Source organism: Micromonospora sp. WMMD1120 (assembly GCF_029626235.1).
GTDB lineage: Bacteria > Actinomycetota > Actinomycetes > Mycobacteriales > Micromonosporaceae > Micromonospora.
In genome coordinates, this window is record NZ_JARUBO010000005.1 from 2,597,796 (window position 1) to 2,655,466 (window position 57,671).

A 57,671-nucleotide genomic window follows, 5' to 3' on the forward strand; every position below is an offset into this window, starting at 1 on the left:
GGCTGACCGAGTTCGCGCTGATCCGTTTCGACGCCGCCGGTGCGCACTTCCCGAGCCAGCAGCAGCAGGCGGCGTTCCTCACCGCGTCCACCGCCATGCTCGGCCAACTGTCCTACGTGCAGCGCTACGCCTGGTTCGGTCTACCCGCCACCGACAAGGACCGGTCCGGGTTGTTCAGCGACGGCACCGAGGCGACGCTGGTCGGCCGCGCCTTCCAGGCCGCCCGTTGAGCGGGGGCGGACGAGTCGGCGAGCGTCGGTCCGCACGGATCGTCGGTGTGGTCGCGACCCTGGTCGTGACGGCGCTGGCCGTCGCCCTCGGGCAGAGCTGGGGCCGCGACGACCAGCGAGCGGCGACCGCTCCGGCGCCGCGCGCGGTGACACCGACCGCGTCGGTGGTGCTCAACGGCACCGACGACGCGTTCATCCAGCTTCTGATCCCGATGAACGAGGGCGCGCTGGCGCTCATCGACCATCTCGACACCCGGCCGGCGGGCACCGACCCGTCCCTGCGGGACCTGCTCGGTGAGATTCGCGAGGCCCACCAGGCGGAGCTGCGGGATCTGCGCGGGTTGCTGGCCGCCGGCAACGTCCCGGAGTCGAACATCCACGAGGGTCACCAGATGCCCGGCATGGTCACCGACGTCGGTCTCGCGCAGGTGCGGGACGCGCCGGACGCCGAGGTGCCGTCCCGGGCGACGGCCCTGATCCGGGCGCATCTCGCGCAGACGGTGGTGCTGTGCCGGGGCGAGCGGAACGCCGGTGGGAGCCCGGAGCTGAAGGCGCTCGCCGGCCGGATCGAACAGGCGCGGGCCGCCGAGCTGGCGAGCCTGGACAGCCGGCCGGCGACGGCCAAGGCCGCACCGGCCAGGTGAGCATGCCGTACGCCGACGTCCGCGCCCCGGTCCGGGCGGCGCGTGCCGCGCACCGTGCCGACTCGACCGGCACCACCCGGACGGCACGACGGGCGGTCGCCGACTCGCCTGCGGCGAGCTGGCGTGGTCGCCACCGCCGTGCCACGGAGCGCGTGGTGAGCACCTCGTCGGTCATCGCGGTCGGTGCCGGGTGGCTGGTGGCGATCCTCGCCGCCGGGCACGTCACCCTCTCGCCGGGTTGGCGGATGGTCGCCCTGTTCTGCCACCTGACCTGTCTCGTGGTGGGCTTCGGCGCGGTGCTGACGGTGGACTGGTTCAGTCTGCGCTGGTTGCTGCGCCGGGAACCCCTCGGCGCCGTGCTGACCGCCGCACGCGGCGCGCACCTGCTCATCTGGCTGGGCCTGGTGGGTCTGCTGGCCAGCGGTGCCGCCCTGGGGCCGGACACGTCGTCCGGGCTGGTCTGGGTCAAGCTGCTCGCGGTGCTGGTGGTCGGTGTGAACGGGCTGTTCCTCGACCGGGTCCGGGACCAACTCGTCGCCGTTCAGGGCCGTCCGCCCTGGTCCGCCCTGCTTCCCGGGGTCGCCGCCGCCACCGTCTCCCAGCTCGGCTGGTGGACCGCGACCCTGGTCGGCTTCTGGAACGCCAACAGTTGACGCCGGCGGCGACACCGCCGACGGCGGCGACCGCGGCGGTCAGGCCGGCGTCGGGTGCCGCGCGATGAACCGGGCCCGGGTCAGGAACGCGAGTTGGGCACGCTTGTCCGGCATGTCGATCTCGGTGTCGAAGGTGAAGCCCTCGATCTCCAGCCGCCGGAGGGCGAGGTGGTTGCGGACGTCCGGCTCCACCACGATCCGCTGCGCGGCCGGGTCGCGGAACAGGAAGCGGGCCAGGGCGGGGCCGACGGCGTTGGTGAGGCCACGGGCGACGCGCCGGTCCGGGCTGAGCAGCAGGTGCATGCCGATGTCGCCGGGCTGGACCGGATAGCGCTCGCCGACCGGGTCCGCCTCGGGCTGGTAGGTCTGGAAGAGCCCGACCGGCTCCTCGTCGAGCACGATCAGGTACGCGTGGTGCGTCGGCAGGCTGTCCACGAAGGCGTAGATCTCGCGGACCTGGTCCACGCTGTGCTCGCCCATTCCCCAGAACGAGTTGCGGGGGCGGGTGACCCAGCCGTGCAGGAGCGCGGCGTGCCGGTCGGGGTCCACGGGCACCAACGACAGGTCACCGAGACCGGCGATCTTCTCCAGGTACGTCATCGGGTGCTGTCCTCTGTTCCATCCGGGGCGCGACTTAGGTTACCCTCCCCTAATTAAGGATGACCTTACTCGGAGGGGTGCGTGAAACGGAACTGGGAGGCCCTGGTCCTCAAGGCCATGGGCGGCCGGGACTTTCGGTTGACCGTGTTGAGCACCGAGTCCATCGACGGGCACTACCAGCGGCTCCGGATGGACGGGGGCGGCCTGCTGGAGGCGTGCGGGGTGCACCCGACGATGTGGATTCGGCTCTGGTTCGACAACGACGGGCGGGCGCACCAGCGCGCGTACACGTTGGTGGACCCGGACCCGGCGACCGGTCGCTTCACCCTCGAGTTCGCCATCCACGACGGCTGCGCCGCCCGCTGGGCCACCACGGCCCAGGTCGGCGACACCATCGGCGCGACAGTTCAGGGCAGCGCCTTCGAGTTGCCCGACCCCGCGCCCGAACACCTCTATCTCATCGGTGACGCGGCGTCCCTGCCCGCTGTCAACAGCCTGCTCGACGCCGGCGCCGACATTCCGGCGACGGTCTGGCTGGAGTACGCCCACGAGGGCGAGAAGGCGCTCGCCCCGCGCGCCCGCGCGCACCACCAGGTCACCTGGGTGCCCCGACAGGACGCGGGGCAACACCTCGTCGACACGGTCTGCGCCGCCCTGCCGACCAGCGGCGCCGGCCACTACTGGGTGGCCTGCGAGGCGGCCACCACCCGGGGTCTCACCCGGCACATCCGCCGGACGCTCGGCGTCGACAAGGAACGGGTCACGTCCCTCGGCTACTGGAAAGCCGCATGAAGGGCCGGCTCGGCACGCTGACGGCGCTGTACGTCACCCAGTACCTCGGCGTCGGCTTCATCACCGTCGGGCTCACCGCCATCCTGCGCGACGGCGGCACCTCCCTGGACACCCTGGCGCTGTTGCAGATCGTCGGTCTGATCTGGCCCGTCAAGTTCCTCTGGGCGCCGCTCCTCGACCGGTACGGCTCGCGGCACCGCGGCCACTACCGGTCCTGGCTGCTCGTGCTCCAGAGCGCCCTGGTGCTCGCCCTGCTGGCGCTGCTGCCGTTCGCCAACCCGGCCGACGCGCTGGGCCCGATCGTCGCGATCTGCGCCGCGTACGTCTTCTTCTCCGCCACCCAGGACATCGCCGTGGACGCCGTGGCGGTCCGGATGCTCGCCGACTCGGCCCGGGGCACCGGCAACGGCATCCAGGTCGCCGCGAGCTACCTGGGCAACCTGCTCGGCGGCGGTGCCTGCGTGCTGGTCTACGACCGGTTCGGCTGGGCGGCGGCGATCGGCCTGCTGGCCGCCATGACGGCTGTCGGCCTGCTGGTGGTGTGGCGCTTCCGCGAGCCGCCGCGCACCGATCGGGTGGCCGGGATCGGCAGCGCCTACCGGGCGCTGCTGTCGGTGTTCGGCCAGCCCGGCTGCCGGTGGTGGACGTTCGGTGTGGTGCCGCTGGTCTACGTGGGCGCGGGCATGGCGTACGCCCTGGTGACGCCGGCCCTTGTCGACGCGGGCTGGTCACTGGGTCGGATCGGCGTCGTCACCGGCGTGGTGACCAGCGCCCCGGCCATCGTGGCGGGTCTGGTCGCCGGCCTCGGGGTCGGGCGGTTCGGGCGCGGCGGAGTGCTCGTGGTCGGCGGCGTCGCCCTCACGGTGTCCACGCTGCTGCTGCTGCCGTTGATGAACGGCAGTGCGCCGTTGGGCGCGACGGTCGCCGCGCTCTGCTGTTTCATGGTGGCCTACACGATCGCCAACGTCGTGCTCTACACCGTCAACATGGACTACTCGCGCCCCGACACCGGGGGCACCGACTTCACCGTCCTGTCGTCGTTCGGGCTGGTCTGCTCGTTCGTGGCGGCGTCCGTCGGTCTCGCCGCCGCCGACCGGGTCGGCTATTCGGCGGTAGCGGTCGCGGCCATCGTGCTGGTGGTGGCAGGGGTCGCTCTCGGCCTCGCCCACCAGCGGCGCTTCCCGCGCCGGCCGGCCCCGGCAGCCGAGCAGCCAGCGGTGCACGCCGTCGACGCCGTGGCGTGAGCGCGGTTGGTGACCGGAGGCGGCATGCGCCTGTACCTGACCGCGCTCAACCCCACCGACGCCGTCCTGGACGGGTTCCTCCCCGCTGCGGCGTCCCTGGGGCTGGCGGCCACCGTCCTGACCGACCGGCCCGGGGACTGGCCGGCGGACGCGCCGGTGACCGGGTGCGCGGTGCGCGACCCGGCCGCCGTGGTCGCGGCGTGCACCGGGGCGGTGGCGCTGCTGTCCAACAGCGACCACCTCCAGGAGGCCACCGCGATCGCCGCGCGACAGCTCGGTCTGCCCGGCAAGGACCCCGCCGCCGCGCGCCGCTGCAAGGACAAGGCGGCGGCGCGCCGGGTGATCGCCGACGCCGGGCTCGATCGGGTACGGGTGAGCACCGTCGACCCGGGCGCCGCGCCCGAGGCGCCCGCCGGGATCTTCCCGGCGGTGGTCAAGCCCCGGGCCGGGGTGGCCAGCGAGGACGCCTACCTGGTCTCCGACCACGCCGAACTGGTCGCCCGGGTCACCGAGATCCGCGGTCGGCGACCGGACGTGGCCCTGGTGGTCGAGGAGTATCTCGACGGCGAGCTGCGGACCTTCGAGACCCTCGGCGACGGCACGGCGCTCGCCTCGCTCGGCGGCTGGCGCACCGGCCTCGGTCCGCCGCCGACGTTCACCGAGGAGAACCTGTGCTGGTCACCCCCGACCGGGTCGACGGAGGCCGAGCTGCGGGCGCGGCTCGACGCGCTCGGGGTGGGCTTCGGCGCCTGCCACAGCGAGTACGTCGTCTCCGCCGGTCGGGTGCGGCTCATCGAGGTCAACTACCGCCTCATCGGTGACCGGATGGATCTGATCCTCGCCGAACTGCTCGGCGTGCCGTTGTTCGAGTACGTCATCCGGCTGCACCTCGGCGAACCGCTGTCCGCCCTCGACCTGCCGGCCACCGTCGACGGGTACGCCCACGTCGAGTACGTCTGCGCGGACCGCTCCGGCCGCCTCGCCGCCGCGCCGGGCCGGGTCGACGCGGTGCGTGGCGGTGTCCGGCTGGGCTGCCGCCCGCTGCGCGAGGTGGGTGTCACCGCCGAGCACACCGGTACGAACCGGGACTACCTCGCCGTGCTGCACGCGATCGGCCCGAACGAGGGCGCCGTCCGGCGGTCGTTGGCCGACTTCCGCGGCGACCTCCGGTGGACCATTGTCGAGTGAGTGACGACTGCGAGCGGGAGGTCTTCGCCCGGGTGCTCGACGCCCTGCTGCGCGAGGACCATCGCGGCCTGCTGAGCACCGGCCGGCCGGACGGGCCCGACTGGTGGCAGGCGCCGCACCCGGCCGGCCTGCTGCGCATCCCGGTCCGCGCGGACGGCTTCCAGCAGGCGGTTCGCAGCGCGGCGCCGCTGGTGCTGGTGGTCGGCGACGGCGGCACCCACCGGACGGACACCCTCGACGGCCTGTTGGCGCTGCTCGCTCCCCGCGACGACGCCGAGGCCGAGGCCGGCTGGCGGGCCTTCGGCGCGGAGTGTCGTGCCGACCTGCGCGCCCGGCGGCTCACCGTCCGGCACCGGTCACGCGCGTTCCGCGCGGTGGCCGCCGGCCGCGCACACACCCCGACGGGCCTGCCGGCGGCGGTCCTGGACGACGTTCTCGCCGCCCACCAGGGCCACCCGGTCTACCCCACCGACCGGTGCCGGCACGGCCTGCGCGACGACGACCTGCTCCGGTACGCCCCGGAGCACGCGCCCCGCTTCGCGCTGCGGTGGTACGCCGCGCCGGCCCGGGACGTCCGGCTCGCCGGTGCGTTCCCGTCGTGGTGGCCGACCGCTGCGCGCCCCGACCAGGTGCTGCTGCCGGCGCATCCGCTCACCGTGGCCCGTGACGGGCTGCCGGTGACGGACCTGCCGGCGACGCCGGTACGCCCCACCCTCTCCATGCGGACGGTGGCACTCGACGACGACCCGTACCTGCATCTCAAGCTGCCGCTGCCCACCGCGAGCCTCGGCGTCCGCAACCGGCGCACGCTGCGACCCGGCTCGTTGGCCGACGGCGCGGCGGTGGCCGCGCTGCTCGACCGGATCGCCGCCGCGGAACCCGCCTTCGCCGGCCGGGTCCGGCACGCCGACGAGAGCACCTGGGCGCACGTCGACGGCGACGAGCGACGCAGCGTGCTGCTCCGGCGGTACCCGGCCGACCTGGCCGGCTCCCACGTGGTGCCGGTCGCCGCACTCGCCGCCGCCGACCCGGCGGCCCGCACGGTCCTCGAACGGATCAGCCCGCACCGGCCGCTGGCGCTGCTCGGGTCCTATCTGGACCTGCTGCTCGACTGGCACGTCTTCCTCTGGCTCCGGCACGGGATCGCCCTGGAGGCGCACCCGCAGAACATCCACCTGCTGGTGCGCCCGGACGGCGAGGTCGGCCTGCTCTACAAGGACGACGACGGCGCCCGCCTCGACCCCCGGCACGGCGGCCCGGACGGGCTCGTCCTGGACGACGACCGGATGTGGACGAGCGACCCGGGGGAGCTGGCCGACGTGTTCGTCACCATCACCCTGCACCTGGCCGCAGCCGCGCCCCTGGTCGCGCTGGCCGCCCGAGGTCTGCCCGTGCCGTCCCCCGCCGAGGCGCTCACCCCCCGGCTCGTCGCCGCCCGCGACCGGTGGGGCGACGCGTCCGGGGTACGGCTGTTCACCGAGCGGGTGCTGGCGGCTGAACACCTGCCCGTCAAGGCGATGCTGACCGCCGGCACCCTGCTGCCCAAGCAGCGGTTGGGCTGCGCGGACATCAACAAGTACTACCGGCGTACCGGCCCGAACTACCTGCGGGAGACACGATGACGAGCCTGCGGTTGCGGCCACGGCCGGCCACCGACCAGCTCGCCGACCTGGCCGCCGCCCACGCCGTGTTCGGTTGCCTGCTGCGCGAGCTGGCACCGACCGAGGACGTCGCGACGGTGGTCGACGGCGCGGTACGCCTGCCGTTGCCGCACCTGGACGTCGTCCTGCGCTGCGCGGTCACCCGGGCCTCGCCGCTCGGCGCGCACCGTTACGCCGGCCCCGTGCAGCGGTCGACGCGCGGCGGACGCTGGGCGGACCTGGACGTGGACGCCCTCGCCGATCTGGTCGCCGCGGAGCTCGCCGCCAGCACCGGCGTGCCGAACGACGAGTTCGTCGAGCAGGTCCAGGCCAGCCGCGACACCGTCGCCCGGCTGCTGGCCGACCGGCCGGCGGAGGATGCCGCGGCCACCGGCGATCCCGCCATCGACGCGTACGTCGACTCCGAGCAGTCACTCGTCCTGGGCCATCCACACCACCCCACCCCGAAGTGGCGCAGCGGTGACCCGGCGAGCTGGCGGGCGTACGCGCCGGAGCTGCGGACGTCGTTCCGGCTGCGCTGGCTCGCCGTACCGGACGAGCTCGCCGTGGACGCCGGGCCGTTCGACGCGCTGGTGGCCGCCCTCGACGCGCCCCGGCCTCCGCGCGGGCACCGCGTCCTGCCCGTGCACCCCTGGCAGCTGTCGATGCTCCCGCCGGCCGACCGGCGGCTGCGTGACCTGGGGGAGGGCGGGGTGCCGGTGCGACCGACCGCGAGCGTGCGGACCCTCTACGCTCCCGCCGCCGACCTCTTCGTCAAGACCAGCCTGCACGTGCGGATCACCAACTGCCTGCGCAAGAACGCCCGTTACGAGCTGACCGGCGCGGTGGCGCTGACCGACCTGCTGGCCGGGGTGCCGCTGCCGGACGGGGTGGGACTGCTCACCGAGCCCGCCTACCGCACCGTCGACGCCCCGGGGCCGGACGAGGCGTACGGGACGATCCTGCGCACCGGGCTGCGCCCGCATCTGCGCCCCGGCGACACCCCGTTGCTGGCGGCGGCGCTGGCCGCGGCGCCCCTGGTGACACCCGACCCGGTCGGCTGGTGGCGGGCGTACGTCGGGCTGCTGGCGCCGGCGGTGCTGCGCTGCTGGCTGCGCCACGGCGTCGTGCACGAGGCGCACCTCCAGAACGTGATCGTCGTCCTCGACGGCGACCGGCATCCGGTCCGCATGCTGCTGCGCGACCTGGAGGGTGTGAAGCTGGCCGCCGACCGGTGGACGGTCTGGCCGGAGGGCGTTCCGGAGCAGGTCCGCTACGACCCCCGGGCCGCCCGCCACCGGGTGGTCTACTGCCTGTTCGTCAACCACCTCGCCGCGATCAGCGGCGCCCTCGCCGACGCGCACCCCGGCATCGAACGACGGCTGTGGCAGGAGGCGCGGGAGGTCGTCGAGGCCGTGGCCGCCGACCTCGACGACCCGCCCGAGTTGCGCGCGCTGGTGCGTGGCGGGCCGCTGGTGGCCAAGGCGAACCTGCTGGTCCGCTGGCGGCGCGACGCGGATCGGGCCGCGCCCTTCGTGCCGGTGCCCAACCCGATGGGTGGCCCGCGGTGACCCGACCCGTCTACGTCCACGACCTCGACGCGCTGGCCGCGCACGCCACGGCCGTCCGGGCGGCGCTGCCCCCACCGGTCGAGCTGCTGTACGCGGTGAAGGCCAACCCGGACCCCGGTGTGCTGCGGACCCTCGCCCCGGTGGTCGACGGGTTCGAGGCGGCGAGCCTGGGGGAGCTGCGCCGGCTGGCCGAGGTGCTGCCGGGACGGCCGCCGGCCGCGTACGCCGGGCCGGGCAAGACCGACGCGGACCTGGCCGCCGCCCTCGCCGCCGGGGTGGGTCGCGTCCACGTGGAGTCGCCCGCCGAGCTGGCCCGGCTCGGCGCGCTGGCAAGCGCCGCCGGCCGGTCGGCGCCGGTGCTGCTGCGGGTGAACCTGCCCGTCGACGTGCCGGGCGCGAGCCTGGTCATGGGCGGTGGACCCAGCCCTTTCGGGATGGACCCGGCCGACGCGATCGCCGCCGCCCGTCGCCCGCCGGCCGGGATCGACGTCCGCGGCGTCCACGCCCACCTGGCCAGCGGGTTGGACGCGCCGCACGCCGCCACCGTCGCCGCCGCCGTGGTCCGGTGGGCGGTCACCGAGGTCGGCGCCGCAGAGGTCGACGTCGGCGGTGGCATGGGCGTCGACTACACCGACCCGGCGGCCCGGTTCGACTGGGCGGGTTACGGCCGGGCGCTGGCGGATCTCCTCGACACGTACCCGGGAGTGCGGCTGCGCGTCGAGCCGGGCCGGTCGATCACCGTCTACTGTGGTGCGTACCTCACCGAGGTGATCGACGTGAAGCGCTCCCACGGCGAGTGGTTCGCCGTGGTCGCCGGCGGCACCCACCACCTGCGGACCCCGGCGGCGAAGGGGCACGCGCAACCGTTCACCGTGGACCGACGGGCGGGCGCCACCGGCCCCCGCACCGACGGTGGGCCGGTCACCGTCGTCGGTCAGCTCTGCACTCCGAAGGACGTGCTGTCCCGATCCGCCACCGCCGGGCCGGTCGGCGTGGGCGACGTGCTGCTCTTCGAGATGGCCGGGGCGTACGCCTGGAACATCAGCCACCGGGATTTCCTGCTGCACGAGCCGCCGCTCTTCCGGACCGGTGACCCGCGGCGGGTGGCCGCCGAATGGGCCGCCCGACCGCTCGGAACGTGACCTCCGTGGGCCCGGACGACTCGGCCTGTTATCGATAACATGCTATCTTTCAGCCGGGAGCGCAGGGCACGCTCCCGGTCACAGCGACCAGTCGGCGAAGACGTGCCGCCGCACGCCCGCTCCCGCCGTTCCCCAGGTCGGTGATCCGTCCGGGCACCCCGTCGATGCCCGGCGACCACAACCGGTCGCCGGCCGACACAGCCCTACGGCAAGGAGCCCACCCAATGCTGAGACGCAGCTATCTCCTCCCATCCCTCGCGGCCGCGGCGCTTCTCCTCGCGGCCACCACCGGCGGCGCGTTGAGCGGCGGCTTCGGCGCGACAGCGGCGGCCGCCCCCATCGGCACCCTCGCGGCGACCGCCGGCTGTGGCAAGGCCCCCACGCTCACCAGCGGGACGCGCACGATCCAGAGCAGCGGGCAGAGCCGCACCTACAACCTCCGGGTCCCGGACGGGTACGACCGCAACCGGCCGTACCGACTGATCTTCGGCTTCCACTGGTTGAACGGCTCGGCCAACAACGTCACCTCGGCCGGCTACTACGGATTGCAGCCGCTGTCGAACAACAGCGCCATCTTCGTCGCGCCGCAGGGCCTCAACGCCGGCTGGGCCAACACCAACGGCCGGGACCTGACCCTCTTCGACGACATCCGCCAGCAGATCGAGAACGACCTCTGCGTGGACACGTCCCAGCGGTTCGCCCTGGGCTGGAGCTACGGCGGGGCGATGAGCTACGCGGTCGCCTGTGCCCGGCCCACCATCATCCGCGCGGTCACCGTCATCTCCGGCGCCAACCTCAGCGGATGCAACGGCGGCACCCAGCCGGTGGCGTACTTCGGCATCCACGGCACCTTCGACAGCGTGCTGAACATCTCCCAGGGGCGACAACTGCGCGACACGTTCGTCCGCAACAACGGGTGCACCGCGCAGAGCCCGCGCGAACCGAGCCGGGGCAGCCTCACCCACATCACCACCGCCTACTCGGGGTGCCGCGCCGGTTACCCGGTCCAGTGGGCGGCGTTCGACGGTGACCACACCCCCAGCCCGGTCGACGGGTCGGGCAGCCCCAACGACTCGCGGACGTGGACCTCGGGTGAGATCTGGCGGTTCTTCAGCCAGTTCGCGTCGACGACCCCGACCGACCCGCCCACGGACCCGCCGACCGACCCGCCCACCGACCCGCCCACCGACCCGCCGACCGGCCAGCCGGGCACCTGCGTCGCCACCTACCGGACGGTCAACACCTGGCCCGGCGGCTTCCAGGCCGAGGTGACGGTGGCCAACAACACCAGCACGGCGCTCAACGGCTGGACCGTGGGCCTGACCCTGGCCGGCGGCCAGGCCATCAGCAGCCTCTGGAGCGGCGTCAACACCGGCACGAGCGGTAGCGTCACCGTCCGCAACGCCGCCTACAACGGCGCGGTCGCCCCGAACGCGTCGACAACCTTCGGGTTCACCGCGACCGGCAACGGCGCGACCGCACCCAGCAACGTCACCTGCACCAGTCCCTGACCGAGCCGGGCCCGGAGCCGATCGGCTCCGGGCCCGCCGCCCACTGAGAAAAACGCCGTCAGCGCACCAGGCTGACCGGCAGCGACGAGCTGCCGGTCAGCGCGTTCGAGTAGATGGGCCTCGCCGGCCCGCAGGACTCGATGGCCGAGACGTTGGCGCGCAACACGTCGAGCATGGCGCCGAGTTCGGCCCGGGCCAGGAAGGCCCCCAGGCAGAAGTGCGGCCCGTAGCCGAGCGAGAGGTGCCGGTTGGGCGTACGCCCGATCAGGAAGCGCTCGGGCTCCGGGAAGACGGCCTCGTCGCGGTTGGCGGCGTTGTTCCAGACCGTCACTATCGATCCCGCCGCGATCCGCTCGCCGCCGATCGTGACGTCGGCGAGCGCGCGCCGCCCGAACGCCATGGCCGGCGAGGTGAAGCGCAGGATCTCCTCGGTCGCCGAGGCCACGCTCGCGGCGCCCTCGCGCAGCGCGCGCCACTGGTCCGGGAAGTCGTGGAACGCCTCGACCGCGCCGATCATCGACAGCCGGCTGGTCTCGTCGCCGCCCAGGATGAGGCTGTAACTGTTGAGGGCCACCTCCTGCTCGGTGAGCAGCGTCCCGTCGACGGGCGTGTTGGCCAGCGCGCTGATCACATCGTCCCGGGGCTCCTCACGGCGGTCCTGGGCGAGCGCGGCGAAGTAGTACAGGATGCTGATCCGGGCGTCGTACGACGCGTTCGCGAAGTCGCCGTCGTCGGTCGAGCTGAGCGCCTTCTTGTTCAGGTCCAGCAGCAGCGCGTGGTCGGACGGCGGCACGCCGAGCAGGTCGCAGATCGTCGCGATCGGCACCCGGTCGGCGAAGCGCTCCGCGAAGTCGACGGTCCCCGCGTCGATCAGCTCGTCCAGCAACGAGGCCGTCCGCTCGGCGAGCCGGTCCAGCACCGGGCGCAGCGCCCGCGGTGAGAACGACTCCAGGATGAGCTTGCGGATCGCCGTGTGCCGGGGGCCGTCGGTGACCACGAGCATCTGACCCGCGCCGGTGTCCTGACCGGCGAGCAGCGTCTGGAGGACGTTGCCCCGCTCCGAGGTGAAGTTCGTGTCGTCCCGGTAGACCCGCTTGACGTCCGCGTAGCGGGTGAGCACCCAGAAGCCCGGGTCGCCGGGATGCCGGTGCACCGGCCGCTCGGCGCGGAACCGTCGCCACATCGCGTACTGGTCGTACTCGATGAAGGTGGCCGGGTCGGTGAGGTCGATGGCCGTCAGGTCCGGCGGCACCTCACGCATGTCGGGCCACACCGAGGTCGGCGAGCAGGTCGGCGGCGAGCTGGCCGACGGCTGTCGCGCTGGCCCGGCCGGTCAGCCGCACCTCGTCGGCGACCTCCACCCGCACCGTGCCGCCGGGCATCCGCACCGAGACGACCGGGTCCACCAGCCCGCGCACCCGGGCGGCGACGGCCGCCGCGGCGGCGCCGGCCCCGGACGCGGGCGTGTACCCGGCGCCGCGCTCCCAGACCTCCGCGTCGAGCGTGTCCCGGCCCGGGACGGCCACGAACTCCACGTTGTGGCGCTGCTCGAAGCCGGGGTACGCGACGAGCAGCGGACCGAGCCGTCGGGCCGCCGACGGCGACCCGAAGGCGACACAGTGCGGCGTGCCGATATCCACTGTGGTCACGTCGACCACCGTCGCGTCGACGTCCAACCGCTGTGGGTCCCGGGCCCGGAACGGGCCGAGGGAGACCTGGACCGACAGGTCGTCGCCTATCCAGACGTCGGCGGGACCGGTGGCGGTGCGCACGGTGAGGTGGCCGGACGGCACGACCCCGGCCTCCCGCAGGTGCCGGGCCAGGATGATCAGACCGTTGCCGCTGCGACCGCACTCGCTGCCGTCGGCGTTGAAGATCCGTACAGCCGGCACGCCGTCGACCCAGGTGGGCAGCAGCACCCCGTCCGCGCCGACGCCCCGGCGCCGGTCGCAGACCAGCCGGGCGGCGTCGGCGGTACGCGGGAAGTCCGCCCGGTCCACGACGAGGTAGTCGTTGCCGAGCACGTGGTAGCTGGCGAAGTCAGCCACGGCCGGCCTCCCGGTCGACCAGCGTGCTCAGCTCCACGAGCGTGCTGTGCTCGAAGAACTGGCGCATGCTCACCTCGGCGTCGAACTCGGCGCTCAGTCGCGCGATGACCTGGAACATGGTGAGCGACTGGCCGCCCAGGTCGAAGAAGTCCTGGTCGCGCCCTGCCACCGGCACGCCGAGCACCTCGGTCCAGATCGTGGCGACCCGCTGCTCGGTGCCGGAGAGCGGGCCGTCGTCGCCCGCCGTGACGTCGGGCGGCTCCGGCAGGGCGGCGCGGTCCACCTTGCCGTTCTCGCCGAGTGGGAACCCGTCCAGCTCCACGAACCGCGCCGGCACGGCGGCCGACGACAGCCGCTCCGCGAGATGGCCGCGCAGGTCGGCGTGCGCGGGGGTGACCCCGGGCGCCGGCACGACGTAGCCGACCAGCGCGCCGTCGCGCGCCACCACCACCGCGGCGGCCACGTCGGGGTGCGCCGAGAGCGCCGCCGCGACCTCCGCGGGCTGCACCCGTACCCCGTTGATTTTGACCTGGTCGTCGAGGCGGCCGACGATCGACAGCGTGCCGTCCGGCGCCAGCCGTCCCAGGTCGCCGGTGCGGTACACCAGGTCGCCGGGGTCGTCGCGGAACGGGTTCGGCATGAACGTCGGCTCGCCGTGCAGGTACCCGGCGGTCAGGTGCGGGCTGCGGATCACCACCTCGCCGGTCTCCCCGCTGCCACACTGCCTGCCGTCCGGGCCGACCACCAACAACTGGACGTCGTCGATGGCGTGGCCCACCGGCTGGATGCCGTCCCCGGGGTCGGCCGGCACCTCGTACCAGGACTGGAGCACCGTCGCCTCGGTCACCCCGTACAGGTTGACGATCCGGCCGGTGAAGGTGGGGAAGACAGTGCGGAACCGGCGCACCAGCGCCGCCTGGAGTGGTTCGCCGGCGAGGCAGACCAGGCGCAGCGCCGACAGGTCCGGCACCGAGTCGCCGGCGGCCACGGCGTCCAACCAGGCGCCGAGCACACTCGGCACGGTCTGCGCCACGGTGATCCGCTCGTCGGCGAGCCAGTTGACGACGACGTCCGGGTGCGCGAACGGCGTGTCGACCGGCGGCAGACACAGCGTCCCACCGCCGAGCAGCACGGGCAGCACGTCCTTGAGCACGGCGTCGAAGCAGAGCGCGGCGACCTGGGCGACCCGGTCCTGCGGCCCGAAGTCGAGCGTCCGCTGCTCCCAGGACACGAAGTGCGCCAGCGAGCCGTGCCGCCCGAGGATGCCCTTCGGGCGGCCGGTCGTGCCCGACGTGAAGAAGACGTACGCCGGATCGTCGGCGCCCGGCGCGAGCGGCGCGCCCCCGGCGGCCGGCGGTGGCGGCGGCGTGACGAGGGTCTTCGCGCCGGCCTCGTCGAGCAGCGACTGCCGCCGCAGTGCGCTCTGGCCCGGGTCGAGCGGCAGCGCCACCGCGCCGGCGGCCAGCACGGCCAGGATCGTCACCACGGTCTCCGGGTCACGCCGGCCGTCGATGCCGACCACGTCGCCGGGCTGCACGCCCCGGGCGAGCAGACCCCCGGCGTACGCGTCGACCCGCGAGCCGAGTTCGGCGTAGCTCCACCGGGTGGGCCCGCGCTCGACCGCCGTGGCCTGCGGGGTCACGGCGATCCGGTCGGCGAGCAGGTCGAGGACCGTCCGGGTGGCCGCCGGTGGCGGCGGCGCGGTGGGATCAACCATGGGCTGCTCCAGAAGTCAGGGTGCCGCGGGTCACCTCGACACCTCCTCGGTGGGCCGTGGGTCGGTGGGCGGCAGCGCCGGCGCGGGCGGCGTCGCCGGTCCGCGGATCGCCGCGGCGGTGAGGAAGACGACGACCATGGTGACGGCGAGGACCCACCAGTCGACGAAGAGCCCGAGCAGCGCGCCGACCGCGATGAAGGCGGTCTGCGCCAGGCTCAGCAGCGACTGCCCGGCGAGCGCGATCCGGCTCGCGGTGGCCGGGGTGCTGTAGTTCTGCAGCGCGCTGGTGTAGCCGATGCGTACCCAGGGCAGGCCCGCGCCGACGATGACGAACGCGCCGAGCACGGGATAGAGACCCGGCAGCAGGAGTACGGCGTAACCGACCCCGGCCAGCAGCAGGCCGATCCGGACCAGTCGGACCGGCTGCGTGATGCGCCGGAACGCGCCGATCCGCGTCGAGATGATCCCGGCCAGGGACTGGATGGTGACGAACACCGCGATGAAGCCGGCGGACCGGTGCAGCGAATGCTGGATCACCAGGAAGCCGAGCGTCTGCGCGAAACCCTGTGCGCCGTTGCCGAGGACGGCGAGCACGCTGACCCGGCGCAGGTTGCGGTCGGCCCAGATCAGGCCGTAGCTGCCCCAGCGCGGGCCGGGCAGCGCCGGCTCGGGCGGCACGTCGACGTCGGGACAGAGCAGGACCAGCACCGCGCCGACGACGAGCGTGCCGGTCACCACGAACACGACCAACCCGTTGCCGCCGGTCTCCAGCAGCCACACGCCCGCCACCGGCGCCACCAGGCGCAGGACCTGTTGCAGGGACTGGAACTCGGCGTTCACCGGAACCCGCAGCGGCTCCGCCACCTGCTCGCGCAGGTAGCCGACCAGGACCCCCGCGAAGATCGACCCGGCGAACGCGTACAGCGCCGCGAAGGGGTAGACCAGCCAGAACGGGACGTGCTCGGCCATCAGCAGCAGGAGCACGATGCCGCCGGCGGTCAGGTTGGACAGCGCCATCATCCAACGTGGCTGGTGCCGGGAGACGAACCGGCCCGCCGACGGCGCCAGGACCACGCCGACGAGGAACGCGAAGATGGTCATGGACGCGGCGGAGCTGTTGCCGGTGCGGTTCTCGGTCCACACGGCGAGCGAGAGCACCAGCGCCGTGTCGCCGAAGACGGTGAACGTCTGCGCCGCGAGCAGCCTCGACACCCCGGGTACGCGCAGCACGCCGCGCAGGCCGATGCCGCTCACGGCTCTCCCGTCGCGCTGGTCAGAACGTTCTCGTAGTAGCCGAGGAAGTCCCGGGCCCGCTGCCGGTCCCACGTCGACGGCGGGTAGATCAGGTGCACCCGGAGGCGGTCCCCGTGGTCGATCACCGACATCTCCAGGGCGTGGTGCAGCGGCAGGACCGGCAGGTCGAACGGGGTCACCTCGGCGTCACCGAGCCGCCGGAGCAGATTCGCGTGGAAGTCGGTCACCTGGAACAGCGCCGGAACCGGGCCGGTGGCCCGCAGCACCTCGGCGTACGGCACGTCCAGGTTGTCGTACGCGTCGAGCATCTGCTCGCGCACCCGCACCGTCAGCTCGGCGAAGGTCAGGTCGTCGTCGAGGCGTACGCGCACCGGGGCGGTGTTGATGAACAGGCCGAGCACCCGCTCCAGCTCCGGGCGCTGCCGCTGGGACACCGGGCACCCGACCACCACGTCACGCGCGCCACAGTAGACGCCGAGCAGACAGGCGAACCCGCCGAGCATCGTCGCGAACAGCGTGACCCGGTGCCGCAGGCCGTGCGCCACGAGCCTGTCGCGCAGGTCACCACCGATCTCCAGGATCTCGCGCTCGCCCCGGTGGTCGCTCGCCCGCGGCAGGTCCAGCGGGGGTGGCGGCGGGTGCAGCCGGTCGCGCCAGAACGCCAACTGCCTCTCCCGCCGCGCCGCGGTGAGCCGGCGCTGCCGCTCGGTGGCGAAGTCGGCGTACTGCGTCGGCAGCTCCGCGAGCGCGACGCCGTCGTACGCCGCCGCGATGTCGTCGCACAGCAGCGTCACCGACCAGCCGTCCGCGATCAGGTGGTGCATCGTGAGCAGCAGGATCTGCTCGTCCGGCGCGTACCGGATCAGCGCCGCGCGCCACAGCGGCCCGGCGGCCAGGTCGAACGTCTCCCCGGCCAGCTTCACCGCCAGCCGGGTGGCCGCGTCGTGGCCGTCGGCGCTGAACGTGCGCAGGTCGACTGGTGCCGCGTCCGCGACGGACTGCACCGGCGGAGGGCCGGGCTGGATGGTGGTGCGCAGCGTCTCGTGCCGGCGCGTCACCACCTCCAGCGCGCGGCGCAACCGCCCCTCGTCGAGGTCACCACCGACCACCATGGGCCGGGCGATCGTGTAGACCGGCTCGTCCGGGTTGAGCTGGGTGTGCAGCCACATCCCCTCCTGCCACGGCGCGAGCGGGGCGCTGCGGGCGACGGCCATCAGCCGCCCTCCCGGCTTGCCCGCACCGCGTCGGCCAGCGCCGCGACGGTCTGGTGGGTGAAGACGTCCCGGCCGGTCAGCTCGATGATGCCGGCGGCCCGCGCCAGCGCGACGAGCTTGAGCGCGCTGAGCGAGTCGCCGCCCAGCTCGAAGAAGTTGTCGTGCACTCCGACGCGGTCCTGCCGCAGCACCGTGCCGACCCGGTCGGCGAGCGCCTGCTCCAGGTCGGTGCGGGGCGCCACGTAGGCGGCGCGCCGGACCTCCCGGCCCCACTGTGGCTCGGGCAGCAGGAACCGGTCGACCTTTCCACTGCCGTTCAGCGGCAGCGCGTCGAGCACCGTGAACGCCGACGGCATCATGTACGACGGCAGGTGCCGGCGCACCGCCTCGCGCGCCTCGTCGACGGCCACCCGGCCGGCCAGCGGACTGTTCGTCGTGCCGCCGCGCGCGGTGGCGCGCACATGTCGCCACATGAGGGCCACGGCCCGCTCGGGGGAGGCTGCGAGGCAGACGTCGAAGGTCCCGCCGTCCGGCGCGACCCAGCTCACCTCGGTGTGCCGGCCCGCCGCGAGGACGTCGTCGAGCGCGGGAGCACGGCCGTCGCCATCCGGCCGGACCCGGGCGTTCGGCACCCCGGTGACGACCAGCTCGTCCGGCCGGTCCCGGCGCGCCAGGGCCAGACCGGACCAGTCCAGGGTGGCCGGTGGCTCGCCCTCGTCGTCCGTTGGGGCGCCGACGTCGAGCAGGACGTCGTACCGGAAGCGGGTCATCACGGTGTCGGTGGCGCCGGCCTTGGGTAGGACCCGGGCCCGGCGCAGCAGTGGATGGCGGACCGCGAGATCCACGAACCAGCCGGGGTCGACCCGGAGCTCGCCCGGCCGGTCGTCCGGCGCCACGGCCCGGTGCGGCACGTCGCCGACGAAGACCCGACCCCCGGCGGCGGCCGACTCCACCGCCCGGTTCAGCACCCGTTCCAGGTACGCGGCGTGCGGGAAGTGCTGCGCCACCGAGTTGAGGATGACCAGGTCGTACCCCTGACCGGCAGGTTCGGTGGCCTCCTGCTCGCGGACCTCGACGTGGGCCAGCGACGGGTCCTCGGCCAGGTGCCCCCGGAGACGCCCGACGACCTGACCGGCGATGTCGGTGCCGACGTACGCCGTGCTGTCCGGCGCGAGCCGCCACAGCAGCAGCCCGGTCCCGCAGCCGATGTCCAGCACCCGCCCGTACGGGCCGGGGCCGAGGCGGCGGAGTGTGTCCCGGACCCACTCGCGCATCGTCGCGGCCGGGTACGCCCAGCCGGAGATGTCGAACGCGACGTCGGCGGCGCTGTCGTCCGCCTCGTCGTACGAACGCCGTTGGGCGTCGACGTAGGCCCGCTCGCGCTCCGGGTCCGTGCTGTCCTCCGGCACCAGGTAGGCGGCGAGCCGCTGCTGACCCCGTGGGTCCGGGCGCGCCACGACGCACGCCTGGCGTACCGCTGCCGTCGCGGTCAGCACCGCCTCGATCTCGCCGGGCTCGACGCGTTGGCCGCGTACCTGCACCTGGTGGTCGACCCGGCCGGCGAACTCCAGCAGCCCGTCCGAGGTCCACCGGGCCAGGTCGCCGGTGCGGTACATCCGCTGCCCCGGCCGGAACGGGTCCGGCAGGAACCTCTCGGCGGTCAGCCCCGGCCGGCCCAGGTAGCCGGCCGCGACACCGGGGCCGGCCAGGTACAGCTCACCGGCCATGCCGGCCGGCACCGGCTGCAGGCGCGCGTCCAGCACGTAGCCGCGCATGTTCGGGATGGGCCGTCCGAGCGGGACGTCCGCCGGGACCTCGTCCCCGGCGCGCCGGGGATGGAGGAAGCTCCACCCGGTGCTCTCGGTGGCGCCGTAGGCGTTCCACAACACCCCGTCGTACGTGGTGAGCAGTGACCGCCAGTGGGCGGCGGACGCGCGTTCACCGCCGGTGATCAGGTGCCGTACGCCGGTGAGGTCCAGTTCGCCGGGGGACAGGCTGTTGAGCAGCGCCGGTGGCAGCCAGAGCCGGGTCACCCGGTGCCGCCGGATCTCCCGCGACAGCGAGCCGGCGTCCGGGAACCAGCCCGGCTCGGGGAGCACCAGGCGGGCCCCGGTCAGCAGCGTGGCCCAGAGTTCGTAGGTGAACACGTCGAACGCCGTCGAACAGGTCGACAGCACGGTGTCCGCCGGGGTCAGCGGGTCGATGCCGGACCGCAGGACGTACGAGAGCAGGTCCCGGTGCCGGACCAGGATGCCGCGGGGTGTCCCGGTGGAGCCGGAGGTGTAGACGACGTACGCCAGGTGCCCCGGACGGGTCCGCACCGGCGGCGCGGCGGGCCGGTCGTCGGAGTCGTCGTCCAGGTCGGGGGGGAGTGCGCGTGCGCCCGCGTCGCGGATCTGCTGCTCGGCCCGGTCGTCCGGGTGGGTGGGGTCGAGCGCGAGGTAGGCCGCGCCGGCCTTCCAGACCGCGAGCAGCGTGCGGACCAGGGCGGGGGAGCGGGCCATCCGGACCGCCACGACGTCGCCCGGCCCGACCCCGTCGGCCCGCAGGCGGCGCGCCAACCGGTCGGCCCGCCGGTCGAGGTCGGCGTACGTGACGCTCTCGTCGCCACACACGACGGCGACGGCCTCCGGGGTCGCGGCGGCCTGCCGCGTGAACGCCTCCGCCAGTGTGCGGTCGGTCGGGTACTGCTGGTCGGTGTCGTTCCAGTCGACGGTGACCCGCCGGGCCTCGTCCGGGGAGAGCAGGCTGATCTGTGACAGGCGCATCGGCGGCTCTCCCTGCTACCCGGCCAGCACCCGGGCCGTGACGGCCAGGCCCTCGTCCAACTCACCGTTGTCGATCACCAGGGGCGGCGCGACGATCAGGTTCGCGCCCTTGGCGATCACGAACACGCCGGCGTCGAGCAGCCGCTGGTGCCAGTGCCGCAGCCGGGGCGCCTCGGCGTCGGTGAGTTCCAGCGCGCCGAGCAGGCCGATCGACCGCGCCTCCGCTACCGCGTCGGCCCGGTCGGCGATGTCGTGCAGGGCGCGGCCGAGCACGTCACCGAGCTTGGCGGCCCGCTCCACCGCACCGGTCCGTTCGTACTCCTCCAACGCCGCCGACGCCGCCACCGCGGTGAGCGGGTGCCCGCTGAACGTGTGCCCGGAGCCGAACGGGGTGTCGTCGAAGCGGGCGGCGATCTCGGCGCTCACCGCCACCGCGGCGATCGGCGCCACGCCGGCGCTGAGCGCCTTGCCGACGGTCACCAGGTCGGGGCGGAGGTCCCAGTGCTCGAAGGCGAACCGGCGGCCGGTGCGGCCGAACCCGGTCAGCACCTCGTCGCAGATCAACAGGATGCCGTGCTCCCGGCACACCTCGGCGACACCGTCGAGGTAGCCGTCGGCGGGCACCAGCACCCCGCTGCCGCCCGGAACCGCCTCGACCACGGCCGCCGCGATCCCCCGTGGGGCGAGCGCCTCGACGGCCCACCGGAACGCCGCCACGTCGTCGCGTACCACGCCGGAGCCGGCCCGGAACGGAACGCTGTAGGTGGGCTCCTGCTCCCACAACCGACGCCGGTCGTCGTCGCTCGACATCGCGGCCGGCCCCTGGCTGCCGTGGTAGGAGCGGCCCCGATAGAGGATGTGCTGCCGGCCGGTCACCGCACGCGCGATCCGGATCGCGTCGTTGTTGGCCTCCGTTCCGCTGGTGCTGAGGAAGACCTTCGTGAGGTGGTCGGGCAGGAAGGCGGTGAGCCGTGCGCCGAGTTCCGCACGCTGGCGGGTGGCCGCCAGCGGCGTCACGTAACTCAGCTCGCGGCTCGCCTCGTACACCCGCCGGTGGATCGGCTCCAGCGAGTGGCCCAGGTTGGTGACCACCAGTTGGCTGGCGAAGTCGAGCACGCGCCGGCCATCCGCCGTGCGGAACGCTGACCCCTCGGCGCTGACGATCTCCAGCGGTTGGTAGCCGTCCTGCGCTACCCACTCGAACAGCGTGGTGGCCTTGCAGGCGGCGGCCACCGCGCCGGGTTCGGTCCCGACGTCCCAGGCCGCGCTCACCGGACGACCTCCAGGGCCGGCGAGCGCAGGGGTACGAGGCCCAGCACGCCGGCCAGGCGCTCGAAGCCCTCAAGTTGGTGCCCGCGTCCCTTGCGCGGGCGCACCGCCACGTTGATCTGGTCGGCGCCCGCGTCGACGTACGCGCCGATGAGGTCGCGCATCTGCTGCACGGAGCCGTGCAGCACGGCCGGCCGGCTCTGCTCGGCGTTGCGCCCGAACTGCTCCAACAGGTCGTCCTCGGTCCAGGCGAGACCGATGTTCACCGAGCAGGTGATCTCCGACACCGACCGGCCCCGCTTCTCGCAGTGCCCGGCGAGCACCGCCTTCTTGTGCCGGAACACCTCCGGGGCGACGAACGGGACGTTCCAGCCGTCCGCCTCGGCGGCGACGCGCAGGGTCAGCTGCTCCCCACCGCCGCCGATCCACAGTGGCAGCCGGCGCTGCACCGGCCGTGGCTCGCAGCGGGCCTCGTCGAGGCGGAAGAACTCGCCGCTGAAGGTCGCCGGGCCGGCGCCGTTGAGCAGGGCGTCCACGCAGCGCAGCGCCTCGTGCAACTGCTTGATCCGCTTCGGCCGGGACTCGTAGACCAGGCCGAACGCCTCGTACTCGCGGCGGTGCCAGCCCGCGCCGAGGCCGAGCGTGACCCGGCCGCCGGAAATGATGTCCATGGTGGCGGCGGCCTTCGCGAGGATCGCCGGATGCCGGTACGACGGCACGTAGACCAGACTGCCGCAGCGCACCCGCCGGGTGGTGGCGGCCAGCAGGGTGTGCATGGCCACCGACTCCAGGCATTCGGCGTCGGAGGTCCCGTTCGCCGCGTACAGGTGGTCGAAGACCGAGATCCAGTCGAAGCCGAGGTCCTCGACGAGCCGCCACACCTCCTGTAGCGCCTCGGGCGTGGTGTGCTGGAGCCCGGGATGCACCCCGAACGCGACCGCGGGAAACAGCACACTGCGCGAGTTCTCATCCATCGCGGGGTTCCACCTTCTCTTGCCGGAGCATCTCGGCCATCTCGGCCACGGTGCGGGCCCCGGCCATCTCGACCGGGATGCCCGCGAGGCGGTAGCGTCGCCGCACGTCCATGAGGACCCGCATGAGCAGCAGCGAATGGCCGCCGAGGTCGGTGAAGCTCTGGTTGCGACCCACCTGCGACACGTTCAGCGTGCTGGCCCACAACTGCGCCAGCTCGGTCTCCAGGCCGGGACGTGGCGGGTCGAGCGCGGCGTCGGTCTGGTCCGGGCGTCGCGTGGGTGTCGGCAACGCGGACCGGTCGAGCTTGCCGCGGGCGGTGCGCGGTATCTCGTCCAGGACGGTGAGGCTGTCCGGGATCATGTAGTCGGGCAGCCGGTCCACCAGCCGTTTGCGTACGTCGTCGAGCCAGTCCCCGGACACGCCGTCGACCGGCACGACGTACGCGGCGAGACGGCGGTCGCCCGGCTTGTCCTCGCGCACCACGACGCACGCGCCGCGCACCAGCGGCGACTCGGCCAGCGCGTACTCGATCTCGCCCAGCTCGATGCGGTGTCCGCGGACCTTCACCTGGTCGTCCACCCGACCGACGAAGTCGAGCAGCCCGTCGGCCTGCCACCGGACCAGGTCGCCGGTGCGGTAGACCCGCTCGCCCGGCCGGAACCGGTCGGGAAGGAACCTCTGCTCGGTCAGCTCCGGCCGGTTGAGGTAGCCGCGCGCCACACCGGGTCCGCCCAGGTACAGCTCGCCGGTCGCGCCGGTCGGCACCGGCTCCTGCCGCTCGTCCAGCACGTACGCGCGGACGTTCGGCAGCGGACGCCCGATGGGCACCGAGACGGTGTAGCCGGCGTCGCGGGGGATCGGGTGGGTGGTGGCCTTGACCGAACACTCGGTCGGCCCGTAGATGTTCACCAGGCGCAGCCGGTCCGACTGCGCGTACGCCTTGGCGGTGTGCGCGGGGGAGACCGGCTCTCCGCCGACCGCGATGGTGACGTCGCCGAACTCGGTGAACAGCTCGATCTGCGCCATCTCGTTGAAGAACGACGACGCCATCCACATGGCGTTCACGCCGTGGTCGCGGACGGCGGCCCGGACGGCCGGCACCACCGGCCCGTCGCCGGCCAGCACCGTGGCTCCGCCGTGGGTGAGCGCGGCCCAGATCTCGTACGTCTGGGCGTCGAAGGAGATCGGTGAGTAGTGCAGGGTGCGCAGCCCCGGCCCCCAGGTGATGCCGTTGATCCGGTGCAGGTAACGGGCCAGGTTGCGGTGTTCGAGCAGGACGCCCTTCGGCCGGCCGGTGGAGCCGGACGTGTAGAGCACCTGGGCCACGTGCTCCGGTCGGGCCGCGACAGCGGGCGCCGTCGTCGGGTGGTGGTCGTACGCCCAGGCGGTCAGGTCCACCAGGTGGGTCGCGGCGACGTCCGGCCCGGTCGACGCGAGGGCGTCCTCGGTGAGCAGGACCCGCGCCCCGACGTCCTCCACCTCGTACCGGGCCCGGTCGCGGGGATGGTCGGGTTCCAGTGGCAGGTAGGCGCCGCCGGCCTTCCACACCGCGAGCATCGCCACGATCAGGCTCGGCGAGCGCCGCATGCGCACCGCCACCACGTCGCACACCTCGATGTCCAGGTGGTGGGCGAGCTGGTTGGCGCGACTGTCGAGTTCCGCGTACGTCAGGCGGTCGGCGCCGTGCACGACCGCGACCGCGTGCGGCCGGACGGCGGCCTGCCGGGCGACCAGCTCGGCGATGGTGAACCCGGTCGGGTAGGGCTCGTCGGTGGCGTTCCAGTCGACGGTCACCCGGCGGGTCTCCGCCGGCGTCAGCCACATCTCCGGCCGCATCGGCCCCGACTCGGTCACCAGCAGCCGGAGGAAGTACGCGACCCGCTCGACGAGGAGTTCCGCCTCGGCGCGGCTCGCCTGGTCCGCCGCCGACGACAGGAACACCTCGACCCGTTCGCCGGGCATGACGTGCACGGCGTGGGTGTAGTTCGACTTGCTGCCCTCCGGCAGCGCGCCGGCGCTCCGCCAGGAGGTCGGCGGGTCGGCCAGGAACGCCGGAAGCGGTGTCTGGAAGTTCTCCACGGCCACACCGGTGTCGAACAGCGACCGGTCCCGGCCGAGGGACCGCTGGATCTCCCACAGCGGCGCGGTGGCGTGCTCGCGGTCCTGCGACAGCTCCTGTTGCAGCGTCGCCAGCCACTCGGCCAGCGGTGTCTCACCCGGCATCGTCACGAGCACCGGCACCACCTGGGCCAGCAGACCGGCGACCTGGTCGCGGCCGGTCAGCTCGGCCGGTCGGCCCGCGGTGATCCCGCCGATGACGGCGGCCGGCGTGTCGCGTTCGGCGGCCACCCGGGCCAGCGCCACAGCGGCCACCGACAGGGTTCCGAGCGTGATGCGGGCCGACCGCAGCGCCGCCTGCACGGCACGTGAGTCGTCGTCCGGCAGCGTCGTGCGTACCTCGTGGTAGGCGCCGGTCGGGTGGCGCGTGGCCGGCGCTGCCGGGGTCGGCGGCGCGGGCAGGCCGCTCAGCCGGGCCTGCCAGTAGGCCAGGTCCCGGGCCGCCACCCGGTCGCGCAGGTGCCGGGACTCCTCGGCGACCTTCAGCCAGGACGGCGCGGGCCGCAGCCGCACCACGTCGTCGGCCAGCCGGGAGCTGACCACCGCGTCCAGCTCGCGCAGGATCAGCTCGACGCTCCAGCCGTCCAGCAGCGCGTGGTGGTACGTCCAGACGAGCAGCGCCCCGTCGCGCAGGCCGACGAGCGTGAACCGGGACTTCGGACCCGGCTGCCGGGCACCGCACCGAAGCCGGATCTCCTGCAACGCCGCGCGCAGCCGCTGCGGTTTCGCGACGGGGTCGATGGGGAGGTCGAGACGCTCCACCGGCGCGCCGTCGGCGTCCGAGGTCTGCGACCATCCGTCGCCGTCAGCGACGAAGCGCAGCCGCAGCGCCTCGTGCCGTGCGGTGGCGGCGTCCAGTGCCGCCTCGAGGTACGCGACGGCCTCCGGCGCGACGAGCCACTTGTGCTGGTTGACGTACAGGTCACTGACCGGGGAGGCCATGCATTCGAAGAGGATGCCCTGCTGCGCGGGGGTGAGCGGAACGGCGGCGGTCATGCGACGGCTTCCGATCCGCGCGGTTCGACGAGGGCCAGGACCTCGTACTGGTGGATCTCCGGTTGGTGGCCGAACCGTCGCACCATCTGCGCGATGAGGTCACTCTCCCGGAACGCCCGGGCCGCCGCCGCGTCCCGCCAGAGGAAGTGCGACCCGTAGCGGCCGGTCGCGACGTCGTGCACGAACGCCTTGAGCACCAGTCCCGGATAGTCGTCGTAGAACGCGGTCCGCGCGGTCGCCAGGGCCCGCAACTCCTCGACATCCGTGTCACCGACCCGGAAATACAGTGTCATCGCGACGTACGAATCGGTCATGGTCTCCCCCTCGTCGTCCGGTAGCTCAGCCCTCGGCGATGGCACGTTCCTCGAACTCCTCGCCGTACCACTTGTCGGACCAGGGCACCCAGGTCGCGATGAGGGTGTCGCGGTGACCCTCCTCGGCGATCGGCTCGATCTCCGAGACGTAATGGAACATCTCCCGGTCGGCGAAGACGACGCCCTGACCGGCCTCCAGGGTGCTGGTGTGGAACGGCGTGCCGTCGACCGACGGGCTCATCAGCGTCATCTCGGCGCCGGTGATGCCGTGCCTGCCGAAGACACCGATCAGCACGTAGTCGCGGCCGTCGGAGTGCGGCCCCTCGGGAACGACGACGCCCTCGACGTCCTTCTTCACCACGATCCGGAACTGGTGGACGTTCACCTGCCACTGCTGGTCGGTGTCGAGCGGGATCTCCTCGGCGCCAGCCCTGATGAACGGCGTGAAGTCGACCTCGATCGGCTGGTAGTAGCGTCGGATGCCGCCGGCCACCGGGTTGTACTTGGAGAACGTCACGTACGGCCGCAGCGGCAGTCGCTCGAACTCCCACCGGTCGTCGGCCCGGAACATCCGGAACTGCGCGAACCGGCGGTAGCGGTTGTCGCCCATGTACTCGTCGAACTTGAGATCGCCGTAGCTGTCGGCGACGTCCTGCGGGATCGGTGGCAGGTCGAAGATCGAGAATCGTTGCGCGTTGAGGGTCATGGGTGGTCACCGTCCTCGGGGAGAAGGGCTGGGCTTCAGCGACTCTGGCGTTTGCGGATCTCGGCCAGCAACGCGTCCAGGTAGCGGGCCGAGGAGTTGAGGCGGATCAGCGCGCCGGCCGCGATCTCACGTCCGGCCCGGGGGTTCGCCGAGACCAGCGGGGCGACGACGTTGTGGAACCAGCCGGCGGCGTGCACGGCGTCGATCCGGACGTGCAACTCGTGGTAGGCGAGGCCGCGCTCGGGCAGGCCGAGCCGCCGCCAGCCGGCGATGAACGGCTTGAACCGCTGCGGCACCAGATATTCGGTGACCCCGAAGTAGCCGACCGCGCGGTAGTAGTGGCGGCGACCCAGCGCCAGGCAGGAGGACAGGTTCGAGGAGATCCGCGCGTCCAGCAGGAGGTTGTCGCGGACGTACGCGTCGTCGACGCCGACGACGTCGAGGCTCCGCGCGAACAGCAGGGTGTGGACGTCCTCCGGACGTCCACCGCCCATCTCGTCCCAGTAGTTCGAGGCGATCTCCATCTTCTCCGGACCGGCCGTGCCGACCTGCATGAGCGCCAGGATGTCGTCGAAGCGGGGATCGAGGCTGGTCTCCTGCGCGAGGTAGAAGCGGAAGTCCTCGACGCTCGCCTCGTCGGACAGGTAGGTCTCGTACAGCTCGTGGTTGCGCGCCGGGTGCTGGGCGATGAGCCGCTTGAGCCAGGTCAGGTACTGGTTGCCGTTGACCGGGTAGCCGGTGATCTGCTCCTCGGGCACCTGACGCAGCTCGTCGGCGAGCATGGCCCGCTCGAACGTGCCGGCGATGTCGCGCAGCAGCGGCTGGTGGTCGGCGTCGGTGCGGTCGGGCTCGGGGACGCTGAAGTCCCGGTCGTAGATGACCAGCAGGGCGTCGTGCAGCTGCCGCAGCGCGTCCGGGTCGTGCTCGGTGTACGCCTGTCGGACCAGGGTCTGGCAGTGGCGCAGGATGTCCTGGCGCAGACCGAAGTCGGTGTTGATCTCCTCCCAGACGTCGGCGGGCTGGTCGGTCAACCACTCCAGATACGCGCGGTCGACCCGATCGGGGCGAACCGTGCGAACGTCGATGATTGTCATGACCTCTCTCCGGACATGGGTTGTCGTCCCTTTCGGCGGTAGCGGTCACTCGGCGAAGAACACGCGGTCGGACGGGCGGTACGGCTTCAGCTCGTCCCACCACTGCACGTGCGGGTCGAAGGTGGCGAAGAACGGCCGACCCACCAGGTCGGGCCGGCGTGCCTGGAGGAAGCGCAGGGCGAACGCCGGGCCGCGGTCGAGTTCGACACGGCCGTCGACGACCACCTTCCCCGGGGTCGCCGACATCACCGGCCCCCGGGCGGTGCGGCCCAACCCGGAGACTCCGGCCACCGCGTCGCGGTAGATCTGCCAGGCGCGTTCCAGTGGCAGGCCGAAGTACCTGCTCGCGCCGGTGTCGCGCTCCACGAACAGGTAGTAGGGCACGATCCCCAGTCGTACCTGGGCGCTCCACATCCGGCTCCACACCGACGCGTCGTCGTTCACGTGCCGCACCAGCGGCGCCTGCGAGCGCAGGACCACGCCGGTGTCGTGCAGCCGGCGCAGCGCCTCGCGTGCCGCGTCCGTCTCGAGTTCGCGGGGGTGCGACACGTGCAACATCAGCGCGACGTGCCGGCCGTCGTGCACGAGCCGGGCCAGCATCGCCAGCATGGCGTCGGCCTGCGGGCCGTCGAGGAAGCGGTACGGCCAGAACGACAGCGCCTTGGTGCCGATCCGGATGGTCGTGACGTGCGGTAGCTCGCCGTCGAGGAACGGCTGGAGGTAGCGCTCCAGCAGGGCGGTGTGCATCACCAGCGGGTCGCCGCCGGTGAGCAGCACGTCGGTGATCTCTGGGTGGGCCAGCAGGTACCGCGTCATCGCGCTCGCGCCGGAGGTCTCCTGACGCAGCTCCGGCTGCTGCACGAACTGGGCCCAACGGAAACAGTAGGCGCAGTAGGAGTGGCAGGTCTGACCGTGTCGGGGAAAGACCAGAAGCGTTTCTCGATATTTGTGCTGGAGGCCCCAGGAATCGAAATCGGAGGACTGCGGGATGTTTTTCGTCAACTGGTCCGAGGGGTGCGGGTTCAGTCTTTCCCTGATCGTTGCCACGATCGTCGCAACCTCCTCCCGGCTGCCTTTGTCGAGCGCCTGGCGAACGTTGTCGAAATCGTCGCTGGGCAACATGTCGCGATGCGGAAAGACCAGCCGGAAAATCGGGTCATCCGGGCCGCGGGACCAGTCGATCAGCTCGTCGACGACATACGAGTTGACCTTGAAGGGCAGCACCTGGGCCACCACGTGGACGTCCTCGGCGAGCCGTCGGTCACCCGTCCTGTGCAGCACCAATCGGCTGAGAGCGGCGCCGCTGACGGTGCCCAGGCGATGCGTTGGTCCGGTCATCGGCGCGCCCTCGAGGTGCCCTGGCAGCTCATGATTGCAGACCCCCAGCGCGATCATCATCGATACGTCCGAGAGCGAGTCTAAACATTTCCTCATCCGAAAGTCCAGGTTTCCAAAACGCTCGTGCAAACCCGTATCAAATTCTTTGATATGCCATGGTCGAAATTCGTGTGGCCGACCTAAAATGGCGCATCCCACGCGGGAGGTGGTCGTACGTGAACGTCCTGGTTCTCAATCGGTACTCGCTGGCGAACACGCCCTATCAGGCCTGGTTGGGAGAACCAGGCCCGATCGTCGTGGTGACCGACGACACGGTGACCGCCGGCGCGGACCTGAGCCGGTACGCCGAGGTCGTGCCGATCGCCGACTACGAGCACAACCCGATGGTCGAGCTGACCGCGCTGCGGCTGCACCAGCGGCACCGCTTCGACAGCGTCGTCGCGATGTCGGAGGCCGACGTGCTGCGCGCCGCGCGGCTGCGGGAGGCCATGGGCATCGGCGGGCAGGACGTCCGCAGCGCGGAGGCGTTCCGCGACAAGCTGGTGATGAAGCAGATCCTGGCCGCCGCGGGCATCCCGGTCGCGGCCTTCGCGGCGGCCCCCGACGCGACGGCCATCTACCGCTTCCTGCGCGACCACCCGTACCCGATCGTGGTGAAGCCGCGGCGCGGGCACGGGTCGATGGGCGTCGAGGTGATCCGGGACGACGACGCGCTCGACCGCTTCCTGGCGACCGAGCGGTCCCTGTGGACCGACGACGGAGCGCCGCTGCTGGTGGAGAGCTACGTGCCGCACGAGCACTACCACGTCGACGGTCTGGTGGTGGACGGCGTCACGCGCCTGATCTGGCCGTCCGCCATGAGCTCCTGCCTCGCCCACCTCGACGGCGTGGCGATGCGCAGCGTGCAGCTCGCTGCCGACGACCCGCTGCGCGCGCCACTCGCCGACCTCACCGAGCGGGTGCTGAGCGTGCTGCCCACGCCGGAGACGACGATCTTCCACGCCGAGGTCTTCCGCACCCCGGACGGCGAGCTGGTCTTCAACGAGATCGCCAGCCGGATCGGCGGCGGCAAGATCCACGCCGCGACCAAGCTCGCCTTCGGCCTCGACCTCGGTGCCGCGTACATCGGGGCGCTGACCGGCGGACCGGCGCCCGCGCCCCCGGCCGAGCCCGACCAGGCGGTCGGTTGGGTGTTGTTCCCGCCGGTCGAGGGCGTCCTGCTGGACGCGCCGGAGCGCTGTCCGGTGCCCGGCGTCGTCGACTACCGCCTGCACGCGAAGCCCGGCACCCGGATGGGGCGGTCGAGCTACAGCACGGAGGCCATCGCGACGGCCGTGCTGACGGGCCCCGACCAGGCGACGGTGCAGGACACGATCGACAGCACCGTCACCTGGTTCCACGACGAGATGAAGTTGGGGTAGGCAGTGATGGACGCGACCTTCGTCGAGACGGTGGAGAGCGCCGACAGCGGCGAGATCGAGGCGCTGCCGGTGCCGGAGCACTACCGCGCCGCAGTGCTCCGCCGGGAGGAACAGACCATCTTCGACGGGATTCCGGTGGCCGACCGGGACCCGGCGAAGACCATCCACATCGAAGAGGTGCCGACACCGGAGCCCGGCCCCGGCGAGGCGCTGATCGCCGTGATGGCCAGCTCGATCAACTACAACACGGTGTGGAGTGCGCTGTTCTCGCCGGTGCCCACGTTCGCCTTCCTCGACCGGTACGCCCGCACCGGAGGACTCGCGGCCCGACACAGTCTCCCGTACCACGTGATCGGCTCGGACCTGGCGGGCGTGGTGCTGCGCACCGGTCCCGGCGTACGACGGTGGCGTCCCGGCGACCGGGTGGTGGCCCACTGCCTCTCGGTGGAGCTGGAGGATCCGGAGGGCCACGACGACGCCATGCTCGACCCGCAGCAGCGGATCTGGGGCTTCGAGACCAACTACGGTGGGCTGGCCGAGCTGGCGCTCGTCAAGGCCAACCAGCTGATGCCCAAGGCCGCTCACCTGAGTTGGGCGGAGGCGGCCTCGCCCGGACTGGTCAACTCGACGGCGTACCGGCAGCTCGTGTCGACGAAGGGCGCGGACATGCGCCAGGGCGACAACATCCTGGTCTGGGGCGCGGCCGGCGGGCTCGGCTCGTACGCCACCCAGTACGCGCTGGCCGGCGGCGCCACCCCGATCTGCGTGGTCTCCAACGACCGGAAGGCCGAGATCTGCCGGGACATGGGCGCCGAGGCGATCATCGACCGCAGCGTGGACGACTACCGGTTCTGGCGCGACGACCGCACCCAGGACCCACGGGAGTGGCGACGCTTCGGCGCCCGGATCCGTGAGCTGACCGGTGGCGAGGACGTCGACATCGTCTTCGAGCATCCCGGCCGGGAGACCTTCGGCGCGTCCGTCTACGTGGCCCGCCGGGGCGGCACGATCGTCACCTGCGCCTCGACGAGCGGCTACGTCCACGAGTTCGACAACCGCTACCTCTGGATGCACCTGAAGCGCATCGTCGGCTCGCACTTCGCCAACTACCGGGAGGCGTGGCAGGCCAACCGGCTGATCGTCAGGGGGCGGATCCACCCCACGCTGTCCCGCAGCTACCCGCTGGCCGAGGTGGGCAGCGCGGTGGACGACGTGTTCCACAACCGGCACCACGGCAAGGTCGGGGTCCTCTGCCTGGCGCCGACGGAGGACAGCGGCGTCACCGACCCGTCGACCCGGTCGAGGCACGAGCATGCGATCAACCGATTCCGCCGCTTCTGAGCCGGCACGGACCGGAAGGAGCGTCGTGCCCGATCCGCTCCCCACGGTGGCGGTGTTCTACGACGCCGGGGCCGCCGGTCCGACGGAGATCGCCGCCGCCGCCGAGGGCCAGTGCCGGGTGCTGTTCGTCTGCGACTACGCCGCCGAGGAGCCCCGCCGCCAGCGGCGGATGATCGAGGCCGCCGGGCCGACGCTGGACATCACGGGCATCGATGACGCGTCGGTGGCGGGGCGGCTGCGCGCCGCCGGAGCCGCCGGGTTGGTCACCTTCAGCGAGCCACGCCTGGCGACGACGGCCTCGGTCGCCGCGCTGGCGGACCTCCCGTTCCACTCGCCGGAGACGACCCGCCGCTGCACCGACAAGGCGGCGCAGCGGGACGCCCTGGCGGCTGCCGGGCTCGACCACGTCCGCCACCAGGTGCTGGCCGGGCCCGACGAGTTGGTGATCGCGCTGGACAAGGTCGGCCTGCCCGCCGTCATCAAACCGGTGACCGGTGTCGGCAGCCGCAACACCACCCGGGTGGACACCCTCGCCGAGGGTCAGCGGGCGCTCACCGAGATCCGGGACGCCGGCTGGTCCGGGCCGGTGATCGTGGAGGAGCTTCTGGTTGGCGACCCGACGCGGGCCGGGGCCGGCTGGGGCGACTACGTGTCCGTCGAGGCGTTGGTGCGGGGCGACGAGATCCGGCCCGTCTGCGTGACCGGAAAGTTCCCGCTCGCCCCGCCGTTCCGCGAGAGCGGGGTGGTCATCCCGTCCACCCTGCCTCCCACCGCCCAGGCGCAGGCCGTGAAGCTGGCCGTCGCCGCCGTCCGCGCGCTCGGCATCCGGCACGGTGTCACGCACACCGAACTCAAGCTCACCGCCGCCGGGCCGCGCCTGATCGAGGTGAACGCCCGGGTCGGTGGGTACGTCCCGGAGCTGCTCCACCGGTCCACCGGGTTCCACCTGATCCGGGCGGCCCTGCACCTCGCGCTCGGGAGGCTTCCCGAGGTGCCCGCCCTCGACTTCCGTACTGTCGAGTTCGAGTACTTCCTGCAACCACCTGTCGAGGCCGAGACGCTGGTGGGACTGGCCGGGCTCCGTGACGCCCGCGCCATCGAGGGTGTCCTGCGCGTCGACCGTTGGCTGGACCCGGGCGAGCGCATCGACTGGCGCGACGGCACCAGGAGCCACGTGCTGGTCGCACATGGCTCGACGGCCAGTCACGCCGAGGCCCTGCGGGTCTGTGCCGCGATCCGCGACGCCGTCCGCCCGACGTACGCCTGATCAGGCCGTACGCCGTCCCGCCGTACCTGATCGCCGACGTCTGGCTGTGCGATGACCGCCCGACTGGCGTAGGTTCGTTCTGGGTCAAGACATGCGCCCTCCCGCTCCACGGCGACACCGGCCGGGAGCTTTCGACCCGTTGGTGGGAGGCGTCCATGTCGCAACAGTTGCCCAGGTTCGGGTGCCACCGCGTCCCGACCGCGTCGGGCGCTCGCCGCCCGGATCAGCCGATCATGTGGCTGAGCTGCGAGAACAGCGCGGCGCTGCTGCGCGTCGAGGTAGCCGGTGAGATCGACATGAGTAACGCGCACCTGCTCGTCGAGCTGCTGGAGAGCCCGGCGGTGGCGGCGGTGCCGCTGGTGACCGTGGACCTCTCCATGGTCACCTTCTTCGGCGCGTCCGGCGTCGACGCGTTGGTGCGGATGCGGGCACTGTTGAGCGAGCGGGGTGGCGGACTGACCCTGCGCGATCCTGCGCCGATCGTCCGCCGCGTGCTCGAGCTGACCGGCACCCTCGCCCTCTTCGGGATTCCGTCGGCGGTACGCCAGGGTGGCGTGCCGACCGTACCCGTGGCGTGGTGACCGTCCGGGCGGCGGTCAGGCCCGGGGCGTCCGGGCCGCGCGGTCGACGAGGGCCTGGGCGACGTCGCGGACCTTGCGGTTGGAGTCCTGGGACACCCTGGCGAGGATGGCGAACGCCCGGTCGGGGGTGCAGCGGCGTTCGGCCATGAGGATGCCCTTGGCCTGCTCGATGACGGCGCGGGTGGCCATCGCGTCCTGCATCTGCCGGGCGAGGGTGGCGGTGCTGTCGTAGAGGTGGGCGTTGGCCAGGGCGACGGCGGCGTACGCGGCGAAGGTCTGTAGCACGCCGATCGTGTCGTGGTCGTCGAGGGCGTGCGGGGTTCGGGCATAGACGTTGAGCGCGCCGACGACCGCGTCCTGGATGGGCAGGCCGATCGAGGCCGAGCTGCGCACGCCGGCCCGCACCCCGCCCGCGGCCCAGTCCGGCCAGCGATCCTCGATGGCGAGGTCGGGCACCGACACCACGTCACCGCTCCTGGAGGCGTCCAGGCAGGGGCCGCGCCCCTGGGTGTACTGCCGCTCGTCCAACTCGCGGGCCAGGTCGTCGGTGAACACCGCCGTGTGCCCGGCGTCGCCGCGCAGCAGGGTGACGGACACCTCGACCTCGGTGGGCAGCACCCGCCTGGCCAGTTCCGCGACGCGTCGTAGCACCTCGTCGAGGTTGGTCTCACCGAGCTTGATGCGGGCCAGCTCGGCGAAGGCGTCGCGGGGGTCCGTCGGGCCGGTAGGGCCGGTCGGTGCATGGGTCATCGCGCCAGATCCTCCCTGATCGGCGCACCCGCCGCAGTATGCCGGACCGAGGTAGGCGCGACTGCGGGCTACCGGGATCGACGCTACCCGGAGCCGCGCCGCGCAAACCCGCAGTGACGGGCGTCGCACCTCCGACGTGGGTGGCCGCGCGAACCGGCGCCCCACCCGGTTGTTACCCCGCTGTTCGGTGGCATGTCGACTGTGGTCGATAGGGTGCGGTGGCCGCCGCCGAGAGCGGACACGTGCGAGGGAGAGAGTCGATGCGTAGGACAACGCTCTGGTCGGCCCGGGCCCTGGGCGCTCTGGTGGGTGCTGTAGCGCTGGTGGCGGCCCTGCTGCCCGGCACGCCGGCGGTCGCCGCGACGGTGCCGTTCCGGGCGGCGACGCTGAACATCTACTACGGGCTGAGCCAGGCCGACTTCGCCCACGACCTGAACCTGATCGCCGCCACGGCGGACCTCGTCGGTCTCAACGAGGTCGGCAACCGCAAGGCCTACCTGGAGAGCTGGGCCGCCGACAACGGCTGGTGGTTGTACGCCCCGGGCGGCACCAACCAGGCCGGCGAGGCGCTGATCGCCAGGAAGAGCGTCTTCGACGTACTCGATCGGGGTTCGGTCTTCGTGTGTGACACCAACGGTCCGGGCGAGGTGCCGCCCGCGCGGTACAACAACTGGGTCAAATACCGGCACAAGGCCAGCGGTCGCAACGTCACCCAGATCAACGCCCACGCGGTGGCGGGCATCGAGGACGCGGGCCGGCCCGAGGACCTGCCGCGCACCAGGTGCGCCGAGGCGCAGTTCCAGGGTCTCAAGGACCTGGCGGTCGCCAAGCAGGCCGAGGGGCAGGTCATCGTCAGCGGCGACCTCAACGTCGACTTCAGCGCCGACCGCAACCACGGGTACGCGAAGTTCCCGTGGCAGGTCTTCGAGGCCAACGAGCTGCCGAACCTGCGCTCGGTCTACAACCTGTACGGCGAGCAGGGCGCCGGGACGCACGGCAACCGGCACATCGACTACATCTACTTCTGGAAGCGGCTCCCGCAGTACCAGCTCCTCTGGATGACCGGCTACGAGATCGTCGGCGGCACCAGGTCCGACCACAACGGCGTGGTCGCGACGTTCTCCATCCAGACCTGACCATCGGTGCTGACCTGCTGATCCAGTAATCGGACAACTACTTGTCCGGCCCGTGCAACCTTCCGCCCCGGCGACTCCGTTCTACCTCCGTCACAAGGAGGCAGTCGACGTGCGAGCCGAAGATGAGCAGGCGTTTCGCGAGTTCGTGACGGCAGAGATGGCATCGCTGCGCAAGTTGGCGTACGTCACCTGCGGCGACTGGCACACGGCGGAGGACGCCGTGGCGAACGCGCTGGTCAAGCTCTATCCGCGCTGGCGGAAGCTGGATCGGCCCGATCTCTACGTCAAGACGATGGTCTACCGGGCCGCGATCGACGAGACCCGTCGGCCCTGGCGACGCGAGCGGGCCGCCGGGGATGCCATGCCCGAGGTGGTGGCGCGGGACCCGGCCGTGGCGGTCGACGAGCGGATGCGCCTGTGGGCGGCGCTCGACGCCGTGCCGGCCCGGCAGCGGGCCGCCGTCGTGCTGCGCCACTACCTGGGTCTGAGCCTGGAGGACACGGCCGACGTCCTCGACTGCACGGTGGGCACGGCCAAGAGCCAGGTCTTCCGTGGCCTGGCGAAGCTGCGCGAGGCACTCGCCGGCGAACGCATCAACCTGACCGCGAATCCGGTGGAGGAGTGGACAAATGCAGTTGCCTGAACTGGTGGACGCCGTGACCGCCGACGAGCCGCCGCTGACCCGTTCCATCGACGACATCGTCACCGCTGGTCGGCGGGCCGAGCGGCGTCGCCGGATGGGGTTCGCGTCGGCCGGCGCGGCCGGTCTGGTCGTGGTCGCCGTCGCCGGCGCGTTCGCGCTACCGGCTCTCGGCGTCGACCGGAACCCCGCGGGCACGCCGGCCCCGGCCGGCCCGGCGGCGTCCGGGCCACTCGATGCCGTGTGGCCCGCCGCGGCGCCGTTCATCTTCACCTTCCAGGGGTACGACGCCGGCACGCTGCACGTGCGGGACCCGATCGTCGCGTCCACCGGCTACCAGATCGCCCCGGTCTACTCCGACCGGCACACCTCGAAGGACAGGCCGGTCACCGAGGAGGAGGCAGCGGCGCCGGGTCGTGGCACCGAGCGGGACAAGAAGATGGCCGCCGCCGGGGGGAAGCCCTCGCTCTGGGCCTACCTGACCGTCTACCGACCAGGTGTCTTCGACCCCGCCGGAATCACCGACGGCACCGCCGTCACCGTCGCCGGGCGTCGGGCCGTGCGGGCGGCGCTGCCGACCGGTTTCGACCCGCGGCTTCCGACGGAGGCCGGCAACAAGCTGTTCGCCTGGGAGTACGCCGACAACGCCTGGGCGGCCGTCACGTCGTACTCCAGCGACGATGCCACCCCGAGCTTCGAGGACCTGGGCGGCCTGGTCGAGGGCCTGAAGCCCGGCAGGCCGACGCCGGCCCTGGTGCCGTTCAGGGTGGGTTACGTGCCCGACGGCTACCAGCCGTTGCAGATCGGCACGCACGCCATGCCCGGCCTGTTCGGCATCGCCACGGCCCGCGCCGGTGACTTCGGCGGTGCGACGTACGCCAGGCCGGCCCCGCCTCCCTCGGGCCTGACCGTTCCGTACGACGCGACCGAGGACGCCATCGCCGACGGGTTCCACATCTTCGTCACCCCCAGCACCAGCTCGAACCAGCCGCCGGAGCCCGGCGTGACGAGGTGCTACGACGGATCGGAGCGGCGCGACCCGAAGAGCTACCCCGACGACGGCGGCTTCTGCAACATCTGGAGCCGTGACGGCACCGTCGTGCTGCAGGTCAGCGCCGCGGGCCTCGGCAACCGCCTGCCGCAGGCCGAGCTGGAGAGGGTCGCCCGGAGCATCACGGTCGCCGACGTCCGGAACGAGTCGACCTGGACTCCCGCCGAAGAGGCCCTCCACCCGTAACCTCCACACAACCCACGGCGGAGTCGGGCCGGCTCCGCCGCGCGCACCGGGCAACGGCGGTGGTCGCACCCGATTGGGTACGACCACCGCCGTTCCGTGTCTCCTGACCACGACCGCAGCTCCGAGAGTATCGACAAGTCTCCACGTCTTGGCAGCGGCCCGTGGCTCCGCTACCGTCCATGGGAACGCTCCCAAGCACTTGGAAACATCAATGTGATCAGGAGGCAACACGTCGTGGCTACCCTCTCCTCGCTTCGCCGCAGATCGGCGGCCATCGGCGCGGCGGCCGTCGCGGGCGCCGTCGCCGTCGGTGTCTGCCTCAGCGTCGGCACCGCCTCTGCCGGCACGGTGTCCGGGTCGCTCTACCGCGACCCGAGTTCGGCGGTCGTCAAATGGGTCGCCGCCAACCCCGGCGACTCCCGTGCCGCTGTCATCCGCGACAAGATCGCAAGCCAGCCGCAGGCCCGCTGGTTCGCCAACTTCAACCCGTCCACCGTGCAGGCCGAGGTCTCCGCGCACATCGGCGCCGCCAACGCGGCGCAGCAGATCCCGGTGCTGGCGGTGTACGAGATCACCAACCGGGACTGTGGCGGGGCCAGCGCGGGCGGGGCGCCGGACCTGAACCAGTACCAGACGTGGGTGTCCAACTTCGCCAGGGGGCTGGGCAACCAGACCGTCCTGATCATCCTGGAGACCGACTCGCTCGCCCTGCTGACCTGCCTGAGCAGCAGTGAGATCAACGCGCGTAACCAGGCGATCTCGACGGCCACCCGGACCATCAAGTCGGCCAACCCCAACGCCAAGGTGTACCTCGACGCCGGCCACTCCACCTGGAACAGCGCGGGTGAGACCGCCAACCGGCTCCGGGCGGCCGGCGTGCAGTACGCCGACGGCTTCTTCAGCAACGTGTCGAACTACAACTCCACCGCCAACGAGGCGAACTTCGGCCGGGCGGTCATCTCCGCCCTCAACGGCATGGGCCTCACCGGCAAGCGCCAGGTCATCGACACCAGCCGCAACGGCGGGGCCAGCGGCGACTGGTGCGGCGACGACAACACCGACCGGCGCATCGGGCAGTACCCGACGACGAACACCGGGGACGCCAACATCGACGCGTACCTCTGGGTGAAGCCGCCGGGCGAGGCGGACGGCTGCCGGTACACGGCCGGCTCGTTCCAGCCCGACCTGGCCTTCAGCCTGGCCAACGGCGCGCCCAACCCGCCGACGACCACGCCCCCGACGACCACGCCCCCGACGACCACGCCCCCGACGACCGAGCCCCCCACCACGCCGCCGACCACGCCGCCGGCCGGTGACGGCTGCTCCGCGTCGGTGGCGGTCAACCAGTGGGCCGGCGGCTTCACGGCGGACGTGACGGTCACCGCCGGTCAGTCGGCGATCAACGGCTGGACCGTGACCGTCGCGCTGCCCAGCGGCGCCTCGGTCACCGGCACCTGGAACGCCCAGGCCAGCGGCACCAGCGGCAACGTCCAGTTCAGGAACGTGAGCTACAACGGTCGTCTCGCCGGCCGGCAGTCGACGAACTTCGGCTTCCAGGGCACCGGCACCGGTCCGGGTGCCACGGCCACCTGCGTGACCGCCTGACCCCACCCGAGGGCGGGCCCGGCGCGGAGGAACGTTCTCCGCGCCGGGCCCGTCGCTGTCTTCGCCCTACCGACGGGCCGATCGGGCGCTCGCGGCCCCGTCCGCCCGGATCAACCGATGCCGTCGACCGCCGCCCGGAGCGCGTTGATCGACGGGTCCCAACTGAAGTTGAGGACCGGGATGCCGGATGCCGCGGCGTTGCTGTCGCCGCCGAGCACCACCGCGCGCGGCTTGGCGGTGCCCTGGGGGACCACCAGGTACCAGTTGCCCTTCACGTTCGCGATGAACACGTCGTCTACCTCCTGGTCGGGCGGATTCGGGTTGGCGACGTCCCCGACGTGGTTCTCGAAATCCACTGTCGCGCGGAAGTCCGTCGGGCTGCCGGTGTTCAGCCAGAGGCTGGTGTGCACATGGGGGCCGACGCCGTTGTCACTTCCGTTCGCCGAGGCGCCGGAGTACGCGATCGTCTGGCCGCGTGACACCCGTTGCCCCGTGGAGACGGCGATCGAGGACAGGTGCAGGTGCCGGGTGTAGTTGCCGTCGTCGTGCGCCATCCCCACGACGCGTCCCGTCGCGGTGGAGGTGTCGGTCTTCACGAGACGGATCGTGCCGTTCGCCGCGGCCAGGACGGGGGTTCCGGTCCCGACCGCGTAGTCGGTGCCCGGCTCGCCCGATGGGGGAGTCCGGTTTCGGTGGTCCGCCCAGGAGCTGGAGATCCGGGCGTTTCCGCACGGCCGCAGGTAGCTGCCAGCCGCCCGCGCGGAGCCCGGCAACAGGGCGAACGCGGCGGAGACGCCGGATGCCGCCAGCGCGGCGCCGGTGAGGAACCCCCGCCGGGAGAGCCCACGCAGGTAGGCGATGCCGTCGAGATCCTCGGGCGGCGGATCGTCGTGGCTGGCGGTCCGGCCAGGGACGGGGGGAGGCTCCTCGTTGAGGATCATCGATGCAATTTACGGCGACCTCCGGTGGAGGGCAAGGGCTTCGCGGCCGGCGGTCACGCGGAGAGCTGCTCCAGCACCGCGCGCCGGATCGCGACGTCCGTCATGTCGACGCGGGAGACGTAGCAGCGCGAACCCTCACACATCTCGGCGATCGCCTTCTTCATCCGGCCGTAGTGTTCCGCGAAGGCGTCGATGTCGTGCGCGAAGTGGGAGATGAGGTCGTCCTTCAGGCCGTAGGTGGTGACGCCCATCCCGAACTGGTCCAGGAAGGCGGTCGCCGTCGACGACGAGACCCGCTCGAGGGCCGGCGCGCCGGCTGACCGCCGCCCCATGATGACGATGTTGCGTACCGGCGCGGCATCGACCGGCGGAGCCGGGAACAGTTGCTCCGGGCGGGCGATGTACTCGCCCTGCTCGAGGTGCCGGGGCAGGCGCAGCCGGGCGATCGTGGCACGGAACACGTCGTCCGCCCGAACCCGGATGGCGGACGGCACCGCGTGCGCCACCCCGTCGCGGAGAAGGGTGTGTGTGTTCGTGAGGAAGCGCGCGCCGCCGAGACACGCCTGCGTCAGGAAGACGGTCTTTCCCCCGCCGCTCTGGCCGAAGAGGAGTGTCGCGCCACCCTCGGGGGAGGCGAAGCCGCCCGCCTTGAGGTCCGCGTAGCCCTCACCCGCCGCGTAGACGCAGAGGAGGTACTTGACGAAGTAGGGCCAGACCAGCCGTTCCAGGGACGTGCCGTACACCGAGAACGTGCGACCCCTCGTCACCAGGTAGGCCGGAGCGCCGAAGTAGGGGCCACGGTAGTAGCCCCTGGCCATCCGCTTCGCCCGTACCGTGTCGTCGATCTGGTCCCGGACGACGCTCTCGTCGATGCGGTCGCGGGCCAGGTCGATGCACCGAACCTCGAAGTCCGCCGTCGCACCGGGGACGTCCGGCCCGAATCGCGTGAAGTAGGAGGTGGCGGAGAAGTCCTCCACGTTGCTCGACAACCGCACCCGGAACAGGTTGAGATCCACCACCGTCGAGAACCGGATCGGCGTGCCGTCCGTCGACCTCGACGCCGTCCCCGCCGACCCGCCCGGCGTGCCGGCGCTCATCGGGCCGCCGCAGCGGGTGCCGCGAGGGGTGACCACCGGGGCCTGACCCGCCTGCTGGATGTGCGCGGTCGTCGTACGGAAAGAGTCATTGTGGCTCCGGGGATCGAGAATGACCGACGGGCACGTGGCGCGGAGCGGGCGCCGACCCCGAGGCCTTTTTCCAGCAGGGTCGGACGTTAGCATCCGTCATCGTTGCGCGACAACGAATCGGCGCGGGAATCCGATATTCAAAAATTTGATTCCACGGGCCAGGAAAACGCCCAGGCGCCGGTGATCCATCCTTGCCCCTTGGCAGGTCAGTCACCTGCCAGCGCCTTCCAACAATTGAAATACGGCAGCGTTTCGCCGAGCCTTGTCGGCTCTTTGACCCGCATAGTACGGTCGTGAACGCCCGATGAAGAACCTCAATGAGGTGACCGGGTCCGAGGGCATCGCGGATCGGTCCACCAGCCCCATCCACTCAGGTCCGACCGCCAGCCGGTCTGTCCGGCGAAACGAGGAGCACCGTGCCGATCGTCGAGGTGAAACACGTCATTGCGGCCGCGCCCGAGCTCGCCTGGGCGGCGGTTATCGACATCGAGCTCTACGCCGACCACATGGACAACGTCCGTTCGGTGAAGATCACTAAACAGCTCGGGCCCGACCACCGGATCAGTGAGTGGTCGACGTTCCTCAAGGGGTCGATTCTGGAGTGGGCCGAGGAGGAGACCCTCGACCACGAGAAAATGCGCATCTCGTTCCATCAGGTGAGCGGCGATCTTGAACGGTTCACCGGCTACTGGCAGGTGACGGAGAACGGTGACGAAGGCAGCGCGCTGACGCTGTACGTCGACTTCGAGATCGGCATTCCGCTGCTCGCCGACATGCTCAATCCGGTCGCGGCCACCGCATTGCAGGAGAACGCGGTGCAGATGTTGCAGGCGATCGAGAGCCGCGTCCTGTCCGGCAACTGACCCGACGGAAGTCCAGGCCGCCGCATGCATCCCTCTGCCACCCGCGCCGTCTCCTCGTCCGGAGACCCGTCGGCGAAGCCCGACCCGGGTCGGACCCTGGTTGTCTCCGCCCTGTCCTTCCGCTATCCCGGGCAACGCGAACCGGTGCTGCACGACGTGTCGTTCGAGGTCCGGCCCGGTCAGTCCCTGGGGCTCCTCGGGGCCAACGGATCAGGAAAGAGCACACTGCTCAATGCTCTCCTGCGGGTGCGCCCCGGCGACCACGGCGGCGAGGTCACTGTGGGCGGGGTGGCCGGGTTCGACCGCATCCTGGTGGGCTACGCCACCCAGCAGATCGCGCTCTACCAGCAGTTGACGGTGGCCGAGAACGTTCGTCACGTCGCCCGGACGCTGTTGCCCCGGCGGGCGGTGGCCGCCGCTGTCGAGCGCACCCTCGGCGAGTTCGGGCTCACCGGACGGGCCGGGCAACCGGTGCACCGGCTCTCCGGCGGCTGGGCGCGACTGACCCACCTCGCCGCCAGCTTCGTGCACGAGCCGCCACTGCGCCTACTGGACGAGCCGACCGCGGCCCTGGATTTCGAGACCCGTACCCGGCTGGTGGAGCTCGTCGACCGGTGGCGGCAGGCCGGTGCCACCGTTGTGGTCACCTCGCACTACCCGGAGGACATCGAGGAGATGTGCACCGACGCGGTGGTGCTGGGCAACGGCACCGTCGGGCAGCGCCGGCCGGTCGCCGACCTGCTCGCGGGCTACCACCGGGAGTTGGTGATCAAGACGGTCACGTCGGAGGACCTGCCGCGTACCGTCCGGATGCCGCTGCCGGGGACCGTCGGCGACCTCGGTCCGGGAGTCGCCCACCTCCTCGCGACGTCCGCCGCCGATCGGCTGCTCGAGGTCCACACCACCGGCTCCCGGCTGCGCGACGTGCTCGTCGCCGATCCTCGGCTGCAAGGGGTGCTCGATGCCGAAGACCGCTGACCGGCCCGCGTTCTGGTCCGTCGTGGCGGCGTTCGCGGTGAGCGACAGCCGGATCCTGTGGCGGATGCGGACCCCGCTCGCCTTCATGTTCGCGGTGCCCGCGGTGCTGGCCGTCACGCTCGGCCCGGCGGTGTCCGGCGCCGGTGCCGGCGGGTCCGCCGTCCCCGGCCGGTCCATGGTCGGCATAGCGGTCATGTTCAGCTTCATGACCGTCAACTACACCGGGCTGGCCCTGTTCCGCGAATACACCAACCACACCTGGGTCCGGCAGGCGGTGAACCGTCCCGCGCGCACGGCGTTCCTGCTCGGCAAGATGCTCCCGGTCGCGGCGGCCGGCCTGATCCAGCTGGGCATCTTCGCCGCCGTCGCGTTCGTCGCGTACGGGCTGCCGTTGCACGGTTCGCCCGCGCAGCTCCTCGTCGTCGCGGTGGCGCTGGTCGCGGCCGGCTGCGCGCTCGGCGCGGTGCTGTTCGTCGTGACCCGTACCGCGCCGGTCTTCCAGAGCATCGCCTACGTGCTGCTGCTCACCACCGGCAGTGTCGGCGGCGCGATCGTGCCCTCCGACCAACTGCCCGCGGTGTCCCGCGCGATGGGCTTCCTCACCCCGCAGCACTGGGCGATGCGCGCCCTCGACGAGACGACCAGCGGGGCCGGCTCGTGGGGTCCCACGGTGCAGGCCGTCGCCGTCATCGGGGCGTTGGCCCTGGTGCTCGCCGTCGTCGCGGTCGTCGGCGTCGGCTACAACCTCGAGAAGTCGGCGTTCACCTGATCACCGGACAGCCGTCCGCCGGCGCGCCCACGAAGGAGCACTCTTGATAACCGACGCCGAGATGCTGACGCATCTCACCCGCTTCCTGGCCGGTCACCGGGCCACCCCGGAGGCGCTCCTCGCGGAGGTGGGGTCCACCTTCGGCCCGCCCCTGCTCGTCGTGGCCTCCGGTTCCGTCCTGCACGGCTTCGGCAACGCGAGCAGCGACGTCGACCTGCACGTCGTCGTCGACGACCGGCGGGTCACCGATTTCCCGGTCAGCTCGCACGGACTCGGCGTCACCGTCGACACGACGTACTTCGAGGCCCGCCCGGTGCGGGACGAGGCCGCGGCGCTCCGGGCCGGGGACGGCGTGCCCGCCGGCGCCGAGCGCGCGGTGTGGAAGGCGGCCCGGTCGCGGCTGCAACGCCTCGGCCGGCTGTCCTTCGGGTACGCGCTGGACGGCACCGACGAGTGGCGCGCGTGGCAGGCCGACCTGCGACCGGTGTTCGTCGACTACGCCGTGCGCTGGTGGCGGACCGAAGCGCTGCGCTACCGCACCGCCGCCCGGCTGCTGGCCGACCGTCGCCCGCTGATCGCGGCGGTGCGCTTCGGGGACGCCGCGACCGCCGCGCTCGACGCGTACGCCACTGCGGGCGGCGAGGCCTACATCGGGCACAAGTGGTTGGGCCTGAAGCTGGAACGGCTCGGCCGCACCGACCTGCTCGACGCGTACCACCGCCTGCTCGACCTGCCGACCAGCGCCGAGCAGCTACCGGAATACCGCGACCACGCCGAGCAACTCGTCGCGCGACTCACCGTCGAACAGCCGCTGCCCGACGACCCGTACGTCACGCTGACGCCCGCCGAGGGCGCGACCACCTGGCAGGTGCACGACCGGGTCCTGGTGCACCGGTGGGGACTGCGCGGCGTCGAGCTTGTCGACGGTGACGCGGGCGCCGATCCGAAGCTCGCCTGGACCGGCCAGGTCAGCGCGCTCCCCGCCGACCTGCGGTTACTGACCGAGGAGGATCTCGTATGGATGTCCGTGTCGGAGCACCGGCCGTGACCGCGACGCCGGTCCGGGTGCTCGAACCCCGCCGCTGGGCGGCGTTCCACTGCTTCGGCATCATGGACCTGCTGCTCATGGTGCACGCCAGCCACGAGGACGTGATCGGCGCCGTCGACTCCGGACAACTGGCCGTCGCGAGGTTCGCCACCCGGGAGGTCGTCCTCCGCACCAGCGCGGTGCGCTCGCTGTGGACCGAGGGCTTTCCCGCCGATCCCACCGACGCGCTGGCCGACCCGTTCGCCGGTCTCGACCCGCAGGAGATCCAGGACGGCCTGGACCTGGTGCGCCGGATGGTCCGGGCGACCGACACGGCGGAGGCCGCCACCCACCTGCCGGCGATCGACGCGTACGTGCGTCGGCTGGAGTCGGACCTCGGCTACCCCGACCGGGCGCCCTCGGTGCGCCGCCCGGAGGGCACCTTTCCGGCGCTGCGCATGGTCCGGCAGATCCTGCCGATCAACCGGGCGGCCCACCTGCCGAGCGCGATGCCGGCGGCATGGCTGCCGGACGGCGGCGCCGCGGCCCACGGCTCGTCGGGCGGTCCGGCATGAGCGGGCCACGGAACGCCGTCGACGCCGGCGACGTGCTCGACCGGGTACGCCGACACCAGTCGCCCCGGGTCGCGCTGACGTCGACGTTCGCCGGGCAGGGAGCGGTCGAGGTCGGCGCCGGCGGCTGCCGGGTCCGACTGTCCGACGGCCGGGAGATGCTCGACTTCGGGTCGTACGCGGTGACCCTGCTCGGCCACCGGCACCCCGACGTGGTCGCGGCGGTCCGCGAGCAGCTCGACGTGATGCCGACCGCCAGCCGTACGCTGGCCAACCCGGTCACGGCGCACGCCGCCGCGACGGTCTCCGCCTACCTCGACCACGCCCTACCCCGCGTCTACTTCGGGCTCAACGGCGCCGACGTCGTCGAGGTGGCCCTCAAGCTCGCCCGGCTGACGACCGGCCGCAGGCGGGTCGTCGCCGTCGACGGCGCGTTCCACGGCAAGTCACTGGGCGCGCTGGCGCTCACCCACAGCGCGCACTTCCGCGACGGTCTGGAGGACTACCTCGCCGACACCGCGCACGTCGCGGGCGACGATCCGGACGCGGTCGGACGCGAACTCGCCCGGGGCGACGTCGCGGCGCTGGTCGTCGAACCGGTCCAGGGCGAGAACGGCGCGGTCCCCATCGCCCCGGAGGTGCTGCGGGCCTGGTGTGCCAGCGCCCAGGAGCACGACGTCGTGGTGATCGCCGACGAGATCCAGTGCGGGCTGCGCCGGTGCGGCGAGCGGTCGGTCGCGCTGTCGGCCGGGCTGCCCGTCGACGCGGTCCTGCTCGGCAAGCCGCTCGGCGGCGGTGTGGTCCCGCTGTCGGCCGGCCTCTTCTCGGAGCGGCTCTACCGGCCGCTGGCCGACAACCCGTTCCTGCACTCGGCGACCTTCGGCGGCCACCCGCTCAGTTGCGCGGCGCTGCCGGCCGCCCTGAACGCGATCGAGGCGCTCGCCCCGCGGGGCCAGGCCATCGAGGCGCAGATGAGCCGCGGCCTGGCGGACCTGCGGCAGGCGCACCCGGCCGCGATCACCGCCGTACGGGGTCGAGGGCTGCTGTGGGGCATCGACCTCGCCACCCCGGCGCTGGCCGGGGAGGTGCTGCTCGGCCTCGCGGGCGCCGGCCTGCTGGTGTCGCCCTGCCTCAGCCGGGCCTCGACACTGCGGCTCCTGCCGCCGCTCGTCGCCGGTGACGGGGAGGTGGCCGACGCGCTGAAGATGCTGGACACCACGATCGCCGCCGCGGAACACACGTTGGAGGGCGCCTGAGATGACATCACCCACCGACCTCGCGGCCACCATCTGGCCGGACGTCACGCACCTCCTGCCCGACGCGACGGTGGCTCTCGTCGGCGCCGCGGCCGAGGAGGCCGACCGTGACGGGAAGCCCAACGCCGCCGGGCTCGACGCGCTGCGAGCCGTACGCTGGCCGGGCCTGCCGGTGCCGACCCAGTTCGGCGGGGGAGGCGCTGGTCTGCTCGCCTGCTGTGCCGCGCAGCGCCGGATCGGCGCGGCCGACCCGGCGCTCGCCATCGCTGTCAACATGCATCTCTTCTCGGTCGGTCTGATGGTCGAGCACTGGCGTCGCCGGTCCGACGTGTCGTGGATGCTCATGGAGGCCATCGCCACGCAGGGCCGCCTGGTCGCCTCGGCCTTCGCCGAGCCGAACCTCGGCGGGTCGGTGGTGCGCTCCACGATCCGGGCCCGACGGACGGCGAAGGGGTGGCAACTCAGCGGCCGGAAGAGCCCCTGTTCCCTGATCGCCGAAGCCGACCTGGTCTGCCTCCAGGTGCAGTCCGACCCGGCCGACGGGCCGGAGGAGGTGCACGTGCTCCTGCTGCCGACGAAGGCCGAGGGGGTCAGCGTCTCGCAGACCTGGGACACCATGTCCATGCGTGGCTCCGGCTCGGACACGCTGGTGCTCGACGACTGTCACGTCCCGGACGACCTGGTCTTCTACAGCGGTCCCATCGGCGAGGACGACGACGTCGTCGCGGCCGGGCTGATCTGGTTCGCGCTCACCAGCGTCGCGGTCTACCTCGGACTCGCGCAGGCGGCGCTGCACGCCACCCAGACCCTGACCGGGCGGGGCCGGATCGCCCATCTCGACGCCACCCGGGCCGAACTTCCCAGCTACCAGTCCGTCGTCGGGGACCAGGCCGCCCGGCTCCTGACCCTGGAGGCCGCGTGCGCCGGGCTGGCGGCGCAGATGGACGCCGGCGCCGATCCCCAACTGCTGCTCCCGGCCGCCCTGGGTTTGAAGCACAGCGCGGCCGAGGTCGTCCCCGCCGCCGTCGGCGCGCTGACCGAGGCGTGTGGCGGCGTCGCGTTGAGCCGGCGGATGCCGCTCGAACGGCTCTGGCGGGACGCGCAGGCGATCCGCTTCCACCCGCCGACCGGGGCCGCCACCCGCCAGTACCTCGGCCGCCTGGCCCTGCGGGTGCCGGCGTTCCTCGACCTCGACGAGTCCGCGCCGCGGCTGCGGGCCGCCACGGCCGGCGATGGTGAGCACCCTGGTACGACCCACGCCGACCCAGACCACAGGAGGACACCGTGAGTTCACGGGACGAGGTTGCCGACCGGGTTCGCGTCGTGATCGCGGAGGTACTCGCTGTCGAGCCCACCGAGATCGGGGACACGAGCGACCTCGAGGTCGACTTCCGTATCGACAGCCTGGAGCTGATGGAGATCGGCACCAAGCTGGAAGCCGAGCTGGACGTCCGGCTCACCCTCGACGATCTGGTGAAACTCCGGACCGTGGGTGACGCCATCGATCTCCTGTACGGCCGGCTGACCGCTCCCGCCGCGGTCGCACCGGAGGGTGGTCAGCCGTGAGCGACCGCGCCCGGGTGGCGATCACCGGGCTGGGCGTGAAGTCCCCGGCCGGCAACTCGGTCGACGAGGTGTTCGCGGCGATGCTCGGCGCCCGGTCGACGGCGGTCGTCATCGAGTCGCTGATCACGGACAGGTCGCCGGTCACGTTCGGCTGCCCGGTGCCTCCGTTCGATCTCGATGCCTATCTGCACCGCCGTGAGCAGCGCAAGACGCACTGGACCTCGCACCTCGCGCTGGCCGCCGTCGCCGACGCCGTCGCGGACGCCGGTCTGACCAGCGACGCGGTGGACCTCGACCGTCTCGGCGTCCACGTCGGCACGACGGCGTCCGGGCTGGCGCCGACGATCCAGGTCGTCAAGACGTACGCGGACGAACCGGCCGCCATGCCGGTGTACACCGTCAGCAAGATCATGCCGAACTCGGTGGCCGCCGGGATCGGTCTCCAACTCGGCGCGCGCGGTCCCTACCAGACCGTCGCGACCGCCTGCGCCAGCGGCACGACGGCGATCGGCGAGGCGGCGCTACAGATCCGGAACAACGCGCTGGACGTCGTGGTGGCCGGCGGAGCGGACGCGTCGATCGAGGCGATGACGATGGCGTCGTTCGCCAAGGCCGGCGCGCTCTCCCGCCGCCACGACGATCCCGCCCGCGCGTCGCGGCCCTTCGACGCCGACCGGGACGGCTTCGTGATGGGTGAGGGCGCGGCCTTCTTCGTACTGGAACGCTGGGAACACGCTGTCGCTCGCGGCGCCCGCATCCTCGGGGAGGTCGCCGGTTACGCCGCCAACTCCGACGCCTTCCACATCGTGGCGCCGCGCGCCGACGGCGAACAGGCGGCCGCCTGCATGCGCCGGGCGATCCGCGACGCCGGCCTCGAACCCGGCGACGTGGGTCACGTCAACGCGCACGGCACCAGCACCCAGCTCAACGACCGCGCGGAGGCCCTGGCACTCGGCACGTGCTTCGGCGCGGCGGTGCCGCCGGTCACCGCGAACAAGGGCGTGGTGGGGCACCTGCTGGGCGCGGCCGGGGCCTTCGAGGCGCTCGTCGCCCTGGTCAGCTCCGCCCGCGGCTCGGTGCCGCCGGTGGCCAACTTCACCGGCGGCCCGGACGCCGACCTCATCGACATCGTCGCGAAGGAGCCCCGGGCGGTACGGCCGGCGCCGGTGCTCTCCAACTCCTTCGGCTTCGGTGGGCACAACGCCTGCCTGGTACTGACACCGACGGCGGTGTGACCCACCGCCCCATCCACGCACAGCTACGGGGGACACCATGCGAATTCTCGTCACCGGCGCCGACGGCGTGGTCGGCCGGGAGGTTCTCGAGCAGCTCGCCGCGCACCCGGCGGCGCCGACGGTGGTGCCGGTGACCCGCACCGGCTCCCGGCCCGGCACAACGGCCTGGAACATCGGCGCGGAGGCACCACCGGAGGCCGTACGGGGTCCGTGGGACGCCATCGTGCACATGGCCGCCTGCACCCGCTGGACGATGACGCGGGCGGAAGCGGAGGCGGCGAACATCGCGCCCACCCGCGCGGTTCTGGACCTGCTGGCCCCTGGCACGCACCTGGTGCACGTCTCCACGGCGTACGTGGGCGGGGCCCGGACCGAGGAGTCCGACGCCGCCGACTTCGACGGCTACCGCAACGGCTACGAGTGGTCCAAGGCCGAATGCGAGCGACTGGTGCGCGCGCAGGTGCCGAACGGACTCACCATCGTACGGCCGCCGCTGATCCTCGGGCGGAGCACCGACGGCGCGATCTCCCGCTTCTCCGGGCCGTACACCCTGCTGCAGGCGCTGGTCTCGGGCCTGGCGGCCGTGGTGGTCGGCAGCCCCGACGGGTACGCCGAGGTCGCGCCGGTCGACCAGGTCGCGGAGGCCATCGTCGACGCGGCCGTCGGCGCCGCCCCGAACGACCAGCGCCTGGAGGTCGTCGCGGCGGGCGCCGCGGCGCTGCGGCTGAGCGAGATGGTCGACATCGTGTGCGCCGAACTGACCGGGTGGCGGGCCGAGCGCGGGCTCGGGCCGATCCAGGTCCCACCGTTGATCTCGACGGAGTCGTGGCACCGGTTCTTCCTGCCCCTCGCGGAGCGCCACCTCAGCCAGGTCCAGCACGAGGCGGTTCGCCTCCTCGGCATGTTCGAGAGCTACACCAGCATGCCGGCGCCCTTCGAGCCGACCCGGCCGGTCGCCGACCCGCGTGCCGTCCTCGTCCAGTCGGTGCGCTGGTGGGCGGAGAACAAGCAACGGGCGGCGTCGCGGACACCGACACCGTGGACGATGGTCGGCGCGTCGGCATGACCACCACCGACCCGCCGGGCGACGTCGACCTGTCGGGCGGTGAGCGCCTGCGGTCGGTGTTGCGCCACCACCCGGCTGGCGTGGTCGTGGTGACCGCCGCCGGACCGCAGGGCCCGGCCGGGTGCACGGTGTCGTCGTTCAGCTCGGCCAGCCTGCGGCCACCCCTGGTGTCGCTGTGTCTGGACCACGCCTCGACCACCTGGGCCGCGGTCCGGCACAGCTCGCGGCTGGCCGTACACCTGCTCGACGCCCGCCACCGCGACCTGGCGGCCCGGTTCGCGGGGCGATGGGACGACAGGTTCGGTCCGGCGACCCCCTGGCACCCCGATGATGACGGCGTCCCCTGGCTGCGGACCGGTACGGCGCGGCTGCGCTGCACGGTGCACCGCGCCGTGGACGTCGGCGACCACGCCCTCGTGATCGCCGACGTCCGCCGGATAGACCCCGGCGAGGCGGCGAATCCTCTGGTCTACCTCACCGGACGGTACGGGGTGCACACGCCGCTCTGACGGTCGCCGCCCCCTTTGGTTATCCGGTGCGCGTCCTTCCGTGGGCGGCGCAAAGGCGTGGTACGACTGCTTCAGCGACATGGGGACGAAGCAGGCGGGCGGGTGACGACGAACAGGGCGGCCAATCTGCTGCGCAGGCGTGAGAGCCCACAGCGGCCGACCTTCCTGGAGCTGTTCTCGATCTCGTGTTCGTCTTCGCGCTCACCCGGATCGTCCACGAGTTGGTGCTCGACTACACCAGGGACCACGTCGCGGAGAGGCTGAGCACGTCCCTCGCGGAGAACGGCGAGACGCTGCTGCTGTTCCTGGCGGTCTGGTGGATCTGGACGCAGACGGCGTGGGTGACGAGCAAGTTCGATCCGTTCCAGCCGGCGATCCAGGTGGGCCGTACCCTGTTCTTCGCGCTCATCCTGCGGGGTCACACCCTCCGCCGCGTCAACATGCTGGCGTTCGTCTGGTTCGGTGTGTCGGCCCTGCCGTGGCTCAGCGGAGCCTTCGCGCCGGAGGTGACGCGCAACTCGCTGTGGACGCTGGCCCTGGCGATCGACTACCTGGGGGCCAGATTCGGCTGGCCGGTCCCGGGGCTGGGTCGCGCAGAGGTCTCCCCGTGGGCCGGGGCGGGCGAGCACCTGGCCGAACGCTACTGGCAGCTCGTCATCGTCGCGCTCGGGGAGACGATCCTGACCTCCGGGTCGAGTCTGCTGCTGGGCCCGATCGGGGCCGAACGGACACTGGCCCTCACCGTGTCGTTCGTCGTCACGGTGTTGTTGTGGCGGATCTACTTCTACCGGGCCGGACAGATCCTCGGCGAGGCCATCGCGGCATCCGCCGATCCCGGCCGGATCGGTCGGTTGGCCGAACTCGCACACCTGCTCATGGTGGCCGGCATCCTCGCCGGCTCGGCCGGCTCCGAACTCACCCTCATCGACCCCACCGGAGCCGCCAGACCCGCGTGGGTCGGGGCCATCCTCGGCGGGCCCGCGCTGTTCCTCGCCGGGCGCTCACTGTTCGAGTACGTGGCCTTCGCCCGGGTGTCCTGGCCACGCCCGATCGGAATCGTCCTCCTTGCGGCCATGGCACCGGCGATGGTCGGCCTGCCGCCGCTCGCGGTCACCGGAGCAGCGGTCGCCGTCCTGCTCGGTGTTGCCGTCTCGGACACGATCCGCGCACACGGACGGCCCCTGGAGCAGGCCTCGCCGCCCCGCTGACCGGCACCCGTCGCGCCGCGCCAACGGCGCGGCGGGCACCACCGGTCAGCTCCGCCGCCGGTCGGGCGGCGGTACCTCTGCCACGCCCAGGGCCGGCTGTGGAGAGTGACGTCTTCCGCTATCCTTGAGCCGGCTGCACGCGCCAGCCGGCTCCGCGTTCCGGTCACCCACGCCGCCGGAACACCGACGGACAAGGGTCCTTGACTCGCGCAAGGTCGCACACCGGTCTCTCGTCCTGGTGGAGCGTGGGTCCGCCGGAGGCGTGTCATGACCAGCAGGCGTAACCACAAGCAAGCCATCCGGGCCCGTATGGCGATCACCGGTGAGCGCTACAACGTGGCGGCGCGAGCACTGCGGAGCCCCACCTTCCGGCCGGCCGCCGAGCTGCCCAGGCGGATACCAGGGGCACATCTCATCCTGGTCGGTCAGTTGCCCCTGCCACGGCGTCCGCTGGTCATTCGTCGAGATCCGGCGGCGCTGACCGAGAAGCTCAGCACCTTTCTGCAGGGTTGGGAGGCCGGCCGGGCGGCGCTCGTGCGCTACCGGGTGGACCGGCGCACCCAGGCGGCAGGTTCACGTTCCGGGAGCATCGGGTGAGCGGCGGCGACGGCTCGGTGATCGCCGCCGCGCTCGCGACCGCGTCCGGCTCCGCCGGGCTGTGGTGGTTACTACGGGACTGGCTGCGCAACCGCCGGGAGCGAGGCCGGTTCAGCGACGTCACGCATCTGATCGACAAGGTCGGAACCGACAAGATCGAAGAGATCGCGCACCTCGCCCACGTCCTCATCACCGACAGCCGCACGTCGACTCGACCCACGTTGTCGGCCTCGCGCCGCGACGATCCCGTGGACGACGTCGGAGCTGTCGACGCCGGCGGGTCATCGAAGCGGCGCGGGCGACGGCGGTAGGCGGCCGCTTGGCCACGCTGACGCGCGTGCGTGGTCGTGAGTCCAGCGGGCAACGGGGGCCAATCTGGGTCGCTCCCTGCCAACGCGGGTCAACCGCAGGTCGTCACATTGCCACTCGCGCCCCCGTAGCTCAGGGGATAGAGCATCAATTTCCTAACCCGACGGTCCACCGGTGTCCGCAGGCCGATGACGTTCGGCTCTTCGGCTCTTCGCTTCTTGGCCCCGTGTGCCGGTCCCCGCGCGGTCCAGTTGCGATCGCTCGCCGAAGATCAGCAGACGATGCCCTTTCGGGCCTCGACGGCCCTGACCGGCTGAGAAGCGGCCTGCGGACCAGGTCAGTCTGCTGTCGGGGCGGAAGCCTGCCACACTGCACTGACCGGTATGGCGCGGAGTCTGTCACCGAACGGCAGCGTGGCGGTTCCGGTATAGAGGACGATGCCGACGATGAAGTCGTCGCCGAGGCAGGCGGCGAGTCGGCGTAGCCCGCGGAAGTCGTCAGGTCCGACGGTGCTGGCTGCTTTGACCTCGATCCCGACCACCTGACCAGCTCGGTTCTCGAGCACCGCGTCGACTTCGTACCTGCTCTGGTCGCGGTAGTGCGACAGGTCGACGGACTGCTCGGACCAGGTGAGCTGCCGGGCCAACTCGGACAGCACAAATGACTCGAGTAGCGGGCCGAACGGCGCGCCCGGCCGGAGTAGTGCCCGAGCGTCGGTCGCGATCTCGTTGGCGGCGATGCCCGAGTCGACGAAGATCAGTTTCGACGCGGCGGTGGTCCGGGTGCCCAGGTTGCGGGACCAGCCCGGGATCCGCTTGATCAGGAAGATCTCTTCCAGGGCTCGGAGGTAGCGGGCGATCGTCGGTCGACTGAGCCCGAGGGCGGATTCGAGGGAGTTGGCGGCGATGATGGTCGCGGACCTGGCCGCAAGCAGCCGTACCAGTTTCCGTAGCTCGCCCTTGTGCTGGATGTCGGACAGCTGCCGGACATCGCGGTCGATGAGCGCCTGGACGTAGGCGTCGAGGAACCGCTGGCGGCGGCGCGGGTCGGCACGGGTGGTGGCCTCGGGTAGGCCGCCGCGCACTATCCTGGCCGCGTAGTCGGCGCGGGTCACATCCGACTCGTGTCGCAGCTCCGGACCGAGGGTGAAGACGGCGTCGATGAATCCGTCCGGTTCAGCATCGAGTTCTCCTTGGGAGAACGGCCAGAGTTCCACGGTCTCCATCCGGCCGGGCAGCGCGTCCGGGGCGGCCACCATGCCGAACAACCGTGACGAGCCGGTGAGCAGATAACGGCCCGGACGAGGATCCTCGTCGACTGCTGCCTTGATGGCCAGCAGGAGTTCCGGAGCGCGCTGAATCTCGTCAATGACCAGGAGTTCGCCGGAGTCCACGAACCCGACCGGATCGGCGATCGCCGCCGCCCGGTCCTGAGCCCGATCAAGATCGCGGCGCTCGGCTAGACGATCGCCGGCAACGAGGCGAACCAGGGTGCTCTTGCCTGCTTGGCGTGCTCCGCTGATCAAGACGACGCGGGTGTCCGCCAGGGCGGCATCGACCTGCGCGGCGGCGCGGCGGGGGATTAGGTGCGGTGTGGGCACGGCGTCATCATAACAACCGCGTTTCGATCTGCGAGGATCTTCGTTTTCGGTCTGCGGCATGGTCCGCATTCGGTATGCGGAATTCTGATATTCGATCTGCGGGGCCACGGATGAGCCGGTTCGTGGAAGGGATCCAGATCCAGGGCTACCAAGATCAGTATGGGTGGCGATGTGTGGACTCGCGTAGAGACTCCTCCACCGGATGCCAACCCGCGTGTGCTCGAGCGGGGGCCCTGGGCTGGGACAACGGCGATCCGGGGAACGTGGGCCACTCCCTGCCACCCCAGGTGAACCCGCAGGTCGCTCGACTAAGGCGTGTTTCAGAAGTCGTGGTGGCTGATGAAGGTCATGGTGTGGCGGTGATCGACAACTGAAGAGGTCTCCGGTATCTGGTTCTGCGACCAAGCAAGAACTTCATACCGGAGACCTCGTGGCCACCTTAGCGGTGACGAGGCGGCACGACCTGACCGACGCTCAGTGGCAGCGGCTCGCCGCGCTGCTGCCTGTCGCGTCGGCGAAGGGTCGTCCGCCGAAGTGGGAGAAACGGCAGCTCATCGACGGGATCAGGTGGCGGATCCGGATCGGGTCGCCCTGGCGTGACGTCCCGGCCGAGTACGGACCATGGCAGACGCTCTACGGCCTGTTCCGTCGCTGGCAGCGCGATGGGACCTGGGACAAGATCCTGGCCGCGTCACAGGCCACCGCAGACGCGCAAGACCGGATCACCTGGACGATCAGCGTGGACTCGATGACCAGCCGCGCCCATCAACACGCCGCGGGCGCCCGTAGGAACCCTCACCTGCAGAAAGAGCCGCCCGGCGGCGTGCACGACGAACCCGCTGATCACGCTCTCGGACGATCTCGCGGCGGTCTGACCACCAAGACGCATCTGGCCTGTGAGCAGGGCCAGAAGGTCTTATCAATGGTCGTGACCGCCGGACACCGGGGTGACAGCCCTCAGTTCATCCCGGTCCTGCGCCGGATCAGGGTGACCCGACTCGGAGCAGGCCGGCCCCGCACCAGCCCCGACCTCGTCCTGGCCGACAAGGCCTACACCAGCCGCGGCAACCGCGCCTACCTGCGCAAGCGTGGCATCAAGGCGTGCATCCCGAGCAAGACCGACCAGGACGCCCACCGCAAAGCCAAGGGCAGCCGCGGCGGACGCCCGCCGAAGTTCGACCGAGACCTTTACCGGATGCGACATGCCGTTGAGAACGGCATCGCCCGACTCAAGCGCCACCGCGGCGTGGCCACCCGCTACGACAAGCTGGCCGTCCGGTTCCAAGCCGTCCTGACCATCACCATCATCTGCGAGTGGCTCTGACCGGGCTTATGAAACACGCCTTAGGCCCTCGCGCCCCCGTAGCTCAGGGGATAGAGCATCGGTTTCCTAAGGCGACGCTCTATCTGTCCCGTAGGCGCGCTACCTGCGGGTTCCTATTCTGTTTTCACCTTAGTGGGTCGCACACGCGCGTTGCTGAGCTCGCTTGCTGAAGATCAGCAGAGCAGAGGTAAGTCCTGCTCAGGCCGTGCTTCGGTCCCTTCGGCGCGTCCTGCGGGAGCCGGTGAAGTTGCCGCGCGGCCTCAGTCTACGGTGCCGCGACAGCTTGGCCAGCAGCGTGGCGAGCGGGGCCGCTTTATCGTGGCGCGGCAGCAACCGGTGCCGGCTCTGCCGGGCCGGTCGGCGGCACCTCCATCGTGCGCAGTGGCGAGAGGAATATTGGTACCCAGGCGACGGCCATGCCGACGGTGCCGCACCAGAGCGCGGCGCGCAGCGACACGTGCTCTCCGACGAGACCGGCGAGCACCGAGCCGATCGGCAGTGCCCCGGAGAGCACGAAACGCATGGTGGCGTTCATGCGGCCCAGCATCCGGTCCGGGGTGATGGTCTGCCGGAAGCTGACCAGCAGGACGTTGTCGATCGACGCCTTCGCCATCATCAACAGGTAGGCCAGGGCGGCGGCCCACAGCCAGACGCCCCGGTCGGCGAAGGGCAGCAGCAGGTAGACGGGTGCCACGGTCGTCGCGGCGACGATGAGGGTACGCCCGTAGCCGAAGCGCAGCGCGAGTCGCCGGGCGGCCATCGTGCCCAGGACCGCGCCCACCCCGCCCACGGCGAAGAAGACGCCGACCAGTCCCTCCGGCAACCGCAGTTCCCGGACGATCAGCAGCGGAACGATGACGACGATGACCGTGGACGCCAGGTTCACCAGCGCCCCTGATGCGGCGACGGCGCGCAGGGCGGGTTGTCCGGCGACGTAACGCAGGCCCTCACCGATCTCCCGCCACAGATGCCGGGGCCCGTCGGGTACGGCAGGTGCCGGCTCCTGGCGGCGGATCAGGCACAGGCAAAGAAACGACCACAGGTATGTGACCGCGTCGACGGCGATGGCCACCGGCGCGGTCAGTGCCTGCACGAGGGCGCCGCCGGCCCCTCGACCGACGATCCGGGAGACCGCCTCGGTGCCGGCGAGGCGGGCGTTACCGGCCACCAGGTGCTCGCGTCCCACGACCGTCGGCAGATAGCTCTGCGCCGCCACGTCCGAGAAGACCCGGCCCGCGCCCACCAGGAAGGCGACGACGAAGAGTTGGGTCATCGTGAGGATCCCCCACCACCACGCCAGCGGCACCCAGGCCAGCAGCAGGAACCGGACGAGGTCGGCGGCGAGCAGGACGGGCCGTCGGCGCATCCGGTCGACCCACACACCGGCGGGCAGGCCGATCAGCAGGAAGGCCGCCGTGGTGGCGGCGTTGAGCAGGCCCACCTGTTCCGGGCCGGCCTGCAGGGCCACGATCGCCGCCAGGGGGAAGGCGATGTAGCTGATCTCGCTGCCGAGCCGACTCACCGCCGTACTCGCGAAGAGCAGTTCGAAGTCTCGATTCGCCATGTCGAGAGCATGCTGCGAACAGGACCGTCAGCTCGATAGATTTAGACCAGGCTGAATTGCAGGAGGGCGATGCTCACCATCGGGTTCTCGGCGTAC

General features: G+C 72.0%; 54 protein-coding genes (2 of these 54 cut by a window edge). 35 read left to right on the top strand and 19 right to left on the bottom strand.

What is annotated here, in order from left to right; translation table 11 throughout:
* The 3 genes in view from O7634_RS12285 to O7634_RS12295 are tightly spaced (at most 47 nt apart) and all read left to right on the top strand, a layout consistent with a single transcriptional unit that may run on beyond the window.
* Window positions 1-230 carry the 3' portion of a sigma-70 family RNA polymerase sigma factor gene (locus O7634_RS12285; protein WP_278150265.1) on the top strand. The gene continues 1,642 nt to the left of window position 1, outside the view, so only the last 230 of its 1,872 coding nucleotides appear in the window; its start codon lies off the left edge, out of view; the stop codon is at window positions 228-230.
* 47 nt (window positions 231-277) lie between these two features.
* A complete protein-coding gene (locus O7634_RS12290; protein WP_278150266.1) occupies window positions 278-874 on the top strand; it encodes a DUF305 domain-containing protein in 597 nt (198 codons plus the stop codon).
* Entirely contained in the window at window positions 871-1,527 is a 657-nt protein-coding gene (locus O7634_RS12295; RefSeq protein ID WP_278150267.1) for a hypothetical protein, read from the top strand. Before O7634_RS12290 ends, O7634_RS12295 begins: the two co-directional genes overlap by 4 nt.
* A gap of 39 nt (window positions 1,528-1,566) precedes the next feature.
* On the opposite strand, the gene O7634_RS12300 is transcribed toward O7634_RS12295, so the two are convergent.
* Window positions 1,567-2,127 carry a GNAT family N-acetyltransferase gene (locus tag O7634_RS12300; protein ID WP_278150268.1) on the bottom strand — a complete coding sequence of 187 codons (561 nt, stop codon included), beginning with the start codon at window positions 2,125-2,127 and terminating at the stop codon, window positions 1,567-1,569.
* Between the two features lie 81 nt (window positions 2,128-2,208).
* Here O7634_RS12300 and O7634_RS12305 point away from each other — a divergent pair, with 81 nt between their 5' ends.
* From O7634_RS12305 to O7634_RS12335, 7 genes are all read left to right on the top strand, one after another.
* Complete coding sequence (locus O7634_RS12305) at window positions 2,209-2,919, top strand: siderophore-interacting protein (RefSeq protein WP_278150269.1); 711 nt, start codon at window positions 2,209-2,211, stop codon at window positions 2,917-2,919.
* Window positions 2,916-4,163 (top strand): MFS transporter, encoded by a 1,248-nt coding sequence (locus O7634_RS12310; RefSeq protein ID WP_278150270.1) that lies wholly within the window; start codon window positions 2,916-2,918, stop codon window positions 4,161-4,163. Before O7634_RS12305 ends, O7634_RS12310 begins: the two co-directional genes overlap by 4 nt.
* Window positions 4,164-4,187: 24 nt before the next feature.
* On the top strand, window positions 4,188-5,351 hold the full coding sequence (locus O7634_RS12315; RefSeq protein ID WP_278150271.1) for a siderophore biosynthesis protein: 1,164 nt from the start codon (window positions 4,188-4,190) through the stop codon (window positions 5,349-5,351).
* Window positions 5,348-6,973, top strand: a complete 1,626-nt coding sequence (locus O7634_RS12320; RefSeq protein ID WP_278150272.1) for an IucA/IucC family siderophore biosynthesis protein — start codon at window positions 5,348-5,350, stop codon at window positions 6,971-6,973. The genes O7634_RS12315 and O7634_RS12320 overlap by 4 nt, the downstream gene beginning before the upstream one ends.
* Window positions 6,970-8,562: an IucA/IucC family protein gene (locus O7634_RS12325; RefSeq protein ID WP_278150273.1), complete on the top strand. Its 1,593-nt coding sequence runs from the start codon at window positions 6,970-6,972 to the stop codon at window positions 8,560-8,562. Before O7634_RS12320 ends, O7634_RS12325 begins: the two co-directional genes overlap by 4 nt.
* Window positions 8,559-9,704 carry an alanine racemase gene (locus tag O7634_RS12330; protein WP_278150274.1) on the top strand — a complete coding sequence of 382 codons (1,146 nt, stop codon included), beginning with the start codon at window positions 8,559-8,561 and terminating at the stop codon, window positions 9,702-9,704. The genes O7634_RS12325 and O7634_RS12330 overlap by 4 nt, the downstream gene beginning before the upstream one ends.
* Window positions 9,705-9,928: 224 nt before the next feature.
* Complete coding sequence (locus tag O7634_RS12335) at window positions 9,929-11,215, top strand: cellulose binding domain-containing protein (RefSeq protein ID WP_278150275.1); 1,287 nt, start codon at window positions 9,929-9,931, stop codon at window positions 11,213-11,215.
* Window positions 11,216-11,273: 58 nt separating this feature from the next.
* On the opposite strand, the gene O7634_RS12340 is transcribed toward O7634_RS12335, so the two are convergent.
* From O7634_RS12340 to O7634_RS12400, 13 genes are read right to left on the bottom strand one after another with little or no spacing between them, the layout of a single operon-like run.
* Window positions 11,274-12,476, bottom strand: a complete 1,203-nt coding sequence (locus O7634_RS12340) for a cytochrome P450 (RefSeq protein WP_278150276.1) — start codon at window positions 12,474-12,476, stop codon at window positions 11,274-11,276.
* A complete protein-coding gene (dapF, locus tag O7634_RS12345; RefSeq protein WP_278150277.1) occupies window positions 12,469-13,263 on the bottom strand; it encodes a diaminopimelate epimerase in 795 nt (264 codons plus the stop codon). The genes O7634_RS12340 and dapF overlap by 8 nt, the downstream gene beginning before the upstream one ends.
* Entirely contained in the window at window positions 13,256-14,980 is a 1,725-nt protein-coding gene (locus O7634_RS12350) for a non-ribosomal peptide synthetase (RefSeq protein ID WP_278150278.1), read from the bottom strand. Before O7634_RS12350 ends, dapF begins: the two co-directional genes overlap by 8 nt.
* A gap of 30 nt (window positions 14,981-15,010) precedes the next feature.
* Window positions 15,011-16,234, bottom strand: coding sequence for an MFS transporter (locus tag O7634_RS12355; RefSeq protein WP_278150279.1), 1,224 nt, complete (start codon window positions 16,232-16,234; stop codon window positions 15,011-15,013).
* On the bottom strand, window positions 16,231-17,448 hold the full coding sequence (locus O7634_RS12360; protein ID WP_278150280.1) for a condensation domain-containing protein: 1,218 nt from the start codon (window positions 17,446-17,448) through the stop codon (window positions 16,231-16,233). Before O7634_RS12360 ends, O7634_RS12355 begins: the two co-directional genes overlap by 4 nt.
* Window positions 17,448-20,216, bottom strand: coding sequence for an amino acid adenylation domain-containing protein (locus O7634_RS12365; RefSeq protein ID WP_278150281.1), 2,769 nt, complete (start codon window positions 20,214-20,216; stop codon window positions 17,448-17,450). Before O7634_RS12365 ends, O7634_RS12360 begins: the two co-directional genes overlap by 1 nt.
* Window positions 20,217-20,231: 15 nt before the next feature.
* Window positions 20,232-21,488 (bottom strand): aspartate aminotransferase family protein, encoded by a 1,257-nt coding sequence (locus tag O7634_RS12370; RefSeq protein ID WP_278150282.1) that lies wholly within the window; start codon window positions 21,486-21,488, stop codon window positions 20,232-20,234.
* A complete protein-coding gene (locus tag O7634_RS12375) occupies window positions 21,485-22,459 on the bottom strand; it encodes an LLM class flavin-dependent oxidoreductase (protein WP_278150283.1) in 975 nt (324 codons plus the stop codon). Before O7634_RS12375 ends, O7634_RS12370 begins: the two co-directional genes overlap by 4 nt.
* A complete protein-coding gene (locus O7634_RS12380) occupies window positions 22,452-25,574 on the bottom strand; it encodes an amino acid adenylation domain-containing protein (protein ID WP_278150284.1) in 3,123 nt (1,040 codons plus the stop codon). Before O7634_RS12380 ends, O7634_RS12375 begins: the two co-directional genes overlap by 8 nt.
* A complete protein-coding gene (locus tag O7634_RS12385; RefSeq protein ID WP_278150285.1) occupies window positions 25,571-25,888 on the bottom strand; it encodes a hypothetical protein in 318 nt (105 codons plus the stop codon). The genes O7634_RS12380 and O7634_RS12385 overlap by 4 nt, the downstream gene beginning before the upstream one ends.
* Before the next feature lie 25 nt (window positions 25,889-25,913).
* Window positions 25,914-26,594 carry a 2OG-Fe dioxygenase family protein gene (locus O7634_RS12390; RefSeq protein WP_278150286.1) on the bottom strand — a complete coding sequence of 227 codons (681 nt, stop codon included), beginning with the start codon at window positions 26,592-26,594 and terminating at the stop codon, window positions 25,914-25,916.
* 35 nt (window positions 26,595-26,629) lie between these two features.
* Window positions 26,630-27,688 carry an iron-containing redox enzyme family protein gene (locus O7634_RS12395; protein WP_278150287.1) on the bottom strand — a complete coding sequence of 353 codons (1,059 nt, stop codon included), beginning with the start codon at window positions 27,686-27,688 and terminating at the stop codon, window positions 26,630-26,632.
* A 45-nt stretch (window positions 27,689-27,733) separates the two neighbouring features.
* A complete protein-coding gene (locus tag O7634_RS12400; RefSeq protein WP_278150288.1) occupies window positions 27,734-29,026 on the bottom strand; it encodes a lysine 2,3-aminomutase in 1,293 nt (430 codons plus the stop codon).
* Between the two features lie 215 nt (window positions 29,027-29,241).
* Here O7634_RS12400 and O7634_RS12405 point away from each other — a divergent pair, with 215 nt between their 5' ends.
* The 4 genes from O7634_RS12405 to O7634_RS12420 all read left to right on the top strand — a co-directional run bounded on the left by O7634_RS12405 (window position 29,242) and on the right by O7634_RS12420 (window position 33,636).
* On the top strand, window positions 29,242-30,447 hold the full coding sequence (locus O7634_RS12405) for an ATP-grasp domain-containing protein (protein WP_278150289.1): 1,206 nt from the start codon (window positions 29,242-29,244) through the stop codon (window positions 30,445-30,447).
* Window positions 30,448-30,453: 6 nt separating this feature from the next.
* Window positions 30,454-31,788 (top strand): crotonyl-CoA carboxylase/reductase, encoded by a 1,335-nt coding sequence (gene ccrA, locus O7634_RS12410; RefSeq protein WP_278150290.1) that lies wholly within the window; start codon window positions 30,454-30,456, stop codon window positions 31,786-31,788.
* Between the two features lie 25 nt (window positions 31,789-31,813).
* Complete coding sequence (locus tag O7634_RS12415; protein ID WP_278150291.1) at window positions 31,814-33,055, top strand: ATP-grasp domain-containing protein; 1,242 nt, start codon at window positions 31,814-31,816, stop codon at window positions 33,053-33,055.
* Between the two features lie 233 nt (window positions 33,056-33,288).
* Window positions 33,289-33,636, top strand: a complete 348-nt coding sequence (locus O7634_RS12420) for an STAS domain-containing protein (RefSeq protein WP_278150292.1) — start codon at window positions 33,289-33,291, stop codon at window positions 33,634-33,636.
* Window positions 33,637-33,651: 15 nt separating this feature from the next.
* On the opposite strand, the gene O7634_RS12425 is transcribed toward O7634_RS12420, so the two are convergent.
* On the bottom strand, window positions 33,652-34,386 hold the full coding sequence (locus tag O7634_RS12425; RefSeq protein WP_278150293.1) for a GAF and ANTAR domain-containing protein: 735 nt from the start codon (window positions 34,384-34,386) through the stop codon (window positions 33,652-33,654).
* A 260-nt stretch (window positions 34,387-34,646) separates the two neighbouring features.
* On the opposite strand from O7634_RS12425, the gene O7634_RS12430 reads away from it, so the two are divergent.
* The 4 genes from O7634_RS12430 to O7634_RS12445 all read left to right on the top strand — a co-directional run bounded on the left by O7634_RS12430 (window position 34,647) and on the right by O7634_RS12445 (window position 39,004).
* Window positions 34,647-35,522, top strand: coding sequence for an endonuclease/exonuclease/phosphatase family protein (locus tag O7634_RS12430; RefSeq protein ID WP_278150294.1), 876 nt, complete (start codon window positions 34,647-34,649; stop codon window positions 35,520-35,522).
* A 109-nt stretch (window positions 35,523-35,631) separates the two neighbouring features.
* Window positions 35,632-36,165, top strand: coding sequence for a SigE family RNA polymerase sigma factor (locus O7634_RS12435; protein WP_278150295.1), 534 nt, complete (start codon window positions 35,632-35,634; stop codon window positions 36,163-36,165).
* Window positions 36,152-37,399 (top strand): hypothetical protein, encoded by a 1,248-nt coding sequence (locus O7634_RS12440; protein WP_278150296.1) that lies wholly within the window; start codon window positions 36,152-36,154, stop codon window positions 37,397-37,399. Before O7634_RS12435 ends, O7634_RS12440 begins: the two co-directional genes overlap by 14 nt.
* A gap of 234 nt (window positions 37,400-37,633) precedes the next feature.
* The gene (locus tag O7634_RS12445; RefSeq protein ID WP_278150297.1) at window positions 37,634-39,004 is read left to right on the top strand and encodes a glycoside hydrolase family 6 protein; all 1,371 of its coding nucleotides are present in this window, start codon (window positions 37,634-37,636) and stop codon (window positions 39,002-39,004) included.
* A gap of 110 nt (window positions 39,005-39,114) precedes the next feature.
* Here the strand turns inward: O7634_RS12445 and O7634_RS12450 are convergent, their stop codons facing one another.
* Both O7634_RS12450 and O7634_RS12455 read right to left on the bottom strand, forming a co-directional pair.
* The gene (locus O7634_RS12450; RefSeq protein WP_278150298.1) at window positions 39,115-39,945 is read right to left on the bottom strand and encodes a M23 family metallopeptidase; all 831 of its coding nucleotides are present in this window, start codon (window positions 39,943-39,945) and stop codon (window positions 39,115-39,117) included.
* Window positions 39,946-39,998: 53 nt separating this feature from the next.
* Window positions 39,999-41,042 (bottom strand): FomB family phosphonate monophosphate kinase, encoded by a 1,044-nt coding sequence (locus O7634_RS12455; protein ID WP_278150299.1) that lies wholly within the window; start codon window positions 41,040-41,042, stop codon window positions 39,999-40,001.
* Window positions 41,043-41,234: 192 nt separating this feature from the next.
* On the opposite strand from O7634_RS12455, the gene O7634_RS12460 reads away from it, so the two are divergent.
* From O7634_RS12460 to O7634_RS12530, 15 genes are all read left to right on the top strand, one after another.
* The gene (locus O7634_RS12460) at window positions 41,235-41,429 is read left to right on the top strand and encodes a hypothetical protein (protein WP_278150300.1); all 195 of its coding nucleotides are present in this window, start codon (window positions 41,235-41,237) and stop codon (window positions 41,427-41,429) included.
* Window positions 41,430-41,548: 119 nt separating this feature from the next.
* Window positions 41,549-41,995, top strand: coding sequence for an SRPBCC family protein (locus O7634_RS12465; protein WP_278150301.1), 447 nt, complete (start codon window positions 41,549-41,551; stop codon window positions 41,993-41,995).
* A 24-nt stretch (window positions 41,996-42,019) separates the two neighbouring features.
* Window positions 42,020-42,973: an ABC transporter ATP-binding protein gene (locus O7634_RS12470; protein WP_278150302.1), complete on the top strand. Its 954-nt coding sequence runs from the start codon at window positions 42,020-42,022 to the stop codon at window positions 42,971-42,973.
* Entirely contained in the window at window positions 42,957-43,742 is a 786-nt protein-coding gene (locus tag O7634_RS12475) for an ABC transporter permease (protein WP_278150303.1), read from the top strand. The genes O7634_RS12470 and O7634_RS12475 overlap by 17 nt, the downstream gene beginning before the upstream one ends.
* 43 nt (window positions 43,743-43,785) lie before the next feature.
* On the top strand, window positions 43,786-44,790 hold the full coding sequence (locus O7634_RS12480) for a hypothetical protein (protein ID WP_278150304.1): 1,005 nt from the start codon (window positions 43,786-43,788) through the stop codon (window positions 44,788-44,790).
* Window positions 44,787-45,344: a hypothetical protein gene (locus O7634_RS12485; protein ID WP_278150305.1), complete on the top strand. Its 558-nt coding sequence runs from the start codon at window positions 44,787-44,789 to the stop codon at window positions 45,342-45,344. Before O7634_RS12480 ends, O7634_RS12485 begins: the two co-directional genes overlap by 4 nt.
* Window positions 45,341-46,597: an aspartate aminotransferase family protein gene (locus O7634_RS12490; protein ID WP_278150306.1), complete on the top strand. Its 1,257-nt coding sequence runs from the start codon at window positions 45,341-45,343 to the stop codon at window positions 46,595-46,597. The genes O7634_RS12485 and O7634_RS12490 overlap by 4 nt, the downstream gene beginning before the upstream one ends.
* A gap of 1 nt (window position 46,598) precedes the next feature.
* On the top strand, window positions 46,599-47,885 hold the full coding sequence (locus O7634_RS12495; RefSeq protein ID WP_278150307.1) for an acyl-CoA dehydrogenase family protein: 1,287 nt from the start codon (window positions 46,599-46,601) through the stop codon (window positions 47,883-47,885).
* Window positions 47,882-48,163, top strand: a complete 282-nt coding sequence (locus tag O7634_RS12500) for an acyl carrier protein (protein WP_278150308.1) — start codon at window positions 47,882-47,884, stop codon at window positions 48,161-48,163. Before O7634_RS12495 ends, O7634_RS12500 begins: the two co-directional genes overlap by 4 nt.
* A complete protein-coding gene (locus tag O7634_RS12505) occupies window positions 48,160-49,398 on the top strand; it encodes a beta-ketoacyl-[acyl-carrier-protein] synthase family protein (protein WP_278150309.1) in 1,239 nt (412 codons plus the stop codon). The genes O7634_RS12500 and O7634_RS12505 overlap by 4 nt, the downstream gene beginning before the upstream one ends.
* A gap of 37 nt (window positions 49,399-49,435) precedes the next feature.
* Window positions 49,436-50,464: an SDR family oxidoreductase gene (locus O7634_RS12510; protein WP_278150310.1), complete on the top strand. Its 1,029-nt coding sequence runs from the start codon at window positions 49,436-49,438 to the stop codon at window positions 50,462-50,464.
* Window positions 50,461-50,973 carry a flavin reductase family protein gene (locus O7634_RS12515; protein WP_278150311.1) on the top strand — a complete coding sequence of 171 codons (513 nt, stop codon included), beginning with the start codon at window positions 50,461-50,463 and terminating at the stop codon, window positions 50,971-50,973. Before O7634_RS12510 ends, O7634_RS12515 begins: the two co-directional genes overlap by 4 nt.
* A 185-nt stretch (window positions 50,974-51,158) precedes the next feature.
* Window positions 51,159-52,181, top strand: a complete 1,023-nt coding sequence (locus O7634_RS12520) for a low temperature requirement protein A (protein WP_278150312.1) — start codon at window positions 51,159-51,161, stop codon at window positions 52,179-52,181.
* Window positions 52,182-52,448: 267 nt separating this feature from the next.
* Entirely contained in the window at window positions 52,449-52,778 is a 330-nt protein-coding gene (locus O7634_RS12525) for a hypothetical protein (RefSeq protein WP_278150313.1), read from the top strand.
* Window positions 52,775-53,089, top strand: coding sequence for a hypothetical protein (locus O7634_RS12530; protein WP_278150314.1), 315 nt, complete (start codon window positions 52,775-52,777; stop codon window positions 53,087-53,089). Before O7634_RS12525 ends, O7634_RS12530 begins: the two co-directional genes overlap by 4 nt.
* A gap of 335 nt (window positions 53,090-53,424) precedes the next feature.
* Here O7634_RS12530 and O7634_RS12535 read toward each other — a convergent pair whose 3' ends face one another.
* The gene (locus O7634_RS12535) at window positions 53,425-54,687 is read right to left on the bottom strand and encodes an ATP-binding protein (protein ID WP_278153950.1); all 1,263 of its coding nucleotides are present in this window, start codon (window positions 54,685-54,687) and stop codon (window positions 53,425-53,427) included.
* A 430-nt stretch (window positions 54,688-55,117) separates the two neighbouring features.
* Here O7634_RS12535 and O7634_RS12540 point away from each other — a divergent pair, with 430 nt between their 5' ends.
* Window positions 55,118-56,011, top strand: a complete 894-nt coding sequence (locus tag O7634_RS12540; protein WP_278150315.1) for an IS5 family transposase — start codon at window positions 55,118-55,120, stop codon at window positions 56,009-56,011.
* Window positions 56,012-56,324: 313 nt separating this feature from the next.
* Here the strand turns inward: O7634_RS12540 and O7634_RS12545 are convergent, their stop codons facing one another.
* Entirely contained in the window at window positions 56,325-57,575 is a 1,251-nt protein-coding gene (locus O7634_RS12545; protein ID WP_278150316.1) for an MFS transporter, read from the bottom strand.
* A gap of 69 nt (window positions 57,576-57,644) precedes the next feature.
* Between O7634_RS12545 and O7634_RS12550 the strand changes: the two genes are divergently transcribed.
* A protein-coding gene (locus tag O7634_RS12550) for a DUF5937 family protein (protein ID WP_278150317.1) crosses the window boundary here: on the top strand, window positions 57,645-57,671 show its 5' portion. 1,011 nt of this gene lie beyond the right edge of the window; only the first 27 of its 1,038 coding nucleotides appear in the window; it begins with the start codon at window positions 57,645-57,647; its stop codon lies beyond the right edge, outside the window.

Bases quoted from the DNA above. Each gene is read 5' to 3' on its own strand.
- O7634_RS12495 (WP_278150307.1), top strand. From the start codon at position 46,599: ATGACATCACCCACCGACCTCGCGGCCACCATCTGGCCGGACGTCACG.
- O7634_RS12440 (WP_278150296.1), top strand. From the start codon at position 36,152: ATGCAGTTGCCTGAACTGGTGGACGCCGTGACCGCCGACGAGCCGCCG.
- O7634_RS12455 (WP_278150299.1), bottom strand. From the start codon at position 41,042: ATGAGCGCCGGCACGCCGGGCGGGTCGGCGGGGACGGCGTCGAGGTCG.
- O7634_RS12300 (WP_278150268.1), bottom strand. From the start codon at position 2,127: ATGACGTACCTGGAGAAGATCGCCGGTCTCGGTGACCTGTCGTTGGTG.
- O7634_RS12310 (WP_278150270.1), top strand. From the start codon at position 2,916: ATGAAGGGCCGGCTCGGCACGCTGACGGCGCTGTACGTCACCCAGTAC.
- O7634_RS12425 (WP_278150293.1), bottom strand. From the start codon at position 34,386: ATGACCCATGCACCGACCGGCCCTACCGGCCCGACGGACCCCCGCGAC.
- O7634_RS12525 (WP_278150313.1), top strand. From the start codon at position 52,449: ATGACCAGCAGGCGTAACCACAAGCAAGCCATCCGGGCCCGTATGGCG.
- O7634_RS12390 (WP_278150286.1), bottom strand. From the start codon at position 26,594: ATGACCCTCAACGCGCAACGATTCTCGATCTTCGACCTGCCACCGATC.
- O7634_RS12430 (WP_278150294.1), top strand. From the start codon at position 34,647: ATGCGTAGGACAACGCTCTGGTCGGCCCGGGCCCTGGGCGCTCTGGTG.
- O7634_RS12395 (WP_278150287.1), bottom strand. From the start codon at position 27,688: ATGACAATCATCGACGTTCGCACGGTTCGCCCCGATCGGGTCGACCGC.
- ccrA (WP_278150290.1), top strand. From the start codon at position 30,454: ATGGACGCGACCTTCGTCGAGACGGTGGAGAGCGCCGACAGCGGCGAG.
- O7634_RS12490 (WP_278150306.1), top strand. From the start codon at position 45,341: ATGAGCGGGCCACGGAACGCCGTCGACGCCGGCGACGTGCTCGACCGG.
- O7634_RS12510 (WP_278150310.1), top strand. From the start codon at position 49,436: ATGCGAATTCTCGTCACCGGCGCCGACGGCGTGGTCGGCCGGGAGGTT.
- O7634_RS12470 (WP_278150302.1), top strand. From the start codon at position 42,020: ATGCATCCCTCTGCCACCCGCGCCGTCTCCTCGTCCGGAGACCCGTCG.
- O7634_RS12515 (WP_278150311.1), top strand. From the start codon at position 50,461: ATGACCACCACCGACCCGCCGGGCGACGTCGACCTGTCGGGCGGTGAG.
- O7634_RS12385 (WP_278150285.1), bottom strand. From the start codon at position 25,888: ATGACCGATTCGTACGTCGCGATGACACTGTATTTCCGGGTCGGTGAC.
- O7634_RS12340 (WP_278150276.1), bottom strand. From the start codon at position 12,476: ATGCGTGAGGTGCCGCCGGACCTGACGGCCATCGACCTCACCGACCCG.
- O7634_RS12450 (WP_278150298.1), bottom strand. From the start codon at position 39,945: ATGATCCTCAACGAGGAGCCTCCCCCCGTCCCTGGCCGGACCGCCAGC.
- O7634_RS12350 (WP_278150278.1), bottom strand. From the start codon at position 14,980: ATGGTTGATCCCACCGCGCCGCCGCCACCGGCGGCCACCCGGACGGTC.
- O7634_RS12375 (WP_278150283.1), bottom strand. From the start codon at position 22,459: ATGGATGAGAACTCGCGCAGTGTGCTGTTTCCCGCGGTCGCGTTCGGG.
- O7634_RS12475 (WP_278150303.1), top strand. From the start codon at position 42,957: ATGCCGAAGACCGCTGACCGGCCCGCGTTCTGGTCCGTCGTGGCGGCG.
- O7634_RS12315 (WP_278150271.1), top strand. From the start codon at position 4,188: ATGCGCCTGTACCTGACCGCGCTCAACCCCACCGACGCCGTCCTGGAC.
- O7634_RS12420 (WP_278150292.1), top strand. From the start codon at position 33,289: ATGTGGCTGAGCTGCGAGAACAGCGCGGCGCTGCTGCGCGTCGAGGTA.
- O7634_RS12360 (WP_278150280.1), bottom strand. From the start codon at position 17,448: ATGGCCGTCGCCCGCAGCGCCCCGCTCGCGCCGTGGCAGGAGGGGATG.
- O7634_RS12545 (WP_278150316.1), bottom strand. From the start codon at position 57,575: ATGGCGAATCGAGACTTCGAACTGCTCTTCGCGAGTACGGCGGTGAGT.
- O7634_RS12335 (WP_278150275.1), top strand. From the start codon at position 9,929: ATGCTGAGACGCAGCTATCTCCTCCCATCCCTCGCGGCCGCGGCGCTT.
- O7634_RS12380 (WP_278150284.1), bottom strand. From the start codon at position 25,574: ATGACCGCCGCCGTTCCGCTCACCCCCGCGCAGCAGGGCATCCTCTTC.
- O7634_RS12325 (WP_278150273.1), top strand. From the start codon at position 6,970: ATGACGAGCCTGCGGTTGCGGCCACGGCCGGCCACCGACCAGCTCGCC.
- O7634_RS12400 (WP_278150288.1), bottom strand. From the start codon at position 29,026: ATGACCGGACCAACGCATCGCCTGGGCACCGTCAGCGGCGCCGCTCTC.
- O7634_RS12365 (WP_278150281.1), bottom strand. From the start codon at position 20,216: ATGCGCCTGTCACAGATCAGCCTGCTCTCCCCGGACGAGGCCCGGCGG.